54 protein-coding genes and 1 tRNA gene (2 of these 55 only partly in view) are annotated in these 56,156 nt (G+C 65.6%); 39 read left to right on the top strand and 16 right to left on the bottom strand.

Annotation, left to right across the window (positions count from 1 at the left end; translation table 11 throughout):
• The 7 genes in view from bamA to lpxB are tightly spaced (at most 13 nt apart) and all read left to right on the top strand, a layout consistent with a single transcriptional unit that may run on beyond the window.
• Positions 1–2,369: the 3' portion of an outer membrane protein assembly factor BamA gene (gene bamA, locus PKE71_RS09475; protein WP_271186724.1), read on the top strand. 13 nt of this gene lie to the left of the window's left edge; 2,369 of the gene's 2,382 nt are visible here — the last part of the coding sequence; its start codon lies beyond the left edge, outside the window; its stop codon occupies positions 2,367–2,369.
• Between the two features lie 4 nt (positions 2,370–2,373).
• The gene (locus PKE71_RS09470) at positions 2,374–2,973 is read left to right on the top strand and encodes an OmpH family outer membrane protein (RefSeq protein ID WP_271186723.1); all 600 of its coding nucleotides are present in this window, start codon (positions 2,374–2,376) and stop codon (positions 2,971–2,973) included.
• Positions 2,974–2,986: 13 nt separating this feature from the next.
• The gene (gene lpxD, locus PKE71_RS09465; protein ID WP_271186722.1) at positions 2,987–4,024 is read left to right on the top strand and encodes a UDP-3-O-(3-hydroxymyristoyl)glucosamine N-acyltransferase; all 1,038 of its coding nucleotides are present in this window, start codon (positions 2,987–2,989) and stop codon (positions 4,022–4,024) included.
• Between the two features lie 5 nt (positions 4,025–4,029).
• Positions 4,030–4,473 carry a 3-hydroxyacyl-ACP dehydratase FabZ gene (gene fabZ, locus PKE71_RS09460; protein ID WP_271186721.1) on the top strand — a complete coding sequence of 148 codons (444 nt, stop codon included), beginning with the start codon at positions 4,030–4,032 and terminating at the stop codon, positions 4,471–4,473.
• On the top strand, positions 4,473–5,264 hold the full coding sequence (gene lpxA / locus PKE71_RS09455) for an acyl-ACP--UDP-N-acetylglucosamine O-acyltransferase (RefSeq protein ID WP_271186720.1): 792 nt from the start codon (positions 4,473–4,475) through the stop codon (positions 5,262–5,264). Before fabZ ends, lpxA begins: the two co-directional genes overlap by 1 nt.
• Positions 5,257–6,114, top strand: coding sequence for an LpxI family protein (locus tag PKE71_RS09450; protein ID WP_271186719.1), 858 nt, complete (start codon positions 5,257–5,259; stop codon positions 6,112–6,114). The genes lpxA and PKE71_RS09450 overlap by 8 nt, the downstream gene beginning before the upstream one ends.
• Positions 6,111–7,286: a lipid-A-disaccharide synthase gene (gene lpxB, locus PKE71_RS09445; protein WP_271186718.1), complete on the top strand. Its 1,176-nt coding sequence runs from the start codon at positions 6,111–6,113 to the stop codon at positions 7,284–7,286. The genes PKE71_RS09450 and lpxB overlap by 4 nt, the downstream gene beginning before the upstream one ends.
• Positions 7,287–7,336: 50 nt before the next feature.
• Here the strand turns inward: lpxB and gltA are convergent, their stop codons facing one another.
• Positions 7,337–8,641, bottom strand: a complete 1,305-nt coding sequence (gltA, locus tag PKE71_RS09440) for a citrate synthase (RefSeq protein WP_271186717.1) — start codon at positions 8,639–8,641, stop codon at positions 7,337–7,339.
• Positions 8,642–8,668: 27 nt separating this feature from the next.
• Positions 8,669–10,099 carry a glutamate--tRNA ligase gene (gltX, locus tag PKE71_RS09435; RefSeq protein ID WP_373878805.1) on the bottom strand — a complete coding sequence of 477 codons (1,431 nt, stop codon included), beginning with the start codon at positions 10,097–10,099 and terminating at the stop codon, positions 8,669–8,671.
• A 202-nt stretch (positions 10,100–10,301) separates the two neighbouring features.
• Here gltX and PKE71_RS09430 point away from each other — a divergent pair, with 202 nt between their 5' ends.
• On the top strand, positions 10,302–12,299 hold the full coding sequence (locus PKE71_RS09430; RefSeq protein ID WP_271186715.1) for a ComEC/Rec2 family competence protein: 1,998 nt from the start codon (positions 10,302–10,304) through the stop codon (positions 12,297–12,299).
• A gap of 354 nt (positions 12,300–12,653) precedes the next feature.
• Here PKE71_RS09430 and lexA read toward each other — a convergent pair whose 3' ends face one another.
• From lexA to PKE71_RS09410, 4 genes are all read right to left on the bottom strand, one after another.
• Positions 12,654–13,349, bottom strand: a complete 696-nt coding sequence (gene lexA / locus PKE71_RS09425; protein WP_271186714.1) for a transcriptional repressor LexA — start codon at positions 13,347–13,349, stop codon at positions 12,654–12,656.
• A 93-nt stretch (positions 13,350–13,442) separates the two neighbouring features.
• Positions 13,443–14,255 (bottom strand): indole-3-glycerol phosphate synthase TrpC, encoded by an 813-nt coding sequence (trpC, locus tag PKE71_RS09420; RefSeq protein ID WP_271186713.1) that lies wholly within the window; start codon positions 14,253–14,255, stop codon positions 13,443–13,445.
• 2 nt (positions 14,256–14,257) lie between these two features.
• Positions 14,258–15,277, bottom strand: coding sequence for an anthranilate phosphoribosyltransferase (gene trpD / locus PKE71_RS09415; protein WP_271186712.1), 1,020 nt, complete (start codon positions 15,275–15,277; stop codon positions 14,258–14,260).
• Between the two features lie 271 nt (positions 15,278–15,548).
• On the bottom strand, positions 15,549–16,139 hold the full coding sequence (locus tag PKE71_RS09410; protein ID WP_271186711.1) for an anthranilate synthase component II: 591 nt from the start codon (positions 16,137–16,139) through the stop codon (positions 15,549–15,551).
• A 100-nt stretch (positions 16,140–16,239) separates the two neighbouring features.
• Here PKE71_RS09410 and PKE71_RS09405 point away from each other — a divergent pair, with 100 nt between their 5' ends.
• Complete coding sequence (locus PKE71_RS09405; protein WP_271186710.1) at positions 16,240–17,247, top strand: divergent polysaccharide deacetylase family protein; 1,008 nt, start codon at positions 16,240–16,242, stop codon at positions 17,245–17,247.
• Here PKE71_RS09405 and trpE read toward each other — a convergent pair.
• On the bottom strand, positions 17,233–18,729 hold the full coding sequence (gene trpE, locus PKE71_RS09400) for an anthranilate synthase component I (protein WP_271186709.1): 1,497 nt from the start codon (positions 18,727–18,729) through the stop codon (positions 17,233–17,235). The genes PKE71_RS09405 and trpE overlap by 15 nt on opposite strands.
• A complete protein-coding gene (locus PKE71_RS09395; RefSeq protein WP_271186708.1) occupies positions 18,726–20,663 on the bottom strand; it encodes a peptidylprolyl isomerase in 1,938 nt (645 codons plus the stop codon). The genes trpE and PKE71_RS09395 overlap by 4 nt, the downstream gene beginning before the upstream one ends.
• 189 nt (positions 20,664–20,852) lie before the next feature.
• Here PKE71_RS09395 and tpiA point away from each other — a divergent pair, with 189 nt between their 5' ends.
• From tpiA to PKE71_RS09370, 5 genes are all read left to right on the top strand, one after another.
• Positions 20,853–21,602 carry a triose-phosphate isomerase gene (tpiA, locus tag PKE71_RS09390; RefSeq protein WP_271186707.1) on the top strand — a complete coding sequence of 250 codons (750 nt, stop codon included), beginning with the start codon at positions 20,853–20,855 and terminating at the stop codon, positions 21,600–21,602.
• A gap of 75 nt (positions 21,603–21,677) precedes the next feature.
• Positions 21,678–22,745: a response regulator gene (locus tag PKE71_RS09385; RefSeq protein WP_271186706.1), complete on the top strand. Its 1,068-nt coding sequence runs from the start codon at positions 21,678–21,680 to the stop codon at positions 22,743–22,745.
• Positions 22,746–22,861: 116 nt separating this feature from the next.
• Positions 22,862–23,188, top strand: a complete 327-nt coding sequence (secG, locus tag PKE71_RS09380; RefSeq protein ID WP_271186705.1) for a preprotein translocase subunit SecG — start codon at positions 22,862–22,864, stop codon at positions 23,186–23,188.
• 81 nt (positions 23,189–23,269) lie between these two features.
• Positions 23,270–24,898: a CTP synthase gene (locus PKE71_RS09375; protein ID WP_271186704.1), complete on the top strand. Its 1,629-nt coding sequence runs from the start codon at positions 23,270–23,272 to the stop codon at positions 24,896–24,898.
• Between the two features lie 73 nt (positions 24,899–24,971).
• On the top strand, positions 24,972–25,613 hold the full coding sequence (locus PKE71_RS09370; protein ID WP_271186703.1) for a glutathione S-transferase family protein: 642 nt from the start codon (positions 24,972–24,974) through the stop codon (positions 25,611–25,613).
• A gap of 7 nt (positions 25,614–25,620) precedes the next feature.
• Here the strand turns inward: PKE71_RS09370 and PKE71_RS09365 are convergent, their stop codons facing one another.
• Positions 25,621–27,024 carry a pyridoxal phosphate-dependent decarboxylase family protein gene (locus PKE71_RS09365; protein ID WP_373878808.1) on the bottom strand — a complete coding sequence of 468 codons (1,404 nt, stop codon included), beginning with the start codon at positions 27,022–27,024 and terminating at the stop codon, positions 25,621–25,623.
• Positions 27,025–27,166: 142 nt separating this feature from the next.
• Here PKE71_RS09365 and PKE71_RS09360 point away from each other — a divergent pair, with 142 nt between their 5' ends.
• From PKE71_RS09360 to PKE71_RS09330, 7 genes are all read left to right on the top strand, one after another.
• Positions 27,167–27,802 carry a head GIN domain-containing protein gene (locus tag PKE71_RS09360; RefSeq protein ID WP_271186701.1) on the top strand — a complete coding sequence of 212 codons (636 nt, stop codon included), beginning with the start codon at positions 27,167–27,169 and terminating at the stop codon, positions 27,800–27,802.
• 141 nt (positions 27,803–27,943) lie between these two features.
• A complete protein-coding gene (gene rpmF, locus PKE71_RS09355; protein ID WP_271186700.1) occupies positions 27,944–28,126 on the top strand; it encodes a 50S ribosomal protein L32 in 183 nt (60 codons plus the stop codon).
• A gap of 112 nt (positions 28,127–28,238) precedes the next feature.
• Positions 28,239–29,909, top strand: coding sequence for a formate--tetrahydrofolate ligase (locus tag PKE71_RS09350; RefSeq protein WP_271186699.1), 1,671 nt, complete (start codon positions 28,239–28,241; stop codon positions 29,907–29,909).
• Between the two features lie 125 nt (positions 29,910–30,034).
• The gene (gene eno, locus PKE71_RS09345) at positions 30,035–31,306 is read left to right on the top strand and encodes a phosphopyruvate hydratase (RefSeq protein ID WP_271186698.1); all 1,272 of its coding nucleotides are present in this window, start codon (positions 30,035–30,037) and stop codon (positions 31,304–31,306) included.
• Positions 31,307–31,384: 78 nt separating this feature from the next.
• Positions 31,385–33,010: a sensor histidine kinase gene (locus PKE71_RS09340; RefSeq protein ID WP_271186697.1), complete on the top strand. Its 1,626-nt coding sequence runs from the start codon at positions 31,385–31,387 to the stop codon at positions 33,008–33,010.
• 9 nt (positions 33,011–33,019) lie between these two features.
• A complete protein-coding gene (locus PKE71_RS09335) occupies positions 33,020–33,625 on the top strand; it encodes a response regulator (RefSeq protein WP_271186696.1) in 606 nt (201 codons plus the stop codon).
• Between the two features lie 102 nt (positions 33,626–33,727).
• On the top strand, positions 33,728–34,078 hold the full coding sequence (locus PKE71_RS09330) for a hypothetical protein (RefSeq protein ID WP_271186695.1): 351 nt from the start codon (positions 33,728–33,730) through the stop codon (positions 34,076–34,078).
• Positions 34,079–34,089: 11 nt separating this feature from the next.
• On the opposite strand, the gene PKE71_RS09325 is transcribed toward PKE71_RS09330, so the two are convergent.
• Both PKE71_RS09325 and PKE71_RS09320 read right to left on the bottom strand, forming a co-directional pair.
• The gene (locus PKE71_RS09325; RefSeq protein ID WP_271186694.1) at positions 34,090–35,535 is read right to left on the bottom strand and encodes a Na+/H+ antiporter NhaC family protein; all 1,446 of its coding nucleotides are present in this window, start codon (positions 35,533–35,535) and stop codon (positions 34,090–34,092) included.
• Positions 35,532–36,695, bottom strand: a complete 1,164-nt coding sequence (locus tag PKE71_RS09320) for a trans-sulfuration enzyme family protein (protein WP_271186693.1) — start codon at positions 36,693–36,695, stop codon at positions 35,532–35,534. The genes PKE71_RS09325 and PKE71_RS09320 overlap by 4 nt, the downstream gene beginning before the upstream one ends.
• Positions 36,696–36,892: 197 nt before the next feature.
• Between PKE71_RS09320 and PKE71_RS09315 the strand changes: the two genes are divergently transcribed.
• The 9 genes from PKE71_RS09315 (at position 36,893) to PKE71_RS09275 (ending at position 44,509) form a co-directional block, all read left to right on the top strand.
• Positions 36,893–37,198, top strand: a complete 306-nt coding sequence (locus PKE71_RS09315; RefSeq protein WP_271186692.1) for an FtsB family cell division protein — start codon at positions 36,893–36,895, stop codon at positions 37,196–37,198.
• A 333-nt stretch (positions 37,199–37,531) separates the two neighbouring features.
• Positions 37,532–38,548, top strand: a complete 1,017-nt coding sequence (gene pdhA, locus PKE71_RS09310; RefSeq protein WP_271186691.1) for a pyruvate dehydrogenase (acetyl-transferring) E1 component subunit alpha — start codon at positions 37,532–37,534, stop codon at positions 38,546–38,548.
• 94 nt (positions 38,549–38,642) lie between these two features.
• Positions 38,643–39,053 (top strand): hypothetical protein, encoded by a 411-nt coding sequence (locus tag PKE71_RS09305; protein ID WP_271186690.1) that lies wholly within the window; start codon positions 38,643–38,645, stop codon positions 39,051–39,053.
• Positions 39,046–40,167: a serine hydrolase domain-containing protein gene (locus tag PKE71_RS09300; RefSeq protein WP_271186689.1), complete on the top strand. Its 1,122-nt coding sequence runs from the start codon at positions 39,046–39,048 to the stop codon at positions 40,165–40,167. The genes PKE71_RS09305 and PKE71_RS09300 overlap by 8 nt, the downstream gene beginning before the upstream one ends.
• An 8-nt stretch (positions 40,168–40,175) precedes the next feature.
• A complete protein-coding gene (locus PKE71_RS09295) occupies positions 40,176–40,625 on the top strand; it encodes a GFA family protein (protein WP_271186688.1) in 450 nt (149 codons plus the stop codon).
• Positions 40,626–40,637: 12 nt separating this feature from the next.
• Positions 40,638–42,050: a pyruvate dehydrogenase complex E1 component subunit beta gene (locus tag PKE71_RS09290; RefSeq protein ID WP_271186687.1), complete on the top strand. Its 1,413-nt coding sequence runs from the start codon at positions 40,638–40,640 to the stop codon at positions 42,048–42,050.
• A gap of 59 nt (positions 42,051–42,109) precedes the next feature.
• A complete protein-coding gene (locus tag PKE71_RS09285) occupies positions 42,110–42,727 on the top strand; it encodes a hypothetical protein (RefSeq protein WP_271186686.1) in 618 nt (205 codons plus the stop codon).
• A complete protein-coding gene (locus PKE71_RS09280) occupies positions 42,724–43,128 on the top strand; it encodes a GFA family protein (RefSeq protein ID WP_271186685.1) in 405 nt (134 codons plus the stop codon). Before PKE71_RS09285 ends, PKE71_RS09280 begins: the two co-directional genes overlap by 4 nt.
• A 22-nt stretch (positions 43,129–43,150) precedes the next feature.
• Complete coding sequence (locus PKE71_RS09275; RefSeq protein WP_271186684.1) at positions 43,151–44,509, top strand: pyruvate dehydrogenase complex dihydrolipoamide acetyltransferase; 1,359 nt, start codon at positions 43,151–43,153, stop codon at positions 44,507–44,509.
• A 37-nt stretch (positions 44,510–44,546) separates the two neighbouring features.
• On the opposite strand, the gene PKE71_RS09270 is transcribed toward PKE71_RS09275, so the two are convergent.
• Positions 44,547–45,635, bottom strand: a complete 1,089-nt coding sequence (locus PKE71_RS09270) for a serine hydrolase domain-containing protein (protein ID WP_271186683.1) — start codon at positions 45,633–45,635, stop codon at positions 44,547–44,549.
• 163 nt (positions 45,636–45,798) lie between these two features.
• On the opposite strand from PKE71_RS09270, the gene PKE71_RS09265 reads away from it, so the two are divergent.
• Together PKE71_RS09265 and PKE71_RS09260 are read left to right on the top strand one after the other, a co-directional pair.
• Positions 45,799–46,278, top strand: coding sequence for a hypothetical protein (locus PKE71_RS09265; protein WP_271186682.1), 480 nt, complete (start codon positions 45,799–45,801; stop codon positions 46,276–46,278).
• A 65-nt stretch (positions 46,279–46,343) separates the two neighbouring features.
• Positions 46,344–47,132 carry an acyl-CoA thioesterase gene (locus PKE71_RS09260; protein ID WP_271186681.1) on the top strand — a complete coding sequence of 263 codons (789 nt, stop codon included), beginning with the start codon at positions 46,344–46,346 and terminating at the stop codon, positions 47,130–47,132.
• Between the two features lie 98 nt (positions 47,133–47,230).
• Here PKE71_RS09260 and PKE71_RS09255 read toward each other — a convergent pair whose 3' ends face one another.
• Positions 47,231–47,725 (bottom strand): outer membrane protein assembly factor BamE, encoded by a 495-nt coding sequence (locus PKE71_RS09255; RefSeq protein ID WP_271186680.1) that lies wholly within the window; start codon positions 47,723–47,725, stop codon positions 47,231–47,233.
• 118 nt (positions 47,726–47,843) lie between these two features.
• On the opposite strand from PKE71_RS09255, the gene PKE71_RS09250 reads away from it, so the two are divergent.
• From PKE71_RS09250 to PKE71_RS09225, 6 genes are all read left to right on the top strand, one after another.
• Positions 47,844–48,380 carry a ubiquinol-cytochrome C chaperone family protein gene (locus PKE71_RS09250; protein WP_271186679.1) on the top strand — a complete coding sequence of 179 codons (537 nt, stop codon included), beginning with the start codon at positions 47,844–47,846 and terminating at the stop codon, positions 48,378–48,380.
• Positions 48,381–48,476: 96 nt separating this feature from the next.
• A complete protein-coding gene (gene plsX / locus PKE71_RS09245) occupies positions 48,477–49,532 on the top strand; it encodes a phosphate acyltransferase PlsX (protein WP_271186678.1) in 1,056 nt (351 codons plus the stop codon).
• On the top strand, positions 49,529–50,506 hold the full coding sequence (locus tag PKE71_RS09240) for a beta-ketoacyl-ACP synthase III (RefSeq protein WP_271186677.1): 978 nt from the start codon (positions 49,529–49,531) through the stop codon (positions 50,504–50,506). Before plsX ends, PKE71_RS09240 begins: the two co-directional genes overlap by 4 nt.
• 97 nt (positions 50,507–50,603) lie before the next feature.
• Positions 50,604–50,909 (top strand): integration host factor subunit alpha, encoded by a 306-nt coding sequence (locus PKE71_RS09235; protein WP_271186676.1) that lies wholly within the window; start codon positions 50,604–50,606, stop codon positions 50,907–50,909.
• 36 nt (positions 50,910–50,945) lie between these two features.
• On the top strand, positions 50,946–51,383 hold the full coding sequence (locus tag PKE71_RS09230) for a MerR family transcriptional regulator (protein WP_271186675.1): 438 nt from the start codon (positions 50,946–50,948) through the stop codon (positions 51,381–51,383).
• 106 nt (positions 51,384–51,489) lie between these two features.
• A tRNA-Pro gene (locus PKE71_RS09225) sits at positions 51,490–51,567 on the top strand.
• A gap of 219 nt (positions 51,568–51,786) precedes the next feature.
• Here the strand turns inward: PKE71_RS09225 and PKE71_RS09220 are convergent.
• Entirely contained in the window at positions 51,787–53,031 is a 1,245-nt protein-coding gene (locus PKE71_RS09220; RefSeq protein WP_271186674.1) for an NAD(P)/FAD-dependent oxidoreductase, read from the bottom strand.
• Positions 53,032–53,196: 165 nt separating this feature from the next.
• Here PKE71_RS09220 and PKE71_RS09215 point away from each other — a divergent pair, with 165 nt between their 5' ends.
• A complete protein-coding gene (locus tag PKE71_RS09215; protein ID WP_271186673.1) occupies positions 53,197–54,222 on the top strand; it encodes a COX15/CtaA family protein in 1,026 nt (341 codons plus the stop codon).
• Here the strand turns inward: PKE71_RS09215 and PKE71_RS09210 are convergent.
• Together PKE71_RS09210 and PKE71_RS09205 are read right to left on the bottom strand one after the other, a co-directional pair.
• On the bottom strand, positions 54,219–55,343 hold the full coding sequence (locus tag PKE71_RS09210) for a hypothetical protein (protein WP_271186672.1): 1,125 nt from the start codon (positions 55,341–55,343) through the stop codon (positions 54,219–54,221). The two genes, PKE71_RS09215 and PKE71_RS09210, sit on opposite strands and share 4 nt — an antisense overlap.
• Positions 55,244–56,156, bottom strand: the 3' portion of a protein-coding gene (locus PKE71_RS09205) for an alkaline phosphatase PhoX (RefSeq protein ID WP_271186671.1). 503 nt of this gene lie beyond the right edge of the window; 913 of the gene's 1,416 nt are visible here — the last part of the coding sequence; its start codon lies beyond the right edge, outside the window — the gene reads right to left on this strand; its stop codon occupies positions 55,244–55,246. Before PKE71_RS09205 ends, PKE71_RS09210 begins: the two co-directional genes overlap by 100 nt.

The following is a 56,156-nucleotide window of genomic DNA, read 5'->3' as shown; positions in this document are numbered from 1 at the left end:
TGCGTATTCTCTTCGCAGCCCTTTTGACTGTGACATTGCCGGCCATCGCGCCGGCCCAGCAATCCGGTGTGGAAGAGACTCCGCAAACGGCCCCCGAAGCCGAGGCCCGGCCGGTGATCCGGCAGATCCTGGTTGAGGGCAATCAACGGGTCGAAGCCGATACCGTCCTGTCCTACCTGCTGCTCCAGCCGGGCCAGGTTTACGATACCCGCCTGGTCAACCTGTCGATCCAGACACTGTTTGCGACCGGCCTGTTTTCCGATGTGCAGTTCGAGGACCGCGGCGAGCAGGTCATCGTTCGCGTCCAGGAAAACCCGATCATCAACCGGGTGATCCTCGAGGGCAACAGCGCCATCGACGACGAAAAGATCACCGACGAGATCGAGGCCCAGCCGCGCGCGATCTTCACGCGGGCGCGGGTCCAGTCGGACGTCCAGCGCATCATCGAGGTCTATCGCCGGTCGGGCCGTTTTGCGGCCTCCGTGACCCCGAAGATCGTCGAGCAGCCGCAGAACCGCGTCGACCTGATCTTCGAGATTTCCGAAGGCCCGGTGACCGGCGTGCGCCGCATCAACTTCATCGGCAATGAAAGCTTCTCCGACCGCCGTCTGCGCCGCGAGCTGGTGACGCGCGAATCGCGCTGGTGGCGGTTCTTCTCGTCGAACGACAATTACGATCCGGATCGTCTGGAATACGACCAGGAATTGCTGCGCCAGTTCTACATGAACCAGGGCTATGCCAATTTCCGCGTTCTCTCCGCCGTCGCCGAGCTGACGCCGGACCAGGAAAGCTTCTACATCACGATCACGATCGACGAGGGCGAGATCTTCAACTTCGGTGAAGTCACCGTGTCGACCGAGATCGAGGATCTCAACGAGGAATTCCTCGCCGCGACCCTGCCGATCCGGGAAGGCGATCTCTATCGCGGCGAACTGATCGAGAGCGGCATCGACCAGCTGACCTTTGCTGCCGGTGCCGCAGGCTATGCCTTCGTCAATATTTCGCCGCGCACGACGCGCAATCGCGAAGACCGGACCGTCGATATCGAGTTCGTGATCGATGAGGGCCCGCGCGTCTATATCGAGCGCATCGACATTGTCGGGAATACCCGGACGCTGGACCGCGTGATCCGCCGCGAGCTGGACATTGTCGAGGGCGACGCCTTCAACCAGGTCCTGATCGACCGGTCGCGCAACAATGTGCGGCGCCTGGGTTTCTTCGAGGAAGTCGAAGTCAACGAGACGCCGGGCTCCGCGCCGGACCGGGCGCGTGTCCAGGTGGCCGTGACCGAGCAGCCGACCGGCGAACTGGCCTTCGGCGCCGGCTTCTCCTCGACGGATGCCTTCCTGGTCGACTTGTCGATCTCGGAGCGGAACCTGCGCGGCCGCGGGCAGTTCCTGCGCTTCCGCATCTCCGCCAGCTCGAACCGCGAATCGATCGATATCCGCTTTACCGAGCCGCGCTTCCTGGACCGCAATCTGGCCGCCGGCTTCGACCTGTTCCGCGTCAATTCGGACTTCCTGTCGGAAGCCTCCTTCCAGACCGAATCGACGGGCGCCAGCGTGCGTCTCGGCTTCCCGGTATCGGCCTCGACCAACCTGCAGCTGGGTTACACACTGCGGACCGACAATGTGCTGGTCTATTCGTCCGCCTCGCAGGCCCTGCTCAACCAGGCCGGCGAGCGTACGACGTCGGTGCTCACCTATACGCTCAACTGGTCGCGCCTGAATGACCCGATCGAGCCGAGCCGCGGCTACCGTCTGCAGTTCTCGCAGGGCTTTGCCGGTATTGGCGGGGATGTCCGCTATGTCCGGTCTGAAATCGAGGGTGCCATCTACCGGCCGGTCCTCCCGCGCCTGTTCGACAACAACATCGTCGCAAGCTTCACGATGAATGGTGGTTTCGTTCAGCCGTGGGGCGGGGATACCGTCCGCATCAATGACCGCTTCTTCAAGGGCGGCAATTCGTTCCGGGGCTTCGAAGTGGCCGGTATCGGTCCGCGCATCGTGACCCGGAACGCAGAGACGGGCGAGCTAACCCGGGGCGACGCCCTGGGCGGCCGCCTGTACGCAGTCGGGGCGTTCGAGGTGTCCTTCCCGACCGGGTTGCCGGAGCAGTACGGGGTCCGCGCCAGTGTCTTCACCGAGTTCGGTACACTGGGGCTCCTGGATACTCCCGACCAGATCGACGAAGGGGCCGCCGGGACAGCTTTCACGATCGACGACATGGCCCTGCGGGCCTCCGCCGGCGTGAGCATCTTCTGGGATTCACCTTTCGGACCGGTGCGGTTTGACTTTGCCGAGGCCTTCATTCGCGAGGACTACGACAGAGCCGAATTCTTCCGGTTCAGCACGAGAACAGGGTTCTAAAGTTATGAAGTTTATCAAGTCTCTCCTTCTTCTTCCGGTGATGATCGCCGGGCTGGCCGCGCCGGTGCTGGCGCAACAGCCCAACATCGCGGTCATGAACGAGGAACGTGTCCTGCGCGAAAGCGCTGCCGGCCAGCACATCCAGGCCCGCATGCAGGAAATCGCGCGGGAAATCGACGCCGAGCTGACCGCGATGGGCCAGCCGATCCAGCAGGAGACCGAGCGTCTGAACGCGGAAACCGCGTCCATGACGCCGCAGGCCATCCAGCAGCGCCCGGACCTGATGCAGCGCATCGAAGCGCTGAACCAGCAGGCCCAGCAATTCGAACTGGCCCGCCGCGCGCGCCAGCAGGAAATCGTCCAGACTGAGCGTCAGGCGATGCGTCCGATCTATGACGCTCTGGGTCCGATCCTGGAAGCCGTCGTGGCGGAACGCGATATCGACATCCTGGTCGATCGCGCCAACCTCGTCTTCGCGTCGCCGGACGTCGACATTTCTGCCGATGTGATCAGCCGCCTCAACACTCAGGTGCCGACCGTTACCGTGACGCGCGTGCGCGTCTCCCAGGAAGCGGCGGCTGGGGCTGGCCAGCAGCAGCAATAAGACGGCACGGACCATGGCCGATCCGCGTTTTTTCGACGGACTTGGACCGCTGACGCTCAACGAGATCGCCGCACTTTCGGGTGCGGCGATTTCCGATTCTGCGTCCGGGAATGACACCGTGTGCGAGGTCGCACCGATCAGCGAGGCCCGGGCCGGACGGCTGTGCTATCTGGAAAACGGCCGTCTTCTGAAGGCCCATCCGGACATCCGCCTCGACAGCGTGGTGATCCTGGCGCCGGAAAGCCTGGCCGGGGCCCTGGCAGAGCGCGGCGCCAAAGTGCTGGTGCATCCGCAGCCGCGAGCCGCTTTCGGGCGCGCGGTGGCCGGATTGTTCCGGCCGCGCGAACTGTCGGCAGAGCATGCCATCGACCCGTCGGCCCGCATTGCGCCCGGCGTCCGGCTGGGCGTGGGGGTGGTAATCGGCGCCGACGCGGAGATCGGCGAGAAGGTCATGATCGGGCCGGGCAGCGTGATCGCGCCCGGCTGCCGCATCGGTGCGGGCAGCCGTATCGGTCCCCGTGTGGTCATCCAGTGCGCAGACCTGGGCGAAAACTGCAACATTCTTTCGGGAGCCGTGATTGGCGAGGCCGGCTTCGGTGCCGCAGTATCCGATGAGGGTCTCGTTGACATGCCGCATCTGGGCACGGTCGAGATCGCGGCGTCGGTAACCATCGGTGCCAACAGCTGTGTCGACCGGGGGCTGTTCGGTCCGACGCGGATCGGGGAGGGCACCAAGATCGATAATCTCTGCCATATCGGTCACAACTGCCAGGTGGGCCGCAATGTCGCCATGGCGGCCTTTGCCGGTGTGTCGGGCAGCTGCGTGATCGAGGATGACGTGATGTTCGGCGGCCGGGTCGGCCTGCAGGACCACATCACCGTGGGCAAGGGTGCACGCATCGGCGGCAATTCGGCCCTCGCGGAAAGCGTGCCGGCCGGCGAAACCTGGATGGGCGATCCCGCCCAGCCGCTGCGCCAGTATCTGCGCCAGGTCTCCGAAGTGCGCCGCCTGGCCCGGCGCGACACAAGAACACCCAAAAAGAAGGACTGACCGGCGTGTCCGACCGGATTGAACACAACGAAATCCTCAAACTCCTGCCACACCGCTACCCCTTTCTCCTCATCGACGCTGCCGAGGATTACCGGGCCGGCGAGTCGATCGTGGGACTGAAGGCCGTGACGGCGAACGAGCCCTTCTTTCCGGGCCATTTCCCCGGCAATCCGGTGATGCCCGGCGTGCTGATGATCGAGGCCATGGCCCAGGCCGGTGCCGTGCTGATGTACAAGACGCTGAAGGCCGCGCCCGATTCTGCGACGGTCTATTTCATGGGCGCTGACAAGGTGCGGTTCCGCTCGCCGGTCCGTCCCGGGATGATGCTGCGCATGCCGGTGTCGGTGACCGCAGCACGCCACGGCGTCTTCAAGTTCAGGGGCGAGGTCTTTGCCAACGGCGTGCGTGCCGTGCAGGCGGAGTTCTCTGCCAAGGCGGTGGAACACTGATGAGCGCGATCATTCATCCCACAGCGATTGTCGACCCGGCCGCCCAGCTGGGCGAGGGCGTCGAGATCGGTCCCTTCTCGATCATCGGTCCGAAAGTGAAGCTGGGCGATCGTGTGCGGCTGATGTCGCATGTCACGATTGCCGGCAATACGACGCTGGGCGAGGACTGCGTGCTCTATCCGGGCGTCCATCTCGGCCATCCGCCGCAGGACTTCAAATACCAGGGCGAGGATACGCGGCTCATCATCGGCAAGCGCAATATCCTGCGCGAGAATGTCACCATGCATCCCGGCACCACATTCGCGCGCAGCCAGACGGTTGTGGGCGATGACGGCTATTTCATGGTCGGCTCGCACGTTGCGCATGACTGCATCGTCGGCGACCGGGTGGTGTTTGCCAATTGTGCGGCCATCGGCGGCGAAACGACAGTGGCCGATCACGTGATCCTGGGCGGCTATGCCGGCATTCACCAGAAGAGCCGGATCGGCCGCCATGCCTTTGTCGGCGCCATGGCCATGGTGACGGCGGATGTCATCCCCTACGGTTCGGTGATCGGCAATCACGCCCACCTGGCGGGGCTGAACGTGGTCGGGCTGAAGCGCCGCGGCATGCCGCGCGAGACGCTGCGCGATCTGCGGGCTGCCTATCGCCTGCTGTTTGCCCAGGAAGGCACGTTCGAGGAACGGGTCGACGACGTTGCGCACATCTATCGCGACAATGCGCCGGTGATGGAGATCATCGGCTTCATTCGCGAAGACGCAAAACGCTCCGTCTGCATGCCTCATGACTGACACGCAGAGCGCGGCATCCTGGACCCGTCTCGGCCTGATCGCCGGCGGCGGCGGGCTGCCGCGTGAAATCCTCAATGCGCTCGATCCGCAGTCGGTCCTGGTGATCCGGCTGAAAGGCTTTGCCGACGATCCCTTCGACGATATCGGACATGTCGAGCATTCGGTCGGCGAGATCGGGGCGATCACGCGGTCGCTCAAATCGGCCGGATGCGATGCCGTGTGCTTTGCCGGCTATGTCACACGGCCCGACTTCAAGGCGCTGCGCCTGGACGGGGCCGGGCTGAAACTTCTGCCGCGTGTCCTGGCCGCCGGCCGCAAGGGCGATGATGCGATCCTGCGCGTGGTGGTCGAGGCGTTCGAGCGCGAAGGCCTGACCGTTGTCGGTGCCGACAGCCTTCTCACCCGGAACCGCCTGGAGGCGGGACGTCTGGGGCAGGTCTCACCGGATGCCAATGCTCAAGCCGATGCCGACAAGGCCATGCATGTGGCTGCCGAGATCGGCCGGCTGGATATCGGTCAGGGCGCCGTCGTTGCAGACGGGCTGGTCCTGGCCGTCGAGGCCCAGGAAGGCACCAATGCCATGCTGGAACGCGTTGCAGGGCTGCCGGCACCGTTGCGCGGATCCCCGGACAATCGCCGCGGCGTACTCGCCAAGCGGCCCAAACCGATCCAGGAGCGCCGGATCGACATGCCGGTCGTCGGGGTCGACACGGTGCGCCTGTGCGATGCGGCGGGTCTGGCCGGGATTGTGCTGGAGGCAGGCGGTGCGCTGGTGGTGGACCGCGAGGCGGTGATCCGCGAACTCGATGCGCGCGGCCTCTTCCTGGTGGTGAGGGACGCGGAAGCATGACCGGCACGCCGCTCATCTATGTCGTCGCGGCCGAACGCTCCGGCGATCTTCTGGGCGCCGCCCTGATGCGCTCTCTTCAGGCGAAAACCGGTGGCGAGATCCGCTTTGCCGGCATTGGCGGCCGCGCCATGGCCGAGGAAGGCGTGAGCTCGGCGATCGATATCTCCGACCTCGCCATTTTCGGCTGGATCGACGGGCTGATGGCCTACAAGCGCGTGAAGGCGGCCGTGGCGGCCAGTGTCGAGGACATCCTGCGGGTCAAGCCCGACGCCGTCGTCCTGATCGACAGCTGGGGTTATACGCTGCGCGTGGCCCGGGGCGTGCGGCAGGCCGACCCGTCTATCCGGCTGATCAAATATGTCGGCCCGCAGGTCTTCGCCACGCGGCCTGGCCGGGCGGCTACTTTGGCGGCGACGGTCGACCGGCTGCTGACGATTCTCGATTTCGATGCGCCCTATTACGAGGCCCACGGCCTGCCGGTGACCTTTGTCGGCAATCCCACGCTGGAACGCCTTGAAGCGGGCGATGGCGCGGCCTTCCGGGCCCGGCACGCCATACCGGCCGGCGCGCCGGTGCTGACTGTGCTGTTCGGCAGCCGGACATCGGAGATCAGGCGCATGTTCGGGCCGTTTGCCCGGGCGGTCGCACGGCTGCGGCAGCGCGATCCCGGACTGTCGATCGTCATTCCCATCGCGGATCCGGTCGAGGCCGATCTGCGGGCCCGTCTGAAGACCGAGCCCTGTTTCGGCGGGGCCGTTCTGGTCGAGGAGGCCGAGAAGGCCGACGCCTTTGCCGCGGCGGACGCGGCGCTGGCCTGTTCCGGTACGGTGGTGACCGAGCTGGCGACCGCCGGTGTGCCCACCGTGACGAGCTATCGGCTCGGCTGGATCACCTGGGCGCTGGCCCGGGCCTTCAACCTGATGAAGGCGAAATATATCAGCCTGGTAAATATCTCGGCGGATGCGGAACTTGTGCCCGAACTCGTCCAGACCCGCGCCACCGGCGCCAATCTGGCCGAGGCCGTCGGCGCCCTGATGGACGATGCCGGACGCCGGGAAACGCTGTCGCGCAAACTCATCGAGACGACCGCGCGGATGCGCGGGGACGGCAAGGCCAGCGACCGGGCCGCCGATGCGGTGCTCGAGACGCTGGACGGGGCCACCGGACAATAAAAAAAAGGCCGCTCCGGAGAGCGGCCTTTTTATGTCTCGGACTTCAGCGTCTAGCGCTTGGAGAAATCCACGTAATCGCGCGGCGTGGCGCCGGTGAAGAGCTGGCGCGGACGGCCGATCTTCTGGGACGGATCCTCGACCATTTCGGTCCATTGCGCGATCCAGCCGACGGTGCGGGCCAGGGCGAACAGAACGGTGAACATCTCGGTCGGGAAGCCCATCGCCTTCAGCGTGATGCCCGAATAGAAGTCGATATTCGGATAGAGCTTCTTCTCGACGAAGTACTCGTCTTCCAGCGCGATGCGCTCCAGCTCCATGGCGACCTGCAGGGTCGGGTCGTTGCGCACACCCAGCTCGTCGAGCACCTGGTGGCAGGTGTCGCGCATGACCTTCGCGCGCGGGTCGTAATTCTTGTAGACCCGGTGACCGAAGCCCATCAGGCGGAACGGATCGTCCTTGTCCTTGGCGCGCTTCACATATTCCGGAATCTTGTCGACCGAGCCGATCTGGTTGAGCATGTTCAGCGCCGCTTCGTTCGCGCCGCCATGCGCCGGGCCCCACAGCGAGGCGATGCCCGAAGCGATACAGGCGAACGGATTGGCACCGGACGAACCGGCCAGGCGCACCGTAGAGGTCGACGCATTCTGCTCGTGGTCGGCGTGCAGGATGAAGATCTTGTCCATCGCCTTGGCGAGTACGTCGGAGCCCTTGTAGTCCTCGGCCGGCACCGCAAAGCACTGACGCAGGAAATTCCCGGCATAGTCCATGTCGTTGCGCGGGCTGATGAAGGGCTGGCCGATGGAGTATTTGTAGGCGCGCGCCGCGATCGTCGGCATCTTGGCGATCATGCGGTGCGACGCGATGGTGCGCGCCTCCGGATCGTTGATGTCGGTCGAGTCGTGGTAGAAGGCCGACAGTGCACCGACCGTGCCGACCATGATGGCCATCGGGTGGGCGTCGCGGCGGAAGCCGCGGAAGAACTGGTCGAACTGGTCGTGCAGCATGGAATGCCGGCGGATCGTCCAGTCGAAATTCTCGAACTCGTCGGCCTTGGGCAGCTCACCGTGCAGCAGCAGGTAGCAGACTTCCATGAAGTTGGAGCTCTCGGCCAGCTGGTCGATCGGGTAACCGCGGTAGAGCAGGGTGCCTTCGCCACCGTCGATATAGGTGATCTGGCTTTCACAGCTCGCCGTCGAGGTGAAGCCCGGATCGAAGGTGAACAGGCCGGTTTCCGCATAGAGTTTGCGGATGTCGATCACATCCGGGCCGATCTCGCCGCTCAGCACCGGCAGGTCGACGGACTTGCCGTTATACGAGAGCGTGGCCGTGCCGTTCGGTTTGGCTTTGTTTTCCATCACGTCATCCCCTGGGTTCGCGGCCGCTTACGCGTCCGCCATCATCTGGTCCTTGATCCGATCGAGCGCTTCGCCGCGGCCCAGGAAGGCCATGACAAGCGACAGATCGGGGGCGGGGGCCCCGCCGGTCAGGGCCGCACGCAGCGGCTGCCCGACCTTGCCGAAGCCGACCTCCTCGGCTTCGGCGAAATTCTTCAGTTCTGCGGCCAGCGCCTCGTCTGTCCAGCCATCCAGATCGCTCAGACGGGTGAAGAGCCGGTAAAGACGCTGCCGGGCCTCGTCGTCCAAGGGTTTGGCGGCCTTGCCTTCCAGGCGGAACGGGCGGGGTCTGAGCAAGAAATAGCTCTGCCGGGCGAGTTCTTCCAGTGTCGCCGCCCGTGTCTTCAGTACCGGCATGGCGGCCAGAAGTCGCTCACGCGTAATCTGGGTATCGGCGATGCGGTCTTCAAGCACATCGAGGAAGGGCATCACCAGTTCGACCAGCCGCACGTCGGCGGCCCGGGCCATGTGGTGCCCGTTGATATGGTTCAGCTTGTCCAGATCCATGCGGGCCGGCGCCTTGTTCAGCCCGTCCAGCGTGAAGGCGGCAATCGCCTCCTCGTCGCTGAAGATTTCCTGGTCGCCATGGGCCCAGCCCAGTCGCAGCAGGTAGTTGCGCAGGCCTTCGGGCAGATAGCCCATGTCGCGATAGGCTTCCGCGCCCAGCGCGCCATGGCGTTTGGACAGTTTCTTGCCGTCCTGGCCGTGGATCAGCGGCACATGGGCAAAGACCGGACGGTCCCAGCCGAGCGCGTCATAGATCTGGCTCTGGCGGCCGCCATTCACCAGATGGTCGTCACCGCGCACGATGTGGGTGATGCCCATATCGTGATCGTCGACCACCACGGCAAGGTTGTAGGTCGGGCTGCCGTCCGAGCGCAGCAGGATCAGGTCGTCGAATTCCTTCGCGGCCCAGCGCACCGTGCCCTGCACGGCATCGTCCAGCACGACATCGCTGTCCGGCGCGCGGAAGCGCACGACGAAGGGCGTGCCTGCCGGGGCTTCACTGGCCGGGCGGTCGCGCCAGGGCGAGCGCAGGGCGCGGCCCTCGGCAAAGGCCTGGTCGCGCAGCACCTGCACCTCTTCGGTCGTGCAATAGCATTTGAAGGCCTTGCCGGCGGCCAGCAGCTCGTCGACGACCTCGACATGGCGCGGGGCGCGTTCGAACTGGGAAACGACATCGCCGTCCCAGTCCAGACCCAGCCAGGTCAGGCCCTCCAGGATCGCGTCGATCGCGGCCTGGGTCGAGCGGGCGCGGTCGGTATCCTCGATGCGAAGATAGAAGGTGCCGCCGTGATGGCGGGCGAAGAGCCAGTTGAAAAGCGCGGTACGGGCGCCGCCAATATGCAGGAAGCCCGTCGGCGACGGGGCGAAGCGGGTGCGGATGGGCTTGTCGTTGTTTTGCACGTGCGAATTCATGCTGCGCTGCGGGATGGGAAAGTCGTGTTAGCATGAATATCAGCTTTTGCGATAGACCGAAGGCTGCTTCGTGCTTCATCTCGCCGCAAGCTTGCCCCGACCGGCGGCAGGCCGCTTTAAAAAGCCGGTATTGAGCACCGGGACTGAAAATTATTTCAGTCCTGCTATCCTCTTCGCGCTCGGGCTGGCGGCGGGGGCATCCATGGCGCTGGCGACCCCGCTTTCCGCCGGCGTGCCGGTGCTGGCGGGCGTGATCCTGGTGGTTGGCCTTGCCGCTGTTTGGCGCGGCCCGGACCGGTTCCGGCGTCTCGCCCTGCTGGCGGCTGTCTTCGCCGCGGGGCTTCTGGCGGGGCAGATGCGGACCGAGGCGCGGATCGCCGGCGCGGCCGCCATTCCCGCGATCGATACGCGCAATGATGTGGTGCCGCTAACCGGCTGGCTGGGCGCGATCGAGCGCAGCGGCAGCGGCCGGCAAAGGCTGATGATCCGGGTTCCGGCCGAAGCGGAGACGCCTGGCTATTCGGTGCGGGTGCTGGGCGATCCGGGGGAATTGCGGCCCGGCGATCCGGTTTCGGTGGAGGCGGTGCTGTCGCCGCCGCGGCCGGCCGCGATGCCTGGCGGCTATGATTTCGCCTTTCACGCCTTCTTCGCCCGCATTGCAGCGACCGGCTATGCCGTCGCACCAGCGCAGCCAGGGCCACAGGTCGAGGCGGATCGTGCCCGGCGCTGGATCGCGCAGCTGCGCTGGCGGATGGCTGAGCATATCGCGCGGCGGCTTCCCGGGCGTTCGGGCGCGCTGGCAGCGGCCCTGCTGACCGGCGACCGCTCGCGGCTGGACCCGGCCGATGTCGACGCCCTGCGCAATGCGGGCCTGGGGCATATGCTGGCGATTTCCGGCATGCATATGGGCCTCTTCGCCGGCGGCGTGTTCTTTGCCGTGCGCATGATGGCGGCCGGGCTGGGCGGCTGGTCACGGCGCCACGATCCCGCCATCCCGGCCGCGCTTGCAGCCCTGATCGCCGCCGGGCTCTATCTCGCCGTGTCGGGCGGTGCCATTCCGACCCAGCGCGCCTTCATCATGACGGTCTCGGCGCTGGGCGCGGTCCTGGCCCGGCGCCGGGTGCTCTCCTTCCACACACTCGCCATCGCGATGACGGCCGTCCTCCTCCTGACGCCGGAGGCCGTCGTCACACCGGGCTTCCAGATGTCCTTTGCCGCCGTGGCCGCCCTGATCGCTGCAGCGCAGGTCTGGCAGGCGAAACGCCCGCCGCCGGCACCGCTCGATCCGGGCCGCGGCTTGCGGCAGTTCTTCGGCGGGCTGGGCATGACCAGCCTGGTCGCCGGTGTCGCGACATCGGGCTTTGCGGCCTTTCACTTTCACCGGATCGCGGCCTGGGGGCTGATCGGCAATCTCATCGTCATGCCGGTCTTCACCCTGCTGGTGATGCCGGCCGGCGTGCTGGCGCTCTTCCTGATGCCGCTCGGCCTGGACGGCGTGCCGCTCGCCCTCATGGGGCTGGGGCTCGATCTGGTTCTGACACTGGCCCACATGGTGGCGGACTGGCCGGGTGCGGAACGCACGATACCGTCAGCGCCGGGATGGGTGCTGGCGCTCTATGGCTGCGGATTTGCCATCGCGTGTGCTGCGCGGGGACTGTGGCGGGTGCCGGGCATCGGCGTGATGCTGGTCGCGATGGCGATCTGGGCGACCGGGCCGCGGCCGGACCTCTTCGTCACGCGCGACGGCGTCGTGCTGGCGCAGGATGAAGACGCGGAGGGCTGGGCGGTCAGCGACCGCCGGCGCGGCCGCTTTCCGGTGCGGGTCTTCCTGGAGGCCGAGGGCGAAAACGAACGGCCGGACCGGCTTGCACTGGCTTGCGATGGCACCGGATGCGCCGGGCAGACGGCCGGTGGAACTGTCTTCAGCCTGCTCGAGAGTCTCGATGGTCTGGCGGAGGATTGCCGGCTGGCAGGACTGATCGTGACGCGGCTGAACATCCCGGAACACCGGATCCGCAGCTGCGCCGCCCGCGTGATCGACGGCGGCGTGCTGGCACGGCAGGGCGGGGCGTTGATCCGGGAAACGGCAAGCGGCGAGCTCGTCATCCGCCATGTCCTGCCGCGCGATATTCGCTCACCCTGGCACACACGCCGGACGACGGAATCCGGGCATTTCAGATCGCCGGGTCATATCAGGTAGCCGGGTCATATCAGGTAGACTGGGGAGGGCGGCCCGACCGGCAATCGGCTGGCAGCAATCGGCCGCTAAATGGCACCTCGGCCCGCGCGAGACGGGCGGGCGAAGGCCACCGCAGACAGTGACCGGCCAGCACCCGCCAGCATCCGACGCGCAGCCGGCGCGGACGGTATTCGTTGAAGTCCGGGATCAACTGTCCCGCAGCACAGCTGGCAGCTTGCTTTCGCGGCTGACGCCGACAGCGCGACAAGCCATCAGGCCCAGAAGATCAGCGCGCCACAAAGACCCGCCTCCCGACCGCGAGCACGGTCTGGGAGCACGGTCTGGAAACAGCGCCAGAACCAGGTGCCTGCCCCGTCAGTGATACTTGCGGATCAGGCCGACCAGCAGCCCCTGCACCTTGACGCGGTCGGGGCCGAAGATTCGGGTTTCGTATTCCGGATTGGCGGCTTCCAGGGCGATCGAGCCGCCCTTTTTGCGCAGGCGCTTCAGCGTGGCTTCCTCGTCATCGACCAGGGCCACGACGATATCGCCGGTGTTGGCGGATTCGCAGCGGCGGATCAGCACGGTGTCGCCATCGAGAATGCCGGCCTCGATCATCGAATCGCCCTTGACCTCGAGCGCGAAATGCTCGCCGCCGCGGATCATGTCGGCCGGGATGGGCAGACGGTCGGTCTCGTGCTGGATCGCGGAGATCGGCACGCCGGCCGCGATGCGTCCAAGCACGGGGATTTCCACCGTGGTTTCGCGCTCGCTGTCTTCCGGCTTGTTGAAATTGGCGCGAACGACATTGGGGCCAAGATCGCCCGACGGCACCGGCGCCTTTGCGCTGGCAGCGGATTCGGGGAGTTTGAGCACTTCCAGGGCACGCGCCCGGTGCGGCAGACGCCGGATGAAGCCGCGCTCTTCCAGCGCCGTGATCAGCCGGTGCACACCGGATTTCGAGGCCAGTTGCAGGGCCGCCTTCATCTCGTCGAAGGAGGGCGAGACGCCCGTTTCCTTGATCCGTTTATGGATGAAGAGCAGGAGTTCGTTCTGTTTCCGGGTCAGCACGGCAGGCCCTCGTCTGGACGAATCCCGGCGCTGTTCAAGCCGGGAACAAATCAGGAATTCTGCCGTTTGTTCTATAAGTGTTCCTGATGCGCGTCAAGCGTCGCCGGGCGGGGTCATGAGGGCGCGGGTCGCGGCTGCGACATCCTCCTGTCGCATCAGGCTCTCGCCGACCAGCAAGGCCCGTGCTCCGGCCCGCTGCAGGCGGCGCGCATCCTCGGGCGTGAAAATCCCGCTCTCGCCAACCAGGAAACGCCCGGAGCCGACATGCGGGGCGAGGCGTTCGAAGGTTTCCAGCGAGGTCTCGAATGTACGCAGATTGCGGTTGTTGATGCCGACCAGCGGCGCGTTGAGATCGAGCGCGCGCTCCATCTCGGCATCGTCATGGACCTCGACCAGAACATCCATGCCCCAGCGTCCGGCCTCGTCGGAGAGCCGCCGGGCCGTGTCGTCGTCGACGGCGGCGAGAATCACCAGAATCGCGTCCGCGCCCAGCATGCGCGCTTCGGCGACCTGGTAGGTGTCGTACATGAAATCCTTGCGCAGGGCGGGCAGGGCGACCGCGTCGCGGGCGGCACCGAGAAAGGCATCGGCGCCCTGGAAGCTGGGACCGTCGGTGAGGACGGACAGGCAGGTTGCACCGCCCGCCTCATAGGCACGGGCGAGGGCTGGCGGATCGAAGTCGGCGCGGATCAGCCCCTTTGACGGGCTCGCCTTCTTGATCTCGGCGATGAGGCCCAGCCCGTCCGTGCGGGCGGCGGCTTTCAGCGCGTCGAGAAAGCCGCGTACCGGCGCGGCATCGCGGGCTTTCGCCTCGACCTCGGCAAGCGGGCGTTCGGCCTTGCAGGCCTCGATATGGGCGCGCTTGTAGGTGCCGATGCGGGCGAGTGTGTCGGGTGTGTCGGTCATGATCAGGCTTCACCCCGGGAAATGGCAATCATGCGGTCGAGCGTGGTGCGGGCGCGGCCGTCGTCAAGGGCTGCGGCGGCCAGGCCGGCGCCCTCGGCAATGGTCGCGGCCTTGCCGGCCACCAGCAGCGCGGCGCCGGCATTGAGCACGACGATATCGCGGAACGGCCCCGTCTCGCCGTCGAGCAGGCGGTTGATCGCGGCGGCGTTATAGGCGGGATCGCCGCCGCGCAGGTCTTCCTCGGACGCCAGGGCAATGCCGGCCTCGCCGGGATGAAAGTCGAAGGTGTCGATCCGGCCCTGGCGCAGTTCGGCGATATGGGTCGATGCGGTCGTGGTAATCTCGTCCATCCCGTCGGCGCCGCAAATGACCAGTGCGTGCTCACAGCCCAGATCGCGCAGCGCCTCGGCCATGGGGACCAGCCAGCGCCGGTGATAGACGCCCAGCAATTGACGCTTCACCCCCGCGGGGTTGGAGAGCGGTCCGAGCAGGTTGAACACCGTGCGCACGCCCAGGGCCTGCCGGGCCGGGCCGACATGGCGGACGGCGGAATGGTGCGCCGGAGCGAAGAGGAAGCCGGCGCCGGCCTCGTTCAGCGAGCGCTCGACCCGCTCCGGCCCGCAATCCAGATCGATCCCGAGCGCCGCCAGCACATCCGAGGAGCCGGATTTGGACGAGGCGGCGCGATTGCCATGCTTGGCGACGATGGCGCCGGCGCCGGCGGCCACGATCGCAGCGGCGGTGGAGATATTATAGGCGCCCTTGCCATCACCGCCCGTTCCGCAGGTATCGATGGCGCCCTCAGGTGCCGTGATCCGCGTCATGCGGGCGCGCATGACGCGGGCACCGGCAGCGATATCGGCGGGGGTCTCGCCCTGGGCCGCCAGCCCCATCAGGAAACCGGCAATGGCCGGATCGGAGGCCTCGCCGTCCATCAGCTCGGCAAAGGCGCCGGCGATGGCGTCACGGGACGGGCGTTCGGCCCGGCTGAAGGCCTGGAGGCAGGTCGACAGAAAACGCATGTTGAACAGGGTCCGGTTCGGAAAGGTCTCGGGGCAGGGCGGTCAGTCGGTCAGGCCGGTTTGCGCCAGCATCCCGTTGCGGCCGCCACGTATCGAACGCGCGCTCCGCACATCCACGCGCCGTTCACCGCGCGGGCGGCGGTGCGGACAGGAGCGGAGGATGTGGAACAGATCGGCATACGTGTCTGAAGACCGGTGATGAACTTCGCGAACCCGTTGCGAATAGCGTGCACAGGCGGGCGAGGCAATCGCCAGCCGCGCCGGAGCGCACCTAGGCCGCAGCCGCGTGCGGTTTGCGCGTCATGGCCAGGAAGTTGGCCAGAAGGTCGTGACCGTGTTCCGAGGCAATGGATTCCGGGTGGAATTGCACGCCATGCACGGGGCGTTCCCGGTGGGCCAGCCCCATGATCTCGCCATCGCTTGTGCGCGCGGTGACGCGCAGCACGTCCGGCACGCTGTCGGGCTTCACGGCGAGGGAATGATAGCGTGTCGCGGTGAAGGGATTGGCGAGGCCGGCAAACACGCCGGTTCCGTCATGCTCGATCGGACTGGTCTTGCCGTGCATGATTTCCATCGCAGAGACGACCTTGCCGCCGAAAACCTGGCCGATCGACTGATGGCCGAGGCAGACACCCAGGATCGGCAGGTCGGACGGGGCTTTCTCGATCAATCCCAGACAGATGCCGGCGCGGGCGGGGTCGCAGGGACCGGGCGACAGCACGATCCCGTCCGGGGCGAGCGCCAGGGCTTCCTCGACCGACATTGCGTCGTTGCGAATGACGCGAGTCGTGGCACCCAGTTCCTGGAAGTAGTGCACCAGGTTGAAGGTGAAGCTGTCATAATTGTCGACGATCAGAAGCATGGCTCTCTCCGGTTGGCGGAAATCTAGGCGGTCCGGCCCGTTGCGCCAATCCCGCGGGCTGTTTAACGCCGGTTTAAGCCCTTTGGAGCGTGGTTAACGCATGAAACCCGATCAGCGCCCCCTGATTCGCAGCACGAGCTCTGCCGTGCCGGCCTTGGCCGGCGCGCTGGTGGCGTTTGCCTATCTCGTTGGCGCTGTGGTGTTTTCCCTGGCCAGCCAGTCCGGCGAAGCGGATGCGGGCGTGGTGGAGCCGGTCATTGCCGTTGCAGATGCGGCGGTCGTGATTCGCGAGCCCGCCCATGCGCAGGGCGGTGCCAAGTCGGTCCGGACATCAGAAACCGCGCGCACCCGGATGGCCCCGGCGAGCAGCGATATCGACACCGTCGACGCCTTCCTGCCCACCGGGCCGCGCCTGGCGATCGTGATCGACGATGTCGGGCTGGATCTGGCCGCCGCGCGCCGCGTCATCGCCCTGGATGCCGGCGTCAGTATCGCCGTTCTGCCGTATGCCGCGGCTGCCGCAACCGTGTCGTCCGAGGCCTCCGCCGCAGGCCATGATGTCCTGCTGCACATGCCGATGGAGCCGGTGGGACTGGCCGATCCGGGACCGAACGCCCTGCGTGTGGGCATGAGCGACAGCGATCTTCAGGCGCGGGTCCGCTGGGCGATGAGCCGCGTGCCCGAAGCCGTGGGCCTGAACAATCACATGGGCAGCCGCTTTACCGCCGATCCGCGGGCGATGCGTGTGGCCCTGTCGGCCGTTGCCGACCGCCAGCCGCTGTTTCTCGATTCCCTGACGACGGGCGAGAGCCGCGGCCAGGCTGTGGCAGCGGGGCTGGGACTGAACGCGCTGCAGCGAGATATCTTCCTCGATCACGTCCAGACGCCGGCCGAGGTCACCGCCCGGCTCGACGAGGCCGAAGCGCTGGCCCGCTCGCGCGGCTGGGCGATTGCCATTGGCCATCCGCACGACACCACGCTGGATGTGCTGGAAGCCTGGATCGCGGGTGCGCGGGAGCGCGGCGTGGAATTCGTCACGGTGACGACCCTGTCCGGCCAGATCGCCCGCACTGCCACACCGACGGCCGACGCCTCAGCCCTGCAGTGAGTCTTCCGCGGCGCGGAACAGCGCGGCGGCCTTGTTGACGGTTTCCACCCGTTCCGATTCCGGATCGCTGTCGAGCACGACGCCGGCTCCGGCCTGGACGTGGATCCGTCCGTCCTTCACCACCGCCGTGCGCAGCGCGATACACGTATCCATGCCGCCATCGGCCGAGAAATAGCCCACCGCGCCGGAATAGATGCCGCGGCGATGCGGCTCCAGCTCGTCGATGATCTCCATCGCCCGCACTTTCGGCGCGCCGGACACCGTGCCCGCGGGAAAGCCTGCAAAGAGGGCCGAGACCGCGTCTTCACCCTCGGCCAGATCGCCTTCGACATTCGAGACGATGTGCATGACGTGGCTGTAGCGCTCGACGATCTCGCGCGAGGTGATGCGTACCGAGCCGGGCTTGGCGACACGGCCGACATCATTGCGGCCCAGATCCAGCAGCATGAGGTGTTCGGCGCGTTCCTTCGGATCGGCCAGCAGATCGGCTTCGAAGGCGTCGTCCTCGGCCGGGGTCTTGCCGCGCGGACGCGTGCCGGCGATCGGGCGGACCGTCACCGTACCGTCGCGCAGCCGCACCAGGATTTCCGGGCTGGAGCCGACAATCTCGAAACCGTCAAAGCGGAAGAAGAACAGGAAGGGCGAGGGGTTCAGGCGCCGCAGCGAGCGGTAGAGCCAGAACGGATCGGCAGGATAATCGGCGGAAAAACGCTGGCTGGGCACGATCTGGAAGGCGTCGCCGGCACGGATATAACCGCGCGCGCGGTCGACAGCTTCACGGTAGGTGGCATCGTCCTGGTTCGAGGTGAGTTCGCCGAGCGCACCGTCCGCGGCGGCCATGTCCGGGGTTGCGCCGGCAAGCGCATCCAGCGCCATCTGCATGCGCTCGACGGCGGCGTCATAGGCTTCGCGGGCGGAATACTCGCCGGGACGCACCGGGCTGTAGACCTGGATTTCCTGCTTCAGCGCATCGAACACGATCATGACGCGTGGCCGCAGCAGACAGCTTTCGGGCACGTCCAGCGGGTCCGGCGCGGCGTTTTCCGGCAGGCGTTCCAGATAGCGCACCATGTCATAGCCGACATAGCCGAACAGGCCGGAAGCCAGCGGCGGCGCACCGTCGGGCAGGGGACAGCGGGCATCCTCGATCACGCGCCGCAGCGCCTGCATGGGCGGTTCGTCGACAGGGGTGAATTCGCGGCGGGCCACGGCGAGCCCGCGCGCTTCGGAGACCTGGCCGTTGCGGCATTGCCAGATCAGGTCGGGATCGAGGCCGATCGCCGAATAGCGGCCGCGCCAGGCGCCGCCTTCCACCGATTCCAGCAGGAAGGTGTCGGCCCGGTTACGGGCGAGCTTGAGATAGGCGGCGACCGGCGTCAGCAGATCGTCCACACGCCGGGCCTGGAGTACCGCGGTTTCGCCGCGCTCGAACGCGGCGGCGACGGTTTCGAAGTCCGGCGAGACCGTCGCGCGTACGGTCATGGCTGGGCCGACTGGTCTTGGCCGAGGGCGCGAGCAAAAAGCTGGCGATCGACGGCGCCGTCATTCAGCCCGTATTCCTGCTGCAGGGCCTGCTGCAGCGAGATCAGGACATCGTCACCCATCTCGTTGGCGAGCTCTTCCTGCATCGTGGCTATCTCGCTTTCGGAGATCGCGCTCGTGTCCGCCGGAATGATCTCGTCCACGCGGACCAGCGCATAGCTGCCCGTACCGGTCTGGACGCTATCCCAGACGCCCGGTTCGAGGCTGAAGGCGCGGCTGACGACATTGCGGCCGAAATTCGGAGCCGTGGCGCTGCGCGTCGTGGTCGTGCTCTCGGTACGGCCGCCGGTCGTCAGGGCGACGACGTCGAGCGGTTCGCCGGCCTGCAGCTGTTCCAGCGCCTCGTCGGCACGGGCGGAGAGTTGCGTGTCGACCTGGATCTCGCGCCAGCGCGCCTCGGCGACATCGCGGACATCGTCCAGCGCACGCGGCGCCGACGGGATGATCTCGTCGACGCGGACGGTGAAATAATCGGTCTCGTTGTATTGCTCGAGATCGATGGCAAAGCCCTGGGACTGCTGGAACGCCGTCGCCAGGATATCGGGACCCAGCTCGGTATAGCGCTGCATGTCGATTTCCAGGCTCTCATCGCGGCCATACTGGTCGAGCGGCGCATAGACCTCGATCGGGGTGCCGGACTGGGCGGCGGCCTGTTCCAGCGTCGAACCGCCGGCGCGCGCTTCCTCGAAAGCGGCGATCTGGTCGTAGAGCGCGTCCAGCGCGTCGGCACGGGCGGCCTCCTCGCGCAGCTGCGGCAGCTGTTCCTCGAAGGTCGGCAGCTGCGCGTCTTCCGACATCGTCACGAGAACAGCATTCCAGCCGAACCGGCCCTCGACGGCGGCGGTCGCGCCTTCGCTCATGCCGAACACGGCCTCGGCGACCTGGCTGTCGGGAACCTCATAGGCTTCCACTTCTTCCAGCTCGACCGGTTCGCCCAGCCCCATATCGGCCGCGATCGCTGCGGCGGTCTCGCCGGCTTCCAGGCGGGAGGCGACGGTCTGGGCGGTCGCTTCGTCGGCAGCCGTCAGCTGCACGAAGGAGCGGCGGGCCGGCGTGCCCAGCTGGCCGGTCTCGACCTGGTAGTCATAGGTCTCGCGCAGCATCGTCTCGTCGATCTCGATATCGCGCAGGAAGTCGGCAAGGCGGAAGCGGACCAGGGTGATGGCGCGGAATTCCGGTGCCGTGAAGACCGGCAAGCCGTTGCGATCGGTCATGTCCTGGTTGTCGGCGATGAAGCTTTCCAGCTGTTCCTCGGTAGGATCCTCGATCTCGTCGGCGGTCGAGGCATCCAGCAGCAGCGCCGTGATCCGGCGGCGCTCGCGGCGCACTTCATAGCGGGTCTCGGCGAGGAATTCCGGCGCCGGAACGGATCCGGCCAGGGCAAAGATCAATTGCTGGCGCAGAAGATCGCCTTCCAGCTCGGAGCGGAATTGCGCTTCGGTCATGCCGTTATTCTGCAGCACGCTGATCATGGTGCTGTAGTCGAACCGGTCGGTGACCGGATTGCGGAAGGCCGTCTGGCGTGCGGCTTCGTCGACCAGCGCATCCGGCGAGATGGCGAGACCGAGCTCGCTCGCTTTCGCTTCCAGCGCCGCGAAGGTCGTCAGGCGCTGCAGCACCTGCTCGCCCAGACCGAATTCCAGCGCCTGTTCGCGCGTGATGTCGGGATTTTCCGTCTGGACGCGCTGCAATTCGCGTTCGAAGGCCTGTGCGACCTCGCGCACCGAAACCTGCTGATTGCCGGCGACCACGACCGCGGTCCCGCTGCCGGTGAAGATGCCGCCCACGCCTGTAAATGCAAAGGCGAGCACGATGAGAAGAATGATCACCAGGGCAAACGGCGATTTGGCGAAGGACCGGAATAGGGTCAGCATGGTCAGCAGGGCCTCAGATCAATGTCGCGCGGAAGGTAACGGGGCGGATTCAGGGTCGCAAGCGCCAGTCGCGGTTGCAGCACTTGCAGCGCAGCCGTCGGGCGCAGGTGCGGTTATTGCCCCGGACGCCGGAGCCGACTAATCCTCGGCAGGCTCGGGGCGGAGCCAAAGACAGGCATGGGAGGGGTTATGCCGAGACAGAAACTGATCGCCGGCAACTGGAAAATGAACGGTCTGGCGGCCGATCTGGAATTTCTCGACGCAATCGGACCGGCCGCGGCGGCAGCGGATGCCGAGGTCCTGATCTGCCCGCCGGCGACGCTGCTGGCGGAAGCCGCGCGCCGGGCAGGGGCTCACGGGATCATGGTGGGCGGGCAGGACTGCCATGCTGCCGTGTCGGGCGCCCATACCGGTGACATTTCCGCCGCCATGCTGCGCGATGCCGGCGCCAGCCATGTGATTGTCGGTCACTCCGAGCGCCGTTGCGATCACGGCGAAAACGACGGCATTGTTCGCGACAAGGCCGTCGCAGCGCTCGAGGCCGGTCTGGTCCCCGTCATCTGCGTCGGCGAAACGCAACAAGAGCGTGAAGCCGGCCGGCAAGAAGCCGTGATCGCGGCACAACTCGCCGGATCCCTGCCGGAAAACCGCGGGCAGCGGGAATTGGTCATAGCTTATGAGCCGGTCTGGGCGATCGGCACCGGGCTGACGGCTGAGCCGGAGGATGTCCAGGCCATGCACGCCTTCATCCGCAGCCGGCTGCCCGACCCTGCCAGCACACGGATTTTGTACGGCGGATCGGTGAAGCCGGACAATGCTTCGACGCTGCTCGGATTGCCGGATGTCGATGGCGCCCTGGTGGGCGGTGCATCGCTGAAAGCCGATGATTTCATACCGATTATCCAGGCCGGCTGTCGCGAATCACAACTATTCCGGTAAGCGGATCGAAACTTCTTTCTGCGCAGTGTTCCGGTTCGACGATACCTGTCCGCCGAACCGGGAGCTTCTCAGCGCATGGCCGAAACCGACTACGCCCGAGCGTCCGTCCTGCTTTTCGACCCGGTTCACGTGAACCAGCGGACGACGCGCTATGCCCTGTTCGAAATCGGCTTCCGGCAGATCGAGTGTGTCTCCTCGCTTCGGGAGTTCAAGTCGACACTGGCGGAGACGGCGCCCGCGCTCGTGGTGGCCGAAACCAGCGCGACCGATACGGATATCTTCAATCTCGTGCGGGCGGTGCGCCGCGGCGATCTGGGCAATAACCCGTTCTCCGTGATGCTGCTGACCACCTGGAGCCGCGACACCTCCCATATCCGCAAGGCCATCGAGTGCGGCGCCGACGACGTGATCGTGCGGCCGTTCTCCACCATGTTTGCGGAAGAGCGGGTCAAGACGCTGATCAAGAACCGCAAGGAATTCATCGTCACCAGCGACTATATCGGTCCTGACCGCCGCAAGGATACCGAGCGTTCGTCGGATGCACCGCCGCTGAAAGTGCCGAACTTCCTGCAGGCAACGGTCGAGAATGACTACGAGGCGCTGAACAATGCCAATCAGTGGATACGCGAAGCGCGCGAGACCGTGACGGCCGAGCGCCTGCGCCGTCTGGCGATGCGGATCGTGATCACGGTCGAGCTGCAGATGTCCAAGGCGAGTGGTGGCGACAATCCGCCGGTCCGCCTCGATGTGGCGGATCTCGGCCGCTCTGCGCGCGAACTGAAAGCCCAGCTGATCAAGGCCAATCGCCGCGAGGCCGCCGAGGTCGCCGAGGCCCTGATCGACCAGATCCGCGCCATGGGTGACGGCTCCAGCGTGCCGGCGAGTTCACTGCGCCTGATCAAGGAATTGTCGATGGGCGCCTATGCCGCCTTTGCCAATGGCGAGACGCTGGAACGTTCCAAGGACGAGATCGGCCGTACCGTCACCAATCTGCGCAAACGGCTGCAGGCCAAGGCCGATCTGGCCCAGCGCCGGGCCGAGCTGGCCGCCGAGCAGGCGGCGGCATCCGGCGAGGGTGGGGACGCAACCGCAGACGGTGCTGGCCAAGACCAGAGCGCTGGTATAAAACGCGCCGCGATGTAGCCGGGCTTGGGTTCGCCGATGTGCGGACCCATATGTATTCCGGGCGATATGCATTTGTGTGTCGAGCACATGTGTGTGGAGCCAGACCGGCAGGTTCCGAAACGACGGCGGTATTCATGACAACAGTCCTCCTGATCATCCAGCTCCTGGTTGCGGCCGGTCTTGTGGGCGTGATCCTGATGCAGCGTTCCGAAGGCGGAGCCCTCGGGATCGGCGGCGGCGGCGGTGGCATGATGTCCAGCCGCGGTGCCGCCAATGTGCTGACGCGCACGACAATGCTGCTCGGCGCGGTGTTCATCGCCAATTCCATCCTGCTGGCCGTTGTTGCCAGTGTCGATGCGGATGGCCGCAGCGTGTTCGACCGCACGGTCGAGGAGAACCCGGCGATCGGCGTTCTCGACGAGGAAGAAGAGCCGGGCACGGGTGTTCCCACCGACGGCTAGAGCCCGGCTTCCACGCTTTTCACATCAAATCTTGCAGTCGCGTCTTTCGGGGCGTCCGAATCTCGGATAATCAGACGGCCCATGCCGCGATATATTTTCATCACCGGCGGCGTGGTCTCCTCTCTTGGAAAAGGCCTCGCTTCAGCCGCTATCGGAGCGTTGCTCCAGGCGCGTGGATACAAGGTCCGCCTGCGCAAGCTCGATCCCTATCTGAATGTCGACCCGGGCACGATGTCGCCCTACCAGCACGGCGAATGCTACGTCACCGATGACGGGGCAGAGACCGATCTGGATCTGGGCCATTACGAGCGCTTCACCGGCGTTCCGGCGAGCCAGGCCGACAATATCACCACGGGCCGGATCTATTCCCGCATCATCGAGCGCGAGCGCCGCGGCGACTATCTCGGCGCGACGGTGCAGGTGATCCCGCATGTCACCGACCAGATCAAGCAATTCGTCCTCTCCGACGCGGGCGATGTCGATTTCGTGCTGTGCGAGATCGGCGGCACGGTGGGCGATATCGAGGGCCTGCCCTTCTTCGAGGCGATCCGCCAGCTCGGCCAGGAGCTGGGCGAGGGCAATGCGGTCTTCCTGCACGTCACCCTGCTGCCCTTCATCAAGGTGGCCGGCGAGATGAAGACCAAGCCGACCCAGCACTCGGTGAAGGAGTTGCGCTCGATCGGTATCCAGCCGGACATCCTCCTGTGCCGCTGCGAGATCCCGATCCCGCCGGGCGACAAGCGCAAGATCGCGCTGTTCTGCAATGTGCGCGAAAGCGCCGTGATCGAGGGGCGCGACGCCGCCTCGCTCTACGATGTGCCGATGGAATATCACCGCCAGGGGCTGGATACGGAAATCCTGCACTGTTTCGGCATTGAAGACGCGCCGGACCCCGACCTGTCGCGCTGGCAGCAGATCTCCGACACGATCCACAATCCCGACGGCGAAGTCACGATCGGTGTGGTGGGCAAGTATGTCGGCCTGCTGGACGCCTACAAATCCCTGATCGAGGCCCTCAATCATGGCGGTATCGCCAATGGCGTGAAGGTCCGCCTCAAATGGCTCGACTCGGAGCAGTTCGAGAAGGACGACCCGTTCGAACCCCTGGAAGACGTGCACGGCGTGCTCGTGCCGGGCGGCTTCGGCGAACGGGGCGTGGAAGGCAAGATCGCAGCGGCGAAGTTCGCCCGTGAGCGCAAGGTGCCGTTTTTCGGCATCTGCTACGGCATGCAGATGGCGGTGCTGGAAGCAGCGCGCAATCTGGCCGGCGTGCCCGATGCGGTTTCCTCGGAATTCTCCAGTGAAGGCGAGCCGGTTGTCGGTCTGCTCACCGAGTGGACACGCGGCAACGAAATCGAGACCCGCTCGGCCGCGGGCGATCTGGGCGGCACGATGCGTCTGGGGGCCTATCCGGCTGTTCTCAAGGAAGGCAGCCGCGTCCGCGAGATCTATGGCGCTGCCCATATCGAGGAACGCCACCGGCACCGCTATGAGGTGAATGTGGCCTGGAAGGAAAAACTGGAAGCCTGCGGGCTGACCTTTTCCGGCCTGTCACCGGACGGCATCCTGCCCGAGATCGTCGAGATTGAGGACCATCCCTGGTTTGTCGGCGTGCAATTCCACCCGGAATTGAAGTCACGCCCCTTCGAGCCGCACCCGCTGTTCGCCAGCTTCATCGCCGCGGCGCTGCACCAGAGCCGGATGGTTTAGGTTCGTGCTTCATCCTTCCCCGTCCGGGGGAAGGATGACACAACGTCTCCTCAGCAATATTGCGGAGACATTCATGTCCGATCTCGTCCTGACGACCTATGACTGGGTGCCGGAAACGCCGCGCGGGCATGTGCGCGACCTGCGTATCCGCTGGGCGCTGGAGGAGGCGGGACTGGCCTATCGGGTCGAGAGCACGCCGTTCCATGACCGGGGCGCGGCGCACTATGCCAACCAGCCCTTTGGCCAGGTGCCCTGGCTGACCGATGGCGGCACGCCGGTTTTCGAAAGCGGGGCGATTCTGCTCTATCTGGCCGAGCGCAGCGAGACGCTGATGCCAGCGGACCCGGACGGGCGGACCGAGACGATCGAATGGCTGATCGCCGGGCTCAACTCGATCGAGATGGCCAGCGTGCCCTGGTCGATCTTCAAATTCATGGGCGATACCGAAGAGACGCCGGGCCGCCAGGCGCTCGATGCGTGGGTCGCATCCCGGATGGAGCATCTCGAGCGCGTTCTGAAGGGCCGGGAGTGGCTGGCCGCCGGGCGATTCACCATCGCCGACATCCTGATGGTGGACGCGCTGCGCCTGGTCGACCGGTTCGGCGCCCTGGTCGAGCATCCGGCCTGCCGGGCCTATATCGCCCGCGCGACGGCCCGGCCGGCCTTCATCAAGGCCCATGCCGACCAGCTGGCCCATTTCGCGAAAGCGGATTGACGGTGCGCTAGACTGCCGCCGCCAGCTCCCCGATGACCTCTACAGCGGTCATCACATCCTCCCGCGTGCAGTCGAATTGGCCGACCTGGAAGCGGATGACGTATTGGCCCTGATGCCGCGTCTGGGTGAGATAGGTGCGGCCGTCGGCGTTTATGCGCTCCAGCAGCGCGGCTGTGGCGGCGTCTGCGTCCTCCCCGGCCGGCTCGAAGCGGAAGGTGAACAGGCTGAACCGGCCGTCCGTGACGATGCGGAAACCGGGCAGGGCGGCGATGGCCGCCTCGGCCTCGCGGGACCAGGCGATGTGGTTGCGGATGCGTTCCCGCAGGCCCTCCAGCCCGTAGGCGCGGATCAGGAACCAGAGCTTCAGCGCCCGGAAGCGCCGCCCCAGCGGTACGGTCCATTCGGAGTAATTCACGACCTCGTCAAAGCCCGGCGTCTCCAGATAATCGGGCCGCAGGGTGAGGGATCTGAGCTGTTCGGCCGGATTTTTCAGAAACTGGATCGAACAGTCGAATTGCGCGCCGAGCCATTTGTGCGGATTGAAGACGATGGAATCGGCAAGCTCCGCGCCGGACCAGGCCTTCCTTAACTCCTTGCAAACCATGGCAGAACCGGCCCAGGCTGCATCGATATGCGTGTATAAACCCTCTTTTTCTGCCACGGACACGATTTCCGCCACGGGGTCGCAGGCGCCGATTGAAGTGCCGCCAACACAGATCACGATACCCGCAGGCCGGTGTCCGGCGGCCCGGTCGGCGGCGATGGCGGCGCGCAGGGCGTCCGGATCCATGCCGTGATCCGCACGGGTCGGGATTTTCACCAGATTGTCCTGACCGATGCCGGCGACCCAGCACGCCTTGTCGACCGAGGAATGCGTCTGGGCCGAGGCATAGATGCGCGGTGCGGCCTCGCCGGCCAGACCGGAACGGATGCCGCGCCAGTCGAGTGCGCGTTCGCGCATGGTCATGATCGCCGAGAGCGTGGCCGAGGAGGCGCTGTCCTGGATCACGCCGCGCCAGCCCTCGGGCAAGCCGACGGCCTGGCGCATCCAGTCGATCATGCGCGTTTCCATCTCGGTCGCCGCAGGCGAGGTCTGCCAGAGCATGCATTGCGCCGCCATCGTGTTTGCAAGCTGCTCGGCGAGCATCGAGGCGGGGGCGGCATTGGCCGGGAAATAGGCGAAGAAGCGCGGATGCTGCCAGTGGGTCATCGCGCCCGGCACGATGCGCTCGAAATCGGCGAAGATGCGCGCCATCGGCTCGGCGCCCTCGGGCGGCGAGACGGGCAGGGCGGCGATCACATCGCCCGGCGCCGTACGCGGCCGGACCGGGCGGTCCCGCAAGGAGCGAAGATAGTCGGCCGACCAGTCGGCAATACGTTTCGACCAGGTCGTGAATTCCGCCAGATCCATTGTGTCACACTCCATGCGGCCCCGCCCGGCAATTTCAGGCAGCCGGGATGCATCCAAAAGCCTTCCCGCGTGCATCTCGTACACATCCCGGTATCATGTCGATGCTTCATGACGCCGGGGGGCGAAACGGGAGTAACGGGATATGACGAGATACATTCTTGCAGCCCTGGGCGGCGCCGCAGTGCTGGCCGGCTCCGGCTGGGCACAGGACAGCCGGGATATCGAGGTGGGTGCGTTCGACCGGGTCGAGGCCCGGGGCGGCTTGCGTCTCGAGATCGTGCGCGGTGACAATCCGGGCGTGCGACTGGAAGGCAATGGCAGCGATTTCGACGATATCGAGGTCGCGGTGCAGGGCGACGAGCTGCGGATCCGCCAGGATACCGGCTGGTTTATGCGCAATCGCCAGCTCGACGTTGTCGTGCACGTCACGATGCGCGATTTCGAATCACTGGATTTCAGCCGTGGCATTTCGGCCCGCGTGACGGATATCCAGGCCGGGCATCTCGATGTCGACATCAATACCGGCGCCGCCGCGCGCCTGTCCGGCACGTGCGAGACGCTTGTCATCGGCCTGTCGACCGGCGTGTCGCTGAATGCACGGGATCTGGTGTGCGAAGACGTGGAACTGGAAGCGTCCACGGGCGCCGATGCCAGCGTCCATGCGACATCGCGGATCGAGGCCCGGGCCTCCATGGGCGCGGATATCGATGTCTACGGCTCGCCGGGCCAGCGCGATGTCAGCGCGTCGATGGGCGGCGACATCTCCTTCCGGAACTGATCCGGCGCTTCGGCAGGCCGCCGGGCCTGCCGATAACGGAAGCCCGTGCTTGCGCCGTGTGCATTGAACCTGTATACGGCGCGGCTCGAACGGATGGCGTGGGCCGTCCGGAGCATGATTCAAAGAATTGCGGAGAGCCCGATGGCCGTCCCTAAGAGAAAAACCACGCCGAGCAAGCGCGGCATGCGCCGGGCCCACGACAAGCTGGCCAGCCCGGTCTACATCGAAGACAAGGACAGCGGTGAACTGCGCCGTCCGCACCATGTCGACCTGAAGTCGGGCATGTATCGCGGCCGCCAGATCCTGGAACCGAAGGACGACTGATCCGTCCTGACGGTATTGCCGTTTCCAAAGCGCGCCTGGTGAAAACCGGGCGCGTTTTCGTTGGGGATGCCGGTACTGCGCGCCTGCAGGTCCGGCGAGAAGGGGGCCGCCCATGGCCAGTGATATCGAGATTGCCCGCGCCGCCACGCTCAAGCCGCTGCCGGAGATCGCCGCGGCGCTGGATATCCCGGCCGATGCGCTGGAACCCTATGGCAAGACCAAGGCGAAACTGTCCGGCGACTATATCGCCACCCTGAAGGACCGTCCGCGCGGCAAGCTGATCCTGGTCACCGCGATCAGCCCGACACCGGCCGGCGAGGGCAAGACCACCACGACAGTGGGGCTGGGCGACGGTCTGGCGCGGATCGGCCGCAAGGTCGCGATCTGCCTGCGTGAACCCTCCCTGGGGCCCTGCTTCGGCATGAAGGGCGGCGCCGCTGGCGGCGGCCGCGCCCAGGCCGTGCCGATGGATGATATCAATCTCCACTTCACCGGCGATTTTCACGCCATCACGGCCGCCCACAACCTGCTTGCCGCGATGCTCGACAATCACATCCACTGGGGAAACGAGCTGCGCATCGATACGCGCCGCATTGCCCTGCGCCGGGTGCTGGACGTCAATGACCGCGCCCTGCGCGCGGTCGTGACCGGGCTGGGCGGGCCGGCCAACGGCACGCCGCGCGAGGCCGGGTTCGACATCACGGTCGCTTCCGAGGTGATGGCCATCCTGTGCCTGGCCAGCGATCTGGAAGATCTGCAGCGGCGTCTGGGCAATATCGTGGTCGGCGAGCGGGTCGACCGCTCCCTGGTCACCGCCCGCGAACTGGGCGCCGACGGGGCGATGACCGTGCTGCTCAAGGATGCCTTCCAGCCCAATCTCGTGCAGACGCTGGAACACACGCCGACCTTCATCCATGGCGGACCCTTCGCCAATATCGCCCATGGCTGCAACTCGCTGGTCGCCACCGATACGGCCCTGCGCCTGGCCGACTATGTCGTGACGGAAGCCGGGTTCGGGGCCGATCTGGGTGCCGAGAAATTCTTCGACATCAAGTGTCGCAAGGGCGGTCTGTCCCCCTCGGCGGCCGTTCTGGTCGCAACCGTGCGGGCGCTGAAGATGAATGGCGGCGTCGAGAAGGGCGATCTGGGCGTGGAGAATGTCGCGGCCGTCGAGCGCGGCTGCGCCAATCTCGGCCGGCATATCGACAATCTGAAGCAATTCGGTGTGCCGCTGGTCGTCGCGATCAATCATTTCACCGCCGACACCGAGGCCGAACTGGCTGCTGTGAAGGCCTTCTGCGCCGAGCGCGGCGTCGAGGCCGTCCTGGCGACGCACTGGGCCGATGGCGGAGCCGGCACGGAAGCGCTGGCGCGCAGCGTTGCTGCGCTCGCTGACAGCGGTGAGGCCGACTTTGCGCCGCTCTACGATGACGATCTCACCCTGGTGGAGAAGATCGAGACCGTGGCGCGCAAGATCTACCGCGCCGGCGAGGTCGATATCGACAAGGCCGCGCGGGCGCAGCTGGAGCGCTGGCAGGAGGCCGGCCACGACCGTCTGCCGGTGTGCATGGCCAAGACCCAGTACTCCTTCTCCTCGGATCCGGATCAGCTGGGCGCGCCGGAAGGTCATGTGCTCAAGGTGCGCGAGGTGCGACTGTCGGCCGGGGCCGGTTTCGTCGTGGCGATCTGCGGCAGCATCATGACAATGCCGGGCCTGCCCCGTCATCCGGCGGCACTGGACATCCGGCTCAACGAGGATGGCGAGATCGAAGGCCTGTTCTAGCCCGGATTTTCGTCTTCACAGCACTTGTTCGCGGTAACACGGGGCTTCCCGGCAGCCGCAGGCTTGCGTCGCTGCGCGCCTTGGTTATGAAGCGCGCAACACGCCTTTTGCCGAAGAGAGTCGCCATGACCGCTATTATCGACATTGCCGCCCGTGAAATCCTCGACAGCCGCGGCAATCCGACCGTCGAGGTCGATGTGCTGCTGGAGGACGGTTCGCTGGGCCGTGCCGCCGTGCCGTCCGGTGCCTCCACCGGCGCTCACGAGGCGGTCGAGATGCGCGATGGCGACGAACGCTATGGCGGCAAGGGCGTCCACAAGGCCTGTGCCGCCGTCGAGGGCGAGATCTTCGAGGCGATCGCCGGCATGGATGCCGAGGATCAGCGCCGCATCGATGAAGCCATGATCGAGCTGGACGGCACCGCCAACAAGTCGCGCCTCGGCGCCAATGCCATGCTGGGCGTGTCGCTCGCTGTGGCCAAGGCCGCAGCCGACGTCCAGGGCCAGCCGCTCTTCCGCTATGTCGGCGGCATGAATGCCCGCGTCCTGCCGGCCCCTATGATGAATATCATCAATGGCGGTGCCCACGCCGACAATCCGATCGACTTCCAGGAATTCATGATCATGCCGGTGGGCCTGCCGACCTTCTCCGAAGCCCTGCGCTGCGGCGCCGAGGTGTTCCATGCGCTCAAATCGCGCCTGAAGGCCGACGGGCTGAACACCAATGTCGGCGATGAGGGCGGCTTTGCCCCCAATCTTACCTCCGCCGAACAGGCGCTCGACGTGATCATGGCGGCCATCGAGGCCGCCGGTTACAAGCCGGGCGAGGATGTCGCCCTGGCGCTCGACGTGGCCTCCACCGAATTCTTCAAGGACGGCAAGTATCTGATGGCCGGTGCCGGTGTCACGCACGACTCGGCCGGCTTTGCCCAGTATCTGGAAGAATTGGTCGGCAAATACCCGATCGTCTCCATCGAGGACGGCATGGCCGAGGACGACTGGGACGGCTGGAAACAGCTGACCGAGCGCGTCGGCGAGCGCTGCCAGCTGGTCGGCGACGACCTCTTCGTGACCAATCCGGAACGCCTGGTGCACGGTATCGAGACCGGTGCCGCCAACGCCATCCTGGTGAAGGTCAACCAGATCGGCACGCTGTCGGAAACGCTCGACGCTGTCGATATCGCCCTGCGCTCGGGCTATGGCGCGGTGATGTCGCACCGTTCCGGCGAGACCGAGGATGCGACGATTGCCGACCTGGCTGTCGCCACCAATTGCGGGCAGATCAAGACCGGCTCGCTGGCCCGCTCCGACCGGACCGCCAAGTACAACCAGCTGCTGCGCATCGAGAGCCTGCTGGGCGATACGGCGATCTATGCCGGCGACAGCGGCCTGGCCTGACCTGCTACATTTGTAGGCGTGCCGCGCCGGTTGTTTCTCCGCTAAGCTTCCGGCGGAAGCGGGGGATGCAACGGGTCTATGACGACGCGGGACACATGGTCTGACGGGCTGTCGCCCGATGAAATCCTGGTGCGCGCGGGCCGTATCGGCTGGATGGTCCACGCCGTTGTGGTCGGGCTCGCCGCGCTCGGCCTCAACGCTCTGGACATGCCGCGGATCGCCATCGGCCTGGCAACGACCGGCATCCCGCTCAGCCTTGTCATCGCGGCGATCATGTTCCGCGGCTTCAATCTGCGCGCCTATTTCGTCCTGACCGGTCTGGCCGGCGTGATGTGGGGCGCGCTGGCGCTGGCTGTCGCACCGTCAGGCCTGGGCGAGGCAACACTCTTCGTCACCCTGGTGATCGGTGGTACGGCCGCAGCGGCGATCGCCATCCAGTTTCCGCGGCCCTGGCTGGTGGCGACGTCGCTGGCACCGGCGCTGAGCGGCCTTACGATTGCGCACCTTCTGCCGGGCACACCCCTCGGCCTTTCCATTGCGCCCATGGTGCTGATCTACGGTCTGCTCCTGGCGCTTCTGGCGCGCTATATGCGCGAGATCTTCAACGCCAATCTGCGGCTGACGGCGCAATTGTCCGACCAGGTCGATGCGCTGGGCCGGGCGGTGGAGGAACGCGACCGTGCCATGGCGGTCAAACAACGCCTCCTGCGGCACACCGGACACGACATGCGCCAGGCGCTGCATGCGGTGAAATTCGTGCTGCACTTCCTGCGCGACCAGCGCCTGTCGGACGAAACCCGCGAACTTGTCACACGAGGCCAGCGCTCGCTCGACGTGCTGGGCGGGTTGTTCCAGTCGATCCAGGATATCAGCCAGATCCAGTCCGAGCGCATCGAAGTGCGATCCGAACCGGTCGTCCTGGGCAGCCTCCTGCGCCGGGCGGCCTCGACCCTGGCCGGCGAGGCCCGCCAGCGCGAGATCGCGCTTCACGTCATTCCCGGCACGGCCCGGGTCGAGACCGATCCGCTGCTTCTCCAGCGCATCGTGCAGAATATCGCGGCCAATGCCGTGAAGTTCGCGGGCAGCCGCGTCGTGATCGGCGTGCGCCGCCGCGCGGGGCGGTTCACCATCGAGATCCTCGATGACGGGCCGGGCATACCCCGTGAGCGCCAGGACGAGATATTCGAGGAGTTTACCCAGCTGCAGCCCGGCACCGGCGAAGCGCCGGGTCTCGGACTGGGCCTTGCCATCGTGCGCGAACTGTCCGGCAAGCTGGGGCTGGAGGTTTCGGTCGACAGCCGTCTGGGGGCGGGAACACGCTTCTCGATCGGCGGCTGGCCCCTGCAGGGCGCGGACCTGCCGGCGAGCGGGCCGGCGGCGATCTGTGCCCTGGTGTATCGCGGTGAGCCCGATCCGGATCTGCGCCGCGCGGCAAGACTGACCGGTGAGTGGGGCTATCGCGTTGTCGAGATCGACAGCGAGGCTCAGGCGTCAATGGCGCCTGAGCCGGACATCGCGCTCGTCGCGTCCGATGTTGGTATCGCCCGGGCGCTGGCCCTGACCGGCGGACGGGCCGGGCGCACCATCGTTCTGGGCGGACCGGTGGTGGCAGACGGTTCCAGGCCGGCCTTGCATCTGGCCGGGGGCTGGCGACCCGCGCAGCTGCGCTCGGCGATGATGTCCTGCCTGCGGGCGCCGGGCTAGGATGGGGCTATGCAGGAGCGGCTGAACATCCTCATTGTCGACGACCACCCGCTGTTCCGCGACGGCATGAAGCGCGTGGCGATCAAGGCTTTTCCGGCGGCCCGCCTCGCCGAAGCCGATCGGGCGGAGGCTTTGTGGGCGCAAACCGATAAGCCGCCGGATGTTCTGCTGCTCGATCTGGTTTTCCCGGGTTTCGAGGCCGAGCGCGATTTCGCGCGTCTGCGGCAGGCCATGCCGCTGACCACGATCATTGTCGTGTCGATGACCGACGATCTGCAGACGGTGAATGCGATGATGGAGGCCGGAGCCAACGGTTTCCTGTCCAAGGCCGTTTCGCCGGCGGATATGGGCCGCGTGCTGGCCGAGATCCAGGCAGGCGGGCAGTGCGTGCTGCTGGAATCGCGCGATGACGATATCCGTCCGACGGAATTGTCGCCGCGCCAGCTCGATGTGCTGCGCGGGCTGGCCCAGGGTGCGACCAACAAGGAGATCGCGCGGGATCTGGGCATTTCGCCCTTCACGGTGCGGGTGCATGTCTCGGCGATCCTGCGCGCTTTCGATGTCGCGACCCGCTCTGCGGCGATCGCGGCGGCTGTGGATGAGGGGCTCGTTTAGCAGGCATCCGCCGTGCAGGTTGTATCGGACATGTGTACGATTTATCTGCGCGGGCCGACGGGAGAGACTTTACACTCAATTCCAGTGCGAAGGTCTATCCAGATGAAAAACACGCAAATCCTTGTGGCTGCCATAGCAGCGGCCTGTCTTGCCGGCACTGCCCAGGCGGACACTCAGGTCTCGTCGGACCAGGGCAGCATGACCTGGGACCAGGCCATGTCACACTGTCGGGGAATGGGCATGCGCCTGCCGACCATCAACGAGCTGATGTGGGCCATGAACCACTTTGAAGGCAGCCGGTTTGCTGCCCAGCGCGGGTATTGGTCATCGGATACCGGCGGGAGTGTCAATTCGGCCCGCTGGGCTTCGACGGGAACATCGCCGCGCTGGAACGGCTATTCCAGCAACAGCCGCAATGCGCGCTATCATGTCGTGTGCATACGCACGAATTAGGGTCTGGAAGGCTATTGTGGCGCTGTACCCCGCCTTGAACGGATCCCCCAACCCGTTCGTCCGGCCAGTGCCGCGATGAGCAGCGAGAAGACCGGTCCGCCGAGGCAGAACAGGGCCCAGGGGGCATAGGCGAGCGTGGGCACGCCCAGCGTGGTGGCCATGAAGAGGGCCGAGACGGTCCAGGGCAGGAGGGGTTCGACCAGCGTCACCGAATCCTCGATCGAGCGTGACAGGTTTTCGCCTGACAGTCCGCGGTCGCGATAGGCCGGGCGGAAGAGCTCGCCGACGATCAGTGCCGTCACGCCGGCATGGGAGGTGATGGCGACGAAGGTCGCACCGGCCGCGAGCGTTGCGGCGACGAGGCTGAAGGTCGAGCGGACCGCACTCAGCAGCGCCTGCATCAGGCGGGCGAGGGCGCCGGAGGTTTCCATCGCACCGGCCAGCACAAAGGCCGTGATGATGAAGATCAGCGTCTGCCCCATCGAGGCCAGGCCGCCGCGATTGAGCAGGCCGGGCAGGGCGGCGGGGAGCGTATCCGGTGCGGTCCCGGTCATCGAGACGTCGAACCCGCCCATCACGACGCGGACCGCGTCGCCGGCGGCCCAGCCCTGGGCGGCAACGCCAAGAACAAGCGCCAGAGCCGAACTGGCCAGGATCACCAGGGCCGGCGGCTGGCGGAAGGCAATGCCGCCGATGGCCAGCGCTACCGGCAGCAGGGCGAACGCATCAAGCCGGAACAGGCCGGCCAGGGCGGCGGAGGTCGCCGCGGCCGTCTCCGGCGTGGCGGCATCGCCACCGCTGCCGAAGAGGCCGGCGAGCGCGTAGACCAGTCCGGCGAGGATGAAGGAGGGTATGGCCGTCCACAGCATGTGCCGGATGTGGCTGAAGACTGGCACATGGGCTGCGATCGCCGCGACATTGGTCGTGTCCGAGAGCGGTGACAGCTTGTCACCGAAATAGGCGCCCGAAACGACAGCGCCCGCAACCGGGGCCAGCGGCAGGCCCATGGCCTCCGCTGTGGCGATAAAGGCGACGCCCAGCGTGCCGGCCGAGCCCCAGGATGTGCCGGTCATGATCGACATCAGCGCCGTGCCGATGAAGGCCGTCAGGACGATATAGCCCGGATCGATAAGGGCGATACCGGTCACCACCATCAATGGAATCGTGCCGGAAAACATCCAGGCGCCCAGCAACACGCCGATAGAGAGCAGGATCAGTATGGCGGGCAGGACGTCGGCGATCTTGGCACCGGCGGCCGTCTGGATCGCCTCCCAGCCAGCGCCGCGGCTGTAGGCGATCAGACCCGCGCACAGCGCGGCCAGCGCCATGGCGACGATCAGGATCTCGCCGCCGAAGCCCGACAGCGCCACACCGCCCGCTATGGCGGTCAGCAGGACGGCGAGGGGTATAAGGGCGAGGACCAGTGGCAGGTCAGTACGTTTGGAAGCTGGGGTCATTGGCCGAGTGCCTGGTCGAGATCGTCAAGCAGCCTGTCCGGGCCTTCCAGCCCGACCGACAGGCGGACAAGGTTGAAGGGGCGGCGCGGATCGCGGCCATCGGCCCGGCCGGCCGGGATGACAAGGCTTTCGACACCGCCCCAGCTGACCGCGCGGCCGAACAGTTTGAGCCGGTCGAGACAGGCGCAGACGCGGTCGAAATCCGGAGCGTCGATCTCGATGGAGAAGAGCCCGGAATGCCCGCGCATCTGGCGTTGGAACAGGTCAGCCGACCCGTCATTGAGTGCTGGATGGAAGACCCGGCGCACGCGCGGATGATCTGCCAGGGCCCGCGCGAGCGTCTCGCCATCGGCCTGGTGCTGTTTCAGCCGGGCGGGCAGGGTCATCAGACCGCGCGTGAGCAGAAAGGCGTCCAGCGGTGCCTGTATGCAGCCCAGCAGCATATAGCCGCGTTCGAAGATGCGCCGGACCAGGTCTTCGGACGCCATCACGGCGCCGCCGATCACGTCGGAATGGCCGCCGATATACTTCGAGCAGGAGTGCAGCACGATGTCGAAACCGAGCGTGATCGGCTTCTGCAACAGGGGCGTGGCGACAGTATTGTCGATGGCTGTGAGGATGTTGCGGCTGTGCGCCAGGCGGGCGATGGCTTCCAGCGGCAGGAGGCCGAACAGCATGGTGCCCGGGCTTTCCACGAAGATCAGCCGGGTTGCCGGCGTCAGCGCGGTCTCGATCGTGTCCAGGGCGGTTTCGCCTTCGGGGAAGACCTGGCTGTGGGTGATTCCGAATCGTTCGAGCTGCGTGGCGAGCTGCAGGGTCGGTCCGTAGATATCGCCGGCGAACAGGATGTGGTCGCCACTGTCCAGCACGGCAAACAGCGTTGCCGCGATGGCCGCCATACCCGATCCGAAGCAGCGGCAGTCGTCGGCGCGTTCCAGGGCAGCGAGGCTGGTCTCCAGAGCGCGCACGCCGGGATTCGTGCCGCGGGAATAGACCGTGCGGCGGCTTTCATGGGCGAGCCCGTCCAGCAGATCGGCGGTGCGCGCATGGCGGAAGAGCGAGGCCTGCACGATCGGCGGCAGTACCGGTTCGGCGCCGGCCTGTGGCTGACCTCCGGCCCGCAGGCAGATCAGTTCATCGTGTGAATCCAGTCCCCTCATGGCCGCGACCATGGCCGATTTCGGCAAGCCGCGCCAGCACTTGCGCGGCACTGGTAGGGGGCGGCCCGCCGCAATCCGACCCAATCTCTTACCCAGTCCTGAATCCGGGATTCACCGTTCCTAAAGCCTGCCCGTGTTGAATCACCGGCAGGATATGAAGCCGGTGCGGGACAACCGGCCAGATACAGGTGGTGGATTTGGACGCGATCAAGCGTTTCGGGACGAGTGCCTTTCTTGCGGTGGCGATTGCCTATTTCGGCTATCACGCGCTCACCGGCGAGCAGGGCGTTCTGAACTGGATTGTCGTCAAGAACGAGATTCGCGCCGCCGAGGCCGAACTCGCCATCGCCGTTGCCGAACGTGAACAGCTGGAAGAGACCGCGGCGCGCCTGCGTTCGGACAGTCTCGACCTCGACTATGTCGAGGAACGCGCCCGTGACATCCTCAATGTCGCCCATCCCCGCGAATTCATCGTCGAGATCGAACCCTCGCCGCAGCGCTAGGGTATTGAGACCCATCCTCTCCCCGCCCGGGGAGAGGTCCGAGCGCAGCTCGGGGTGAGGGGCGGCCGCAAAGCGGACTTCAGGGAATATCCCGCTCCTGCGCGTCAGCTAAATCAGAACGACCAAAATCATCAGTGGCACGGCTTCGCCGTACGCCCCTCATCCGGGCTTCGCCCACCTTCTCCCCGGTCGGGGAGAGGGACCGTTCCCCGCCTCCAACGCGCCTGCAGCATGCCCTTTTTTGGCCATGGAGCTTGCCGTCGGCGTCATCCATCTGATATGCGGCAGTGACCGTCAGATGGGAGCGCGAAGCTTTATTTCGCGTGCGAAGAAATGGCTGCCAAGCGTACGACCAAGACCACCGCATCGAAATCCTCGGCCAAGTCCGCCGGAAAAGACGAGCTTCTCCAGTACTATCGCGACATGCTGCTGATGCGGCGTTTCGAGGAGAAGGCCGGCCAGCTTTACGGCATGGGTCTCATTGCGGGCTTCTGTCACCTCTATATCGGCCAGGAAGCGGTCGTCACCGGGATCCAGGCGGCGCTGGAAGAGGGCGACCAGGTGATCACGGGCTATCGCGATCACGCCCACATGCTGGCCTGCGGCATGGATCCGAACGGCGTCATGGCCGAGCTGACCGGCCGAGAGGGCGGGTATTCGCGTGGCAAGGGCGGCTCGATGCACATGTTCTCCCGCGAGAAGCAATTCTATGGCGGCCACGGCATTGTCGGCGCCCAGGTCTCGCTCGGCACCGGCCTGGCCTTTGCCGACCGCTACAAGGAAAACAAGAAGGTCGCCGTGACCTATTTCGGCGACGGTGCGGCCAATCAGGGCCAGGTCTATGAGAGCTTCAACATGGCCAAGCTCTGGGACCTTCCGGTCATCTATGTGATCGAGAACAACCAGTACGCCATGGGCACCGCGGTCAAGCGCGCTTCGTCGGAAACCGCGCTGCACAAGCGCGGCCTCTCCTTCGGCATTCCCGGAGAGGAAGTCGACGGCATGGATGTCGAGGCGGTGAAGGCGGCGGCAGCCAAGGCGGTCAAGCATGCCCGCGACGGCAATGGCCCCTATATTCTGGAAATGAAGACCTACCGCTATCGCGGCCACTCGATGTCCGACCCGGCGAAATACCGCACGCGCGAGGAAGTCGACGACATCCGCTCGCACCACGACCCGATCGACCTCGTGAAAAAGCGTCTCATCGAAGGCAAGCATGCCACCGAGGAGGAGCTGAAGGAGATCGACAAGGAGGTGAAGAAGATCGTCAACGACGCTGCCCAGTTCGCCAAGGACAGCCCCGAGCCGGATCCGTCCGAGCTCTACACGGATGTGCTGGTGGAGGTGTAGGTTTGGCCTTGTCGGCCCATAGCTGCGCTGTACGCGGGACTCGCCTGCCGGGCGAGCCTGTGCGCGACTGTGGTCCTGACAAGGGAGGACGATCATGACACCGCAAGTGAAGCACTTTCTCGACACCTGGCACCGCGCCGTTGAAACCCGCGACGAGACGCTGCTGGCGTCGATCATCGCGGAGGGCTGCGAGCTGCACTCGCCGGTCGTCTGGAAACCGTCGGCCGACACGCACTACCTGCTGCACATCCTGATGGGCGTGATCACCACGATCGAGGGTTTTGCCTATCGCCAGCAATGGGTGGACGGCAACGAGATCATCCTGGAATTCACCGGCACGGTGGACGGCAAGGGCCTTGTCGGCATCGACAAGATCTCGCTCGACGATGCCGGTCACATGAACCGGATCGAGGTGCTGATCCGGCCGATGAACACGCTGCTGGAATTCGCCACACGCATGCGCGAGCACGCGCTGCGCTACAAGCCGGAGGCGGCCAATGGCTAACCGGCTCGGCCTTCTCATCACAAGCGTCGCCGTGCTGGCGGCGAGCGGTTGCTCGGACAATTCCGAACCCGCGATTTCGGCGGTTGAGGAAGCCGTTCCCGGCTATCTCGAACGCCTGTACGCCCCGGGCATGGCCGTGGCCGTGATCCGCGATGGCGAGCTTGTCTGGGCGGAGGGTTTTGGCCTGACGGGCGTCGAGGCGGACAGCGCGCCTGTCACCCATCGCACCGTTTTCGAATTCGCCTCCCTGTCCAAGCCGGTCTTCGCGGCGATTGCCGCCGGGCAGGCGCAGGAAGGCGTCTACGATCTGGATGAGCCGCTCGGCCCGGCGGCGGACTTTCCCCGTATTGCCGATCCCGAGGCTTTCACCAGTGTGACGCCGCGGATGATCCTGTCGCACGGTACGACGCTGCCCAACTGGGCAGACGAGGCGGGCGGGCCGCTGGAATTCTCTGGAACGCCGGGCTCGCGCTTCCGCTATTCCGGCGAGGCCTACGGCCTGCTGCAGTCGATGCTGGAACGGCGCACCCGGGCCAGCCTGGAAGCGCTGCTCGAGCCGCTCGCGGCCGAGGCGGGCATGACGGACGCCCACTATGCGGCCGGTGAGGCCGGCGCGGCGGAGCCGGTGATGGCGGTCAATCGCGACGGTTCGGTCCGCCCGCGCCGCGATGCGGCCGAGGGACATGCCGCCGCTTCGCTCACGGCCAGCGTGTTCGATTATGGGCGCTTCGTCGCCTGGCTGCTCGATGATGAGCAGGACGATCTTCGCGAGACCCTGTTCACCCCGACCCGGCCGGTCGCGTGGGACGCGTTCGGCCGGGAGGGTGAAATGCCCGAAGGCGTCGAGATCGACTGGGGGCTGGGCTGGGGGCTTTATCGCGAGGACGGCCGCCGGATCGCTTTCCACTGGGGCGACAACGGCGCTTTCAAGTCCTTTGTCGCCATCGATATCGACCGGCGCGACGCCATCGTTTACGCCGCCAATGGCTGGGACGGCCTGTGCGTTGCCGTGCCGCTGGCCGAACCCGTCGTCGGCGATGTCGGCACGATCACCGACTGGCTGAACTACAGCCGTATCGACAGCGGTTCGCCCGTCTGTCCGGACCGGGAGTAGCGGCGATCATGCACTATTCCGGACACTGTCATTGCGGCGCCGTGAAGGCGCGTTTCCAGAGCGAGCGCACGCCGGCCGAGCTGGGTGTGCGCACCTGCCAGTGCGATTTCTGCCGCCGCCAGGGCGCCGTGAACATTTCCGACCCGGCCGGCGCGATCGAGATCGATTGCAGCCCGGACGACATCCATCGCTACCGCTTTGCCTTGCGCACGGCGGATTTTCTGATCTGCAGGACCTGCGGCACCTATGTGGCCGCCGTGATGGGAGAGGGCGAGCGCATCGTCTCGACCATCAATGTCACGGGCCTGCGCATGGCGGACTTCCTCGATATCGAGGAGGCGCCCGCCGATTATGCCGCCGAGACGACCGAGGCCCGTATCGCCCGGCGTTTCGACAAGTGGACGCCCACACGTTTCACGAACCCACAGCTTGCCGCATCCTATTTCGGCCCTCACTGAACGGAAGATACCATGCCTATCCCCATTCTCATGCCGGCCCTTTCGCCCACGATGGAAGAGGGCACGCTGGCCAAATGGCTGATCAAGGAAGGTGACAGCGTCGAGAGCGGCGATGTCATTGCCGAGATCGAGACCGACAAGGCGACGATGGAAGTCGAGGCCGTCGAGGAGGGCGTGGTCGCCAAACTCCTGGTCGAGGAAGGCACCGAGGGCGTGAAGGTCAATTCGCCGATCGCCATGCTGGCCGAGGAGGGCGAGAATCCCGACGAGATTGAGGCGCCCGAAGCCGGCAGCGAAAGCGCCGCGGCCTCAAGTGCGTCCGATGAGGACGGTTCGGACGAGGTGCAGGACGAAACGCCGGATGCGCCGGAGGGCGAGCCGGTCTTTGTCGATCATTCCGCGCCGGACGCCTCCGATCCGGAACTGCCGGAAGGCACGAAAATGGTCGAGACCACGGTGCGCGACGCGCTGCGTGACGCCATGGCCGAGGAAATGCGCCGCGACGAGACCGTCTTCGTGATGGGCGAGGAAGTTGCCGAATACGAAGGCGCCTACAAGGTGACGCGCGGCCTGCTGGCGGAATTCGGTCCCAAGCGCGTGGTCGACACGCCGATCACCGAGCACGGCTTTGCCGGCCTGGGCGTCGGTGCGGCCTTCAACGGTCTCAAGCCGATCGTCGAGTTCATGACCTTCAATTTCGCCATGCAGGCGATCGACCAGATCATCAATTCGGCCGCCAAGACGCTCTACATGTCCGGCGGCCAGATGGGCTGTCCCATCGTCTTCCGCGGCCCCAACTCGGCCGCCAGCCGGGTCGGTGCCCAGCACTCCCAGGACTATTCCGCCTGGTATGCCAATGTGCCTGGCCTCAAGGTGATCGCGCCCTATGACGCGGCCGACGCCAAGGGCCTGCTCAAGGCCGCGATCCGCGACCCGAACCCGGTCGTCTTCCTGGAACACGAGCTGATCTACGGCGAAACCTTCGACGTGCCGGACACGGACGACTGGGTGCTGCCGATCGGCAAGGCCAAGATCCGTCGCGCCGGCAAGGACGTCACCATCACCGCCCATTCCCGCATGGTCGGTTTCGCCCTCGAGGCGGCCGAGCAGCTCGCGGAGGAGGGGATCGACGCCGAGGTGATCGACCTTCGCACCCTGCGTCCGCTGGACACCGAGACCGTGGTCAATTCGGTGAAAAAGACCAACCGTATCGTCTGCGCCGAGGAAGGCTGGGGCCGCATGGGCGTCGGCGCGGAGATCGCCGCCGTCGTCACCGCCGAGGCCTTCGACTATCTCGACGCCCCGCCCGCCCGCGTCCACCAGGCCGACGTGCCGCTGCCCTATGCCGGTAATCTGGAGAAGCTCTCCCTGCCGGGCGTGGAGGATATCGTGAAGGCAGCGAAGGCTGTCTGCTACGCGGAGTAGGGTGGATGTCGAATGTAGACCTAATTAGTCTAACGAAGACTTTGTCGAGAGATCCGATATTGGCTCTGCTAGAGGCAGCAAGTTATATCCGATCCTCTGTTGATGTAGAGACTGTCAGCGAACCTGAAGCCAACCGCTTGTCGAGTTTTTTGAATGCTCTACTCGATAGAAATGACTATAATAAAGTTAAAAAGTTTGATACTGATGCGACCGATCATCTTGTAGAGATATTGCGAGTAATTTCAGAGCTAGAGGCGGAAGCTGTTGTCGATCAATTATTTGAAGATATTGAAGCTTGTCAGGAGCCTATTGGATTCGCGAAACTGAATGAAAACGAGAAGTCTCAAATTCACTCGCTATTGGCAAAAATAAGACAACTTATAGAGTCCAGCGATATTTCTGACAGAAAGAAAAATGCTCTTTATCACCGTCTGGCTGCATTGCATGAAGAAGTAGATCTGGTCGCCACATCTACTGATCGCTTTTTCGCATTTATGGGTGACATTGCTTTTACTGCAGGTGAAATGGCCAAGAATGCGAAACCCGTTGTGGACGCGTTCAAAGAGATCATGAGTGTTCTGAATTCGCGGCGCGCGGAAGATGAGGGTGTACGCCTTCCGAGCCCTGACGAAATATTGCGCCTGCCGGGAAGTGATACGGAGGGAGAGGCAAAGTGACCAACTCCCCCACCAAATCCTGGCGTCACGGTGAATGCCATTGCGGCGAGGTCGGCTTTGCGGCGAACCTGCCGGACAGCGTTGTTGCGCTGTCTTGCAATTGCTCGGTCTGTTCCAAGTCCGGCTTTATTCATCTCATTGTCGAGAAGGATGATTTCCGGATCGAACGCGGCGCGGAGAGCCTGACGACCTATACGTTCGGCAGCCACACGGCGAAGCACATGTTCTGCTCGCGCTGCGGTGTGAAGGCCTTTTATGTCCCGCGCTCGCATCCGGACGGCTGGACCGTCAATCTGCGCTGCCTGGATGCAGACGCCAATCTCCAGCTCCGCTTCGAGGAATTCGACGGCGCGAACTGGGAAGACAATGTTGTGAAGATCAATCCGGAGCTCGGCCAGTAGGCCGACCACGAGGACGAGACCCATGTCGATTGAAATCCTGATGCCCGCCCTGTCGCCCACGATGGAAGAGGGCACGCTGGCCAAATGGCATGTGAAAAAGGGCGATACCGTCGAGAGCGGTGACGTCATTGCCGAGATCGAGACCGACAAGGCGACCATGGAAGTGGAAGCCGTCGACGAGGGCGTCGTCGGCGAGATCCGGGTCTCCGAAGGCACGGAGGGCGTGAAGGTCAACGCCGTCATCGCCATCCTGCTGGAAGAGGGCGAGGACGAGAGCGCGCTTTCTGCCCCCGCCGAAGGTGGGGGAAGTGGCTCCGCCAAGGGCGGAGACGAAGGGGGCGCTGGCGAAGCCAGCGAAAAGGCCGAAACGAAGTCCGAAGCCAAGTCGCAGACATCCTCCGGCAGCGCCAGCACGCGCAAGCTTGAAGACGTGCCTGCCGAAAGCAAGGCACCGCCGCCGCCGTCCAGGGATGGCGACCGGATCAAGGCCAGCCCGCTGGCGCGCCGCATCGCGGCCGACAAGGGTCTGGACCTGAAAACCATCGAGGGTTCCGGCCCTTACGGCCGGATCGTCAAGCGTGACGTCGAGAAAGCCCAGCCGTCGGCCGCGCCGTCCAAAGCTGCCGAGGCCCCGGCCGCGGCTCCGGTCGACATGGACGATCCGCTCAAGGCCTATGGCATCGCCCGTGACCGCTACGAGGTCGAGAAGGCCGACAATATCACCAAGATTTCCGCCAAGCGCCTGTCCGAGAGCTTCCGGGACATCCCGCACTTCCCGCTCAATGTGGATTGCCGGATCGACGCGCTGCTGGACTTCCGCAAGCGGGTCAATGCGGCCGCCGAGAAGGATGGCGACAAGGTCTCGGTCAACGACATCCTGATCAAGGCGTCCGGCCTGGCGCTGAAGAAGGTGCCGGCGGCGAATTCCTCCTGGATCGAGGGCGGACATATCGCCCGGCACAAGCATGCGGACGTTTCCGTCGCCGTGGCGATCGAGGGCGGTCTGATCACGCCGATCGTCAAGGATGCCGATCAAAAGGGCCTGGTCGAGATTTCCCGCGAGATGAAAGACCTGGCTGCCCGCGCCCGCGAGAAGAAGCTGAAGCCCGAGGAATTCCAGGGCGGCACGTTCTCGCTCTCCAATCTGGGCATGTTCGGCATCGACAGCTTCGCCTCCATCATCAACCCGCCCCAGGGCATGATCCTGTCGGTCGGGGCCGGCGAAGAACGCCCGGTCGTCAAGGACGGGGCGCTCGCGATCGCGACGGTGATGACGGTGACGCTGACCTGCGATCACCGCGTGGTCGATGGCGCCACCGGCGCGAAGTGGCTGCAGGCGTTCAAGACCTTCGTCGAAGACCCGATGACGATGCTGATGTAGCCACGGGTCTCCGACGTCCGACGTTCAGGCAGGCCGGTCAGTCCGGCTGGCCGAGCGCCAGGATCTCGGCCAGCAATTCGCCGTAGGCTGTCATCCCCAGGCGCGGCGTGCCGGGCTGGTCGGTATCCATGCGGTGAACGATGACCATATCGCGGCTGGGAATGACGGTCAGATAATGTCCGCCTGCGCCGGCGCCGGTATACATGTCCGGTGCCAGACCGGCCGCTTCTGCGCTCGCGTCATCTGCCGGTTTCCACCACATATAGCCATAGCCGCCCGCCCAGGCGCCCGGCCATTCGGTCTGAGAGTGGGTGGCCGTGCTGTCGGCGACCCACGCGGCCGAAATCAGCTGCTCGCCATTCCACTGCCCGTCCTGCAGGAAGAGCTGGCCGAACAGTGCCAGATCGCGGGCCGAGATGCGCAGGTGATAGGCCGGGAAGGCCGTGCCCGGCGCGTAGAAGCGGTAGGAGCCGAAAGCGTTCCAGTCCTGCATGCACATGGGTTCGGCGAACATGCGCTGGAAGGCACCATTATAGGTGCGATGCGATACACGCTCGAAGATATGCCCTGCAACATTGAAGTCCCAGTTGTTGTAATACCAGTGCTCGCCGGGCGCATAGGCGCCGCGCTCCGGCCGGGAATCGGCCATGGCCTGCGTCTCGGCGGCCGAGGCGATGTAGACGCCTGAGCGGGCGGTGATGATGTCGCGCACGGTCGCGCTGCGTTCGGTCTCGGTCAGCCCGGGCAGATCATCGATTTCCAGCTCGGCAAGTGTTGTGTCCAGCGTGATCGCGCCATTGTCGACCAGCACGCCGATCATCGCGCTCATCACGGATTTGCGCAGCGAGTGCAGCAGGAAGGGACGTTCGATCTCGCCCCGGCTGTACACAATCTCGCCACCCTGCACGATCATCAGCGCGGCCGAGCCGAGCTCTTCGGCGCGTGCATCCAGCGCTGCGAGATCGCTCCCGCTCCAGCCGAGCGCGGCCGGATCGGCGGCGCTTGCCAGCGGATAGACGCTGCAGTCCGGCGCGCCCTGCGCCAGCGCCGTTCCGGACAGAACAGCCAGGCTGGACGCGGCGGCAATGGAAATCCGCGTCAGAAGCGCGGTGTGATGATTGAACATGAAATCCCCCAGTTCAGTGGCCGGTTGTCCGGCGTGCGGGATCTTTCTTGGCGATGCCGCCCCATCCGGAGTGTGACCGGCAGATGTCGATCTGTTCAGATGCGCCGCCGCGTCCCCCGAACCGGGGAGGGCGGCATGCGCCCGCAGCAGGCACACTGCCCGCATGTCCTGTATCTCGATCCTTTTTCTGGGCCTCGCCGCCCTGCAGGCTCCTGCCGGCGTCCATCCGGACCTGGCGGTCCTGGCGCCCTATGAGGGCCTGTGGCAGAGCGAAGACGGTGCGCGGGCGCTGCATGTCGAGATCGCCGGAGAGACCGCCGCCCGCCTGCGCTACGGCGTCTGGCAGGATGACGCCTGGTATTGGCAGCCGGCCTGGCAGATCGAGGTCAGCCCCCATGGCGGCTGGCCGAAGGGCTGGCAGCCCCACGAGACCCGCAACGACTCGCCGCTGGAACTGCACGATGACACCGATCCGGGCATCGAGTGGCACCGCGATTCCGGCGCCTACGGTATGGGCCATATCGTCGAGATCGATATCTGGGACGAACCGCAGGAAGGCCGCTTCACCTGGCTGCGCCTGCATTCACGCCGCAATGGCACGGACCGTGTCGGCGAGGGCGTGTGGATCGCTGTGACCGGGTAGCTGCACCCGCGGATGCGAAGCCCTGCAAATACCGGTAGTTTCCGGTTTCCTGCAGGAGGCCGATCATGACATCCCAGCCCGCCCATCTCGCCGAAATCCGCCATACCGATCTGGTGTTTCCGCACCAGACCAATCACCAGGGCAGCTATTTCGGCGGTGCGGCCATGGCCGAGATGGACAAGGTCGCCTTCCTCGTCGCGGCGCGGCATGCAAGGCGGCCCTTCGTGACGGCGTCGTGCGACAAGCTGGATTTCGTTGCACCGGCCCATGTCGGCGATCTGGTCGAGCTGACCGGCCAGGTGCGCATGGTGGGGCGGCATTCGATGATCGTCGATGTCGAACTGGCGGCGGAGAATCTCCTGACCGGCGTACGTCATATCTGCACCCGTGGCGCTTTCACCATGGTCGCTGCCGACCGCAAGGCCAATCCGGACCGCCTGCCGCCGGCGCCCGATTCGCGGCCCGATTTCGCGCCCAGCCCGGCGGGTTATGCGCGCACGCTGCAGCTCGTCTTTCCGGGTGACACCAATCATCTGGGCCAGTTGTTCGGCGGCAATGCCATGTCGCTGATGGGCAAGGCGGCCTATATCGCCGCCTCGCGCCACACGCGCGGCAATGTCGGCATGGCCGCATCCGACAAGATCGACTTCATCGCCCCCACGAAAGAGGGCGAGCTGCTGGACGTGATCGCGGATGTGGTGTCGGTCGGCCGCACCTCGATGCAGGTCGCGGTGCGCGCGGAAGCCGAGGATCTGATGAGCGGCGAGCGCCGTCTCGTCGGCGAGGCAAGCTATGTCATGGTGGCGCTGGACGGGGACGGGCAGCCGACCCCGGCATCGCCCCTGAAAGTCTAGCGTAATTTCATCGCTATTGAGCTCTGGGCTTTCAAAGCGGTCGCACTTTCGAACCGCAAAACCGGTTCCCACTCTTGCCGAAAATGCTCCGGCCGGAACTACTGGTCCCGGCGCGGACCGCCGGCACCGCCCGGCAGGTTCTGCTCGCCGCCGAACTGTTCGGACGGCAGACGGCCGACATTGCCCAGCAGCTGTTCCAGGAAGCTCAGCTCGCGGCCGCGGGTCGGGGTTTCGCGATCGGCATAGGCGACGATACGGCCGTCCTGCAGCGAGTATTCATTCACCGTGGCGACCGTGCCCGCATCGTCGAAGCTGACCGCGATGATGCGGCGATCGCGCGTGGCCGGGCGCAGATAGGCCAGGCTCTCGCGGGTCGAGGAGATGTAGTACCAGGTGTCTTCCTCGAACGTGCCCGTGGTCGAGGGATTGCCCAGACGCGCCAGAACCGTGTCGCGGGTGTCTTCGGCCGGCACGATGTTCGGCTCTTCGGTCACCGTGTAGCGATAGCCGTGGGAGCGAAGCACCGGGTTGCAGGCCGAAACGCCGGCAGCGCTGACGGCAACCAGAAGGGCGAGGCTGAGGTGACGCTTCATGGACTTCAAAACTCCCTGGCGAACGACGGGCAGGCACATCGCGGCCCTGTTGCCGTGTCTTGACCTAACCAAGGGTGAGCTTAGCTTCAAGCGCGAATTGATGGGAGCCCGCAATCGCATGCTGCGCCGCCTGTTTGCACCCAAGCCGGAAAAACAGACCGCTCAAACGCTCTATCGCGCCATTGTCGACGCTGCGCGCCAGCCCGCCCTGTATGGCGAGGCGGGCGTGGCCGACACGCTGGAAGGGCGTTTCGAACTGGTCGTGCTTCACACAGCCCTGGCGATCCTGGAATTGCGCACATCGCAGGACGAGAAGGCCAAGGCCGTCAGCCAGGCCCTGTTCGATGTCATGTTCGACGATTTCGATGCGGCCATGCGCGAGCTCGGTGTGGGAGATTCGGCGGTCGGCAAGAAGATCCGCTTCATGGCAGAGGGCTTTTACGGCCGCGCCCAGGCCCTCCAGACGGCACTGGAAGCAGAGGATGAAGGCCGGGAATTGCAGCAGGTTCTCGCCCGCAATCTGCTCGGGCTCGAAACCCCGGACGCACGCGCAGAACGCCTTGCCCTATACGTCAACTCGGCCGCTGCCGCATTGCGCGGGCAGGGGGCTGAACCGCTCGTGGCCGGTGAGCGCCCGGCCTTTCCCGCGGCGTGACAGCAGGCCTGCCGCCTTGCATCTCGACAATCATGGTCTAAGTTCCGCGGGCTCCGGCGCTACGCCACCCTTGCGAAGGATTGAATATCGCGGCTCATGACAGCTATCCCCACGATTTCCGTTGACGCCATGGGGGGCGATCTGGGTCCCCAGGCGGTCGTCGAGGGTATTGGCCATGCGCTCAAACGCTGGCCGGACCGCAAGGTGAAATACCTTCTTCACGGCGATGAAGCCTTGCTCAAACCGCTGCTGGACAAGAACCCCAAGGTCGCCGCCGTCTGCGAATTGCGGCACACCGACACGCTCGTCCAGATGACCGACAAACCCTCCGAGGCCGTGCGCCGGGCGCGCGGCTCCTCGATGTGGAACGCCATCCAGTCGGTGAAGGCCGGGGAGGCCGGCGCCATCGTGTCCTCCGGCAATACCGGCGCGCTGATGGCGATCTCCAAGGTCATCCTGCGCATGAAGAAGGGTGTGCACCGCCCGGCGATCTCGGCCAACTGGCCGACGCCGAAGGGGCATACCGTCGTGCTCGATGTCGGTGCCAATGTGCAGTGCGGTGCGACCCAGCTCGTGGAATTCGCGATTCTCGGCGAGGCCTATCACCGCGCCGTGTTCGGCGGCGAGGCGCCCACCGTGGGCCTGCTGAATGTCGGCCAGGAAGAGCTCAAGGGGAATGATATCGTGCGTGAGGCGGACCAGCTGATCCGCTCCTCCGGTCTCGATATCGCCTATCAGGGCTTCATCGAGGGCAATGACATCTCCGGCGGCAGCATCGATGTCGTGGTGACGGACGGCTTCACGGGCAATATCGCCCTGAAGACCGCCGAGGGCACGGCGCGCCTGGTCGCCGGCTGGGTGCGCGAGGCGCTGACCAGCTCCCTGCTCAGCAAGATCGCCGCCGGCCTCCTCTCGCTCGGCGCGCTCGACCGGCTGCGCCAGCGCATGGACCCGCGCTATATCAATGGCGGTGTGCTGCTGGGCCTCAAGGGCATCGTGGTGAAGAGCCATGGCGGTGCCGATGGCGAAGGCTTCGCCTCTGCACTGGGTCTTGCCTATGTCATGGCCCGGAGTGATTTCATGTCCGAGATCCGCAAGAATCTCGACAAGTTCGCCCAATCCGAAGAACAGGGTGTCGCTGCGGCCTCATGACCGACCGACTTGCGCGTATTGCCGGCATCGGGAGCTATCTGCCCGACCGGATTCTCTCCAATGACGACCTCGCCGCCATGGTGGATACCAGCGACAGCTGGATCCGCGAGCGCACGGGGATCCGTCAGCGTCATATCGCACCGGACGGCGTGACCACGGCGGACCTGGCCGAGCAGGCCTGCCGCCGTGCGCTCGACGATGCCGGGCTGACCGCCGAGGATGTCGATCTGATCGTCGTGGCAACCACGACGCCCGACTTCACCTTTCCCTCGGTCGGTACCATGCTGCAGGCGCGGCTGGGTGCCACGAAGGGCGCGGCCTTCGACGTGCAGGCCGTGTGCACCGGGTTCGTCTATGCGCTCTCGGTCGCCGACAACATGATCGCACGCGGCCAGGCGGAAACGGCGCTGGTCGTCGGGGCCGAGACGATGTCCCGCATTCTCGACTGGACCGACCGTTCGACCTGCGTGCTGTTCGGCGACGGGGCGGGGGCCATGGTGCTGACCGCCGGCGAACCGGCCGGGACCGAAGGCGCCGACGGCGTGCTGGCGACCTATCTGCGCTCGGACGGCCGCTTCAAGGATCTGCTCCATGTCGATGGCGGCCCGTCCTCCACCGGCACGGTCGGTCATCTGCGCATGATCGGCAACCAGGTCTTCCGCCATGCCGTCACCAATATCGCCGAGTCGATGACGACGATCGCCGGCCGGGCCGGCGTGTCGATCGAGGAGGTCGACTGGTTCGTGCCGCATCAGGCCAATCAGCGGATCCTGGAAGGCGTCGCGCGGAAGTTGTCGATCCCGACCGAAAAAGTGATCTCCACCGTGGCCGATCATGGCAATACCTCGGCCGCCTCCGTTCCGCTCGCCTTCGACCGGGCGGTCCAGGACGGCCGGATCAAGCGGGGCGATCTCGTTTTGATGGAGGCGCTGGGCGGCGGTTTCACCTGGGGCGCGGTCCTGGCGCGCTTCTAGCGCGAAATTATCGTGTTTATTCCGTCGAACCAAGGCCTTGGCGTTGACCTGACCGGGCAAGGAGGCGTAGCCTGTCTTCATCTATGTGGGGATGGTTATGTCGGATAAAACTTTAACGCGAGCCGATCTGGCGGAAGCCGTGTACCAGGAAGTCGGATTGTCGCGGCAGGAATCGGCCGATCTCGTTCAATCCGTACTCGGCATGATCTCGGATACGCTGGCCTCGGGCGAGAGTGTCAAACTCTCATCCTTCGGGTCATTCCTGTTGCGTGACAAGCGCGGCCGGGTCGGGCGCAATCCCAAGACCGGTGTGGAAGTCCCGATCGACGCCCGCCGCGTTCTGGTATTCAAACCGTCGCAAGTCTTGAAGGAGCGCGTCGACTCCTCCCTGTCCAAGGACTGATCCCGAGCGGGCAGGGCGGCGCTGGCGCGGTAGCACATGTCGGTCAGCAAGAAATCGCCGGAAGCCTTCCGGACCATCTCCGAAGCCGCCGAGGAGCTGGATGTGCCCGCGCACGTCCTGCGTTTCTGGGAGAGCAAGTTTCCCCAGATCAGTCCGCTCAAGCGGGCCGGCGGGCGCCGCTTCTACCGGCCGCAGGATTTGCAGCTCCTGCGCGGCATCAAGCGGCTGCTCTATGAAGACGGGTTCACCATCAAGGGCGCCCGCAAATTCCTCAAGGATAATGGCGTCGCCTCCGTGATGGACCTCGGCGCCGGTGTGGTTGAAACCGGGCCGATGGCGGTCGATGCCGCCGATATCGAAACGCCGGCAGCGGCCGCGCCGCGTCCGGCCGACGGGCCGCAGCGCCAGCTGCACGACATCATCGCCGATCTCGAGAACGCCCGCGCCAAGCTGAAATCGGCCATCGAGCCGTAAGCCGCACCGATTGCATTTTCCGCTGACAGGCTGGTTGCAGCCGGTTTCGCCTCACCCTATAACCAGCCTCCCCATCGGACGGGTCCGCCTGTCCAAAAGTGAGTGTCGGAGCGTGGCGCAGCCCGGTTAGCGCACCGGTCTGGGGGACCGGGGGTCGCGAGTTCGAATCTCGCCGCTCCGACCATTTTTCGTGTTGAGCACGCCCACTATTGTCATCCCGGCAGGATGCCCTGCGCAAGCGGGGCGTAAAGCCGGGATCCATACGCTCGTTGCTGGACGAAAGCAGGGTCGACTTTGGTGATAGCCCGATAAGCACCGTGATGATGGGTCCCGGACCTCCACCCGGCTCAAGGCCGGGCATGCGTCCGGGATGACAACAGAGGCTAGGGCAAAAAACGAAGCCTTACCGTCCCAAAGCCGCCTTCATCACATCCTTCATCGGCACGTCCGGATTGACCAGATCGTCCAGGTCCGGTTTTGCGCGCTGGGCAATCATCATCTTGGCGGCCATGAAACCGTGAGCGTCATTGACGCAATCCGCCGCGATCAACACGCCGTCCTTTAGATGGAAAAGTGTGAAATGGCCGGCGGCCGGGTCGGCCGGCCGGCGCTGCAGCGTCGTGTCCTGCTGGCCGATCACGCCGGCGGTCTGCAGTTTCAGCTCGAACTGGTCGGACCAGAACCAGGGCACTTCCGGCTTGGGCGCCGGTGTACCGCAGATCGCCGCGGCCGCGTGCTTGGCCTGGTCGAGCGCATTGGGCACGGATTCCAGCCGGATCCGTGTACCGGTCAGCCAGTTCTCCTGCTCGGCACAATCGCCGATCGCGAAGATGGCAGGATCCGAGGTGCGGCATTCGCTGTCGACACTGATCCCGTTACCCGTCGTCAGGCCTGCAGCGGAGGCGAGTTCCTGATTGGGCAGGACGCCGATGCCGACCAGCACGCTGTCGCAGACGATCTCGCGACCGTCGGCCAGCAGCACGGCGCCGGCACGGCCCTGGCTGCCCTCGATGGCCTCGACCTGGGCGGAGAGTTCGACCGTCACACCGCGCGTGCGGTGGGCGTCGAGATAGAAGGCTGACAATTCCGGCACCGCGACGCGGGCCAGAAGCCTGTCCATCGCCTCGATTACCACGGGTTGGGCGCCCAGCTTCTTCGCCACCGAGGCCGCTTCCAGGCCGATATAACCGCCACCGACAATGGCTATCCGCTTGCCCGGCTGGAAATCGGCCTTCAGAACGTCGATATCGGCAATGGTGCGCAAATAGCGCACGCCATCGAGATCGGCGCCGGGCACGGGCAGGGGGCGCACGCGAGATCCCGTGGCGATGACGAGATGGGTATAGGTCTGCGTCGTGCCATCGTCGAAGCGGACGGTTTTCGCGTCCCGGTCGATGGCTGTGGCGGTGACGCCCAGGCGCAGCTCGACCTTCTGGTCGGCCCAGACGTCCGGCGGCTGCAGCCACAGCCGGTCCTCGCCGATCTCGCCAGCCAGATAGGCCTTGGACAGCGGCGGACGCTGGTAGGGCGGATGCGGTTCGCTGCCGGCGAGGACAATCCGTCCGTCGAAACCGGACCGCCGCAGGCTCGCGGCACATTGCCCGCCGGCCTGGCCGGCCCCCAGAATGATCACCGTCGCATCCGTCATGCTCTATCGATCCCCGTCGTGATTGTCGTCTTTTGCTCTGTCTGCGACACAATGGCGCGTCGCTGTACGATGTGCGAGTGCAAACTTGGCCGTGCAAGCCTGAAGCTGCGCCCCGGGCCTTGCCCCCTCCGTCGATTGCGGTAGTTACCGCGCAGCGGAGGTTCCATGGCCTACCATACGAGTACCACCAGTCGCGCCGTTTCCAACTGGCTGCTCATCGTCGCCCTGATGGTCGTCGGCATGATCATTGTCGGCGGCACGACGCGGCTGACCGACAGTGGCCTGTCGATCACCGAATGGAAGCCGATCTCCGGCGCCATCCCGCCGCTCACCCAGTCCGACTGGGAGGAGGAATTCCGCCTCTACCAGCGCACCACCGAATTCCAGGAACAGAATTCCGCCATGACGCTGGCGGAGTTCGAGTTCATTTTCTGGTGGGAGTGGGGGCATCGCCAGCTCGGCCGTATCATCGGCCTGGTCTTCGCCATTCCCTTTGTCTTCTTCTGGCTGCGCGGGCATCTGAGTGCGCGCCTCAAGCCGCGCCTCTTCATCCTTCTGTGCATGGGCGGCGCGCAGGGCGCGATCGGCTGGTGGATGGTCGCCAGCGGGCTGGTCGACCGTCTGGATGTCAGCCAGTACCGGCTGGCCACGCATCTGGGCATGGCCTTCATCATTCTGGGCTATTCGGTCTGGCTGTCGCTGGAAGCGCGGTTCGGACCGCCACCCCTGCGCCGCGGCACGCTGGCCGGCGTTTCCTTCGCCCTCCTGGCCCTGGTCTTCCTGCAGATCATACTGGGCGCCTTCGTGGCCGGGCTGGATGCGGGCCGCATCTACAACACCTGGCCGCTGATGAATGGCGATCTGGTCCCGGAGGGCTATCTGGGCGGAATGAATTTCTTCCCGGCGATCTTCGAGAGCCATGCGGCGGTGCAGATGCATCACCGCTGGACAGGCTATCTCGTTGCGCTGGCCGTGTTCGCCTACGCCGTGACGATCTGGCGCGAGCCGCGCGTGTCGCTGAAGCCCTTCATGGTGATCTTGCCGGCCCTGGTGATCGGTCAGGTCGCCCTGGGCATCGCCGCATTGCTGGCGGTCGTGCCCCTGGGCCTGTCACTGGCGCATCAGCTGGGTGCCGTCCTGCTGTTCGTTGCAACACTGTGCGCCGCCTGGACGGCGCGGCGGGCCGCTTAGCCCGCCTCGCCGTCGGTCTGCGTGCCGACCGGATTGCTGCCGGTGATCACGGCGCGTGAGAAGGCGTCGCGGGAGATTACTTTCACACGCTGGTCGGCCTGGTCGAAGATCGACAGCATGCCGTTGGAATAGGCGGTGAAACCGTAATCGGCCGGCGACACGGCGATCGCACCCGGCCGGCCGATGCCCGGCGTGGACAGGCCATCGACGACATCGATGGCATCGCGCTCTTCCAGCGTGCGGGCATCGAAGCTGCGCACAGTCTCGCCGGCGCCGTCGGTGGCCAGGAGCAGGCGCGTACCGGAAAACTCGCCCACGGCGATGCCGGAGGCGGGGATGTTGGCTTCGGCCAGGACCGCGCCCTCGGCCGACAGGCGGGTCACGCCGGCAGCGGGGCTGGCGGTATAGATATCGCCATCGAATACGGCACACTGGCGCGCCGGGGCGGGCAGCGGGAAGCTGCGCATCTCTTCCACCGACAGCGTGTCGCCACCGGCATCGCGCACGCGCCAGACATTGGCGGTCGCACCGGTTTCCAGCACCACGAGTTCGACAAAGCCGGCACCTTCACGCAGCAGGCACAGGCCGGCCACACCGCCATCCGTACCGGTCTCGCCGAGCGGCAGGTCGAGCACCTGGGTGCCGTTGCGCACGATGGCATAGCCGAACACGGCGCCATTATCGGGCGAGGCGCCGAAGACCAGCGGCAGGTCTTCCCCGCGCAGCTGGAAGTCCGGGGCGGTCGCCAGACCAGTCAGGCGCGCACCGGCATGACGCCGCTGCAGCTCACCGTCCAGATTGAAGATGTCCAGACCGCCTTCACGCGGCGCCGAAATCACCAGGCCGAGCGAAGGGGCGTCGCCGTCCGGCAGGAAGGCGAGGGCACTGGCACCGCCTTCCACACCGGTGAAAGCTGCCGTGACCAGCACTTCCAGCGTCTCCGGACCGCTTGCCGCATCCGGCGTCTCGGCTGCGTCCTCGCCTGTCTGGCCGCAGGCGGCCAGCGCCAGCAGGCTGGTGCCTACAGCGAGCGCTCTGACCAGGGACCGCGCACCGCGAAGGTGCGGCCGGGATTGCGCTGAATGTTGAAAAACAGGGTCGAACCGTCGGGACTGAAGCATGGACCACAAATCTCGCTTTTCTCGCCGAGCGCGTCGGCATCGGCATTCCGGCCGATCGTATACACGCGGCCTTCGGGCGTCACGCCGCGGATGTACTGATCCTCGTCGCCGTCTTCCACGACGATGAGATCACCCCAGGGCGCCACGCAGACGTTGTCGCATTTCTCCATCACGCGTGCATCGTCCGATTGCACGAAGAGCTGCAGGCGGCCGGGCTGTTCGGATTCGCGGTCCGTGCCCTCGAACGGGCTCGGCTGGTAGCGGAAGATCTGGCCGATGCGTTCCGGGCCGCCATCGGTGCAGGCGAAATAGCATTCATTCTCGCCCCACCACAGGCCCTCGCCGCGGGTGAACATGGCGGCGCCATCGGCATGGCCGCGCTCGGCGAGGTCATTGTCGGGGTTCTCGACATCGGCGAGATCGACCCACTCCACCTCCAGCCAGTCACCGACCGGCAGGCTGTTGCCGGTCCAGTTGCGGGTATCGAGACCCGGCTGACCGCGCACAGCCAGCGCCTGCAGGCGGCCGCCGCGCGCCAGCTCGCCCGGCACGTCCGGGATATAGCGGTAGAAGAGCGCCAGGCCCCGGCGGTCTTCGGTCTGGTAGACGCAGCCCGAGGCCGGATCGACGGCAATCGCCTCGTGACGGAAACGGCCCATGCCGGTGATCGGCACCGGGGTCACCAGGCCCGTCGCATCCGCGGGCACCTCGAAACAATAGCCATGATCGACCCGGGCATCGCCGCCGACCTGCCACTCGGTCTCCTCGCAGGTGATCCAGCTGCCCCAGGGCGTCGGCCCGCCGGCGCAATTA

It is taken from the genome of Maricaulis virginensis (genome assembly GCF_027922185.1).
GTDB lineage: Bacteria > Pseudomonadota > Alphaproteobacteria > Caulobacterales > Maricaulaceae > Maricaulis > Maricaulis virginensis.
Note: the sequence above shows the minus strand (reverse complement) of the source record. Positions and strands in the feature narration are given on the sequence as shown.

Bases quoted from the DNA above. Each gene is read 5' to 3' on its own strand.
- gltA (WP_271186717.1), bottom strand. From the start codon at position 8,641: ATGGAAAACAAAGCCAAACCGAACGGCACGGCCACGCTCTCGTATAAC.
- PKE71_RS09260 (WP_271186681.1), top strand. From the start codon at position 46,344: ATGACATCCCAGCCCGCCCATCTCGCCGAAATCCGCCATACCGATCTG.
- PKE71_RS09405 (WP_271186710.1), top strand. From the start codon at position 16,240: ATGAAACCCGATCAGCGCCCCCTGATTCGCAGCACGAGCTCTGCCGTG.
- PKE71_RS09250 (WP_271186679.1), top strand. From the start codon at position 47,844: ATGCTGCGCCGCCTGTTTGCACCCAAGCCGGAAAAACAGACCGCTCAA.
- PKE71_RS09270 (WP_271186683.1), bottom strand. From the start codon at position 45,635: ATGTTCAATCATCACACCGCGCTTCTGACGCGGATTTCCATTGCCGCC.
- PKE71_RS09240 (WP_271186677.1), top strand. From the start codon at position 49,529: ATGACCGACCGACTTGCGCGTATTGCCGGCATCGGGAGCTATCTGCCC.
- PKE71_RS09215 (WP_271186673.1), top strand. From the start codon at position 53,197: ATGGCCTACCATACGAGTACCACCAGTCGCGCCGTTTCCAACTGGCTG.
- eno (WP_271186698.1), top strand. From the start codon at position 30,035: ATGACCGCTATTATCGACATTGCCGCCCGTGAAATCCTCGACAGCCGC.
- PKE71_RS09210 (WP_271186672.1), bottom strand. From the start codon at position 55,343: ATGCTTCAGTCCCGACGGTTCGACCCTGTTTTTCAACATTCAGCGCAA.
- plsX (WP_271186678.1), top strand. From the start codon at position 48,477: ATGACAGCTATCCCCACGATTTCCGTTGACGCCATGGGGGGCGATCTG.
- PKE71_RS09330 (WP_271186695.1), top strand. From the start codon at position 33,728: ATGAAAAACACGCAAATCCTTGTGGCTGCCATAGCAGCGGCCTGTCTT.
- PKE71_RS09350 (WP_271186699.1), top strand. From the start codon at position 28,239: ATGGCCAGTGATATCGAGATTGCCCGCGCCGCCACGCTCAAGCCGCTG.
- pdhA (WP_271186691.1), top strand. From the start codon at position 37,532: ATGGCTGCCAAGCGTACGACCAAGACCACCGCATCGAAATCCTCGGCC.
- gltX (WP_373878805.1), bottom strand. From the start codon at position 10,099: ATGAATTCGCACGTGCAAAACAACGACAAGCCCATCCGCACCCGCTTC.
- secG (WP_271186705.1), top strand. From the start codon at position 22,862: ATGACAACAGTCCTCCTGATCATCCAGCTCCTGGTTGCGGCCGGTCTT.
- trpE (WP_271186709.1), bottom strand. From the start codon at position 18,729: ATGACCGTACGCGCGACGGTCTCGCCGGACTTCGAAACCGTCGCCGCC.
- PKE71_RS09320 (WP_271186693.1), bottom strand. From the start codon at position 36,695: ATGAGGGGACTGGATTCACACGATGAACTGATCTGCCTGCGGGCCGGA.
- PKE71_RS09360 (WP_271186701.1), top strand. From the start codon at position 27,167: ATGACGAGATACATTCTTGCAGCCCTGGGCGGCGCCGCAGTGCTGGCC.
- PKE71_RS09375 (WP_271186704.1), top strand. From the start codon at position 23,270: ATGCCGCGATATATTTTCATCACCGGCGGCGTGGTCTCCTCTCTTGGA.
- PKE71_RS09410 (WP_271186711.1), bottom strand. From the start codon at position 16,139: ATGCTTCTGATCGTCGACAATTATGACAGCTTCACCTTCAACCTGGTG.
- PKE71_RS09450 (WP_271186719.1), top strand. From the start codon at position 5,257: ATGACTGACACGCAGAGCGCGGCATCCTGGACCCGTCTCGGCCTGATC.
- PKE71_RS09430 (WP_271186715.1), top strand. From the start codon at position 10,302: ATGGCGCTGGCGACCCCGCTTTCCGCCGGCGTGCCGGTGCTGGCGGGC.
- PKE71_RS09340 (WP_271186697.1), top strand. From the start codon at position 31,385: ATGACGACGCGGGACACATGGTCTGACGGGCTGTCGCCCGATGAAATC.
- PKE71_RS09395 (WP_271186708.1), bottom strand. From the start codon at position 20,663: ATGCTGACCCTATTCCGGTCCTTCGCCAAATCGCCGTTTGCCCTGGTG.
- PKE71_RS09220 (WP_271186674.1), bottom strand. From the start codon at position 53,031: ATGACGGATGCGACGGTGATCATTCTGGGGGCCGGCCAGGCCGGCGGG.
- trpD (WP_271186712.1), bottom strand. From the start codon at position 15,277: ATGCGTTTTCTGTCGACCTGCCTCCAGGCCTTCAGCCGGGCCGAACGC.
- PKE71_RS09265 (WP_271186682.1), top strand. From the start codon at position 45,799: ATGTCCTGTATCTCGATCCTTTTTCTGGGCCTCGCCGCCCTGCAGGCT.
- trpC (WP_271186713.1), bottom strand. From the start codon at position 14,255: ATGACCGACACACCCGACACACTCGCCCGCATCGGCACCTACAAGCGC.
- PKE71_RS09305 (WP_271186690.1), top strand. From the start codon at position 38,643: ATGACACCGCAAGTGAAGCACTTTCTCGACACCTGGCACCGCGCCGTT.
- PKE71_RS09235 (WP_271186676.1), top strand. From the start codon at position 50,604: ATGTCGGATAAAACTTTAACGCGAGCCGATCTGGCGGAAGCCGTGTAC.
- PKE71_RS09335 (WP_271186696.1), top strand. From the start codon at position 33,020: ATGCAGGAGCGGCTGAACATCCTCATTGTCGACGACCACCCGCTGTTC.
- tpiA (WP_271186707.1), top strand. From the start codon at position 20,853: ATGCCGAGACAGAAACTGATCGCCGGCAACTGGAAAATGAACGGTCTG.
- PKE71_RS09255 (WP_271186680.1), bottom strand. From the start codon at position 47,725: ATGAAGCGTCACCTCAGCCTCGCCCTTCTGGTTGCCGTCAGCGCTGCC.
- lpxD (WP_271186722.1), top strand. From the start codon at position 2,987: ATGGCCGATCCGCGTTTTTTCGACGGACTTGGACCGCTGACGCTCAAC.
- PKE71_RS09365 (WP_373878808.1), bottom strand. From the start codon at position 27,024: ATGGATCTGGCGGAATTCACGACCTGGTCGAAACGTATTGCCGACTGG.
- lpxA (WP_271186720.1), top strand. From the start codon at position 4,473: ATGAGCGCGATCATTCATCCCACAGCGATTGTCGACCCGGCCGCCCAG.
- PKE71_RS09230 (WP_271186675.1), top strand. From the start codon at position 50,946: ATGTCGGTCAGCAAGAAATCGCCGGAAGCCTTCCGGACCATCTCCGAA.
- PKE71_RS09295 (WP_271186688.1), top strand. From the start codon at position 40,176: ATGCACTATTCCGGACACTGTCATTGCGGCGCCGTGAAGGCGCGTTTC.
- PKE71_RS09300 (WP_271186689.1), top strand. From the start codon at position 39,046: ATGGCTAACCGGCTCGGCCTTCTCATCACAAGCGTCGCCGTGCTGGCG.
- lpxB (WP_271186718.1), top strand. From the start codon at position 6,111: ATGACCGGCACGCCGCTCATCTATGTCGTCGCGGCCGAACGCTCCGGC.
- rpmF (WP_271186700.1), top strand. From the start codon at position 27,944: ATGGCCGTCCCTAAGAGAAAAACCACGCCGAGCAAGCGCGGCATGCGC.
- PKE71_RS09385 (WP_271186706.1), top strand. From the start codon at position 21,678: ATGGCCGAAACCGACTACGCCCGAGCGTCCGTCCTGCTTTTCGACCCG.
- PKE71_RS09470 (WP_271186723.1), top strand. From the start codon at position 2,374: ATGAAGTTTATCAAGTCTCTCCTTCTTCTTCCGGTGATGATCGCCGGG.
- PKE71_RS09290 (WP_271186687.1), top strand. From the start codon at position 40,638: ATGCCTATCCCCATTCTCATGCCGGCCCTTTCGCCCACGATGGAAGAG.
- PKE71_RS09275 (WP_271186684.1), top strand. From the start codon at position 43,151: ATGTCGATTGAAATCCTGATGCCCGCCCTGTCGCCCACGATGGAAGAG.
- PKE71_RS09325 (WP_271186694.1), bottom strand. From the start codon at position 35,535: ATGACCCCAGCTTCCAAACGTACTGACCTGCCACTGGTCCTCGCCCTT.
- PKE71_RS09370 (WP_271186703.1), top strand. From the start codon at position 24,972: ATGTCCGATCTCGTCCTGACGACCTATGACTGGGTGCCGGAAACGCCG.